The organism is Nocardia sp. NPDC056564 (assembly GCF_042793755.1).
In the GTDB taxonomy this organism is placed as follows: Bacteria; Actinomycetota; Actinomycetes; order Mycobacteriales; family Mycobacteriaceae; genus Nocardia.
This window is the reverse complement of sequence record NZ_JBHTUR010000015.1, coordinates 170,551-227,104: the sequence shown is the minus strand read 5'-3', so window position 1 is coordinate 227,104 and position 56,554 is coordinate 170,551. Positions and strand designations below refer to the sequence as shown.

52 protein-coding genes, 4 tRNA genes and 1 pseudogene (1 of these 57 cut by a window edge) are annotated in these 56,554 nt (G+C 68.1%); 32 read left to right on the top strand and 25 right to left on the bottom strand.

Translation table 11 applies throughout. From position 1 onward, the window contains the following. From ACFQ9K_RS31690 to ACFQ9K_RS31675, 4 genes are all read left to right on the top strand, one after another. Positions 1–95, top strand: partial view of an alpha/beta hydrolase gene (locus tag ACFQ9K_RS31690; RefSeq protein ID WP_378722394.1) — the 3' portion only. Its footprint begins 1,642 nt before the window's first position; the window shows 95 of its 1,737 coding nt (coding positions 1,643–1,737); the start codon falls outside the window, past its left edge; the stop codon is at positions 93–95. Beyond that, entirely contained in the window at positions 92–730 is a 639-nt protein-coding gene (locus tag ACFQ9K_RS31685) for a type II CAAX prenyl endopeptidase Rce1 family protein (protein ID WP_378722395.1), read from the top strand. Before ACFQ9K_RS31690 ends, ACFQ9K_RS31685 begins: the two co-directional genes overlap by 4 nt. Positions 731–937: 207 nt before the next feature. Continuing rightward, positions 938–2,395, top strand: a complete 1,458-nt coding sequence (locus ACFQ9K_RS31680) for a serine hydrolase domain-containing protein (protein WP_378722396.1) — start codon at positions 938–940, stop codon at positions 2,393–2,395. Positions 2,396–2,451: 56 nt separating this feature from the next. After that, positions 2,452–2,841 (top strand): sterol carrier family protein, encoded by a 390-nt coding sequence (locus ACFQ9K_RS31675; protein ID WP_378722397.1) that lies wholly within the window; start codon positions 2,452–2,454, stop codon positions 2,839–2,841. Between the two features lie 9 nt (positions 2,842–2,850). Here the strand turns inward: ACFQ9K_RS31675 and ACFQ9K_RS31670 are convergent, their stop codons facing one another. Then, the gene (locus tag ACFQ9K_RS31670; protein ID WP_378722401.1) at positions 2,851–4,128 is read right to left on the bottom strand and encodes a YhgE/Pip domain-containing protein; all 1,278 of its coding nucleotides are present in this window, start codon (positions 4,126–4,128) and stop codon (positions 2,851–2,853) included. Between the two features lie 234 nt (positions 4,129–4,362). Here ACFQ9K_RS31670 and purF point away from each other — a divergent pair, with 234 nt between their 5' ends. From purF to purM, 6 genes are all read left to right on the top strand, one after another. Beyond that, entirely contained in the window at positions 4,363–5,943 is a 1,581-nt protein-coding gene (purF, locus tag ACFQ9K_RS31665) for an amidophosphoribosyltransferase (RefSeq protein WP_378722398.1), read from the top strand. 486 nt (positions 5,944–6,429) lie between these two features. Further along, on the top strand, positions 6,430–8,046 hold the full coding sequence (locus ACFQ9K_RS31660; protein WP_378722399.1) for an ABC transporter substrate-binding protein: 1,617 nt from the start codon (positions 6,430–6,432) through the stop codon (positions 8,044–8,046). A 122-nt stretch (positions 8,047–8,168) separates the two neighbouring features. After that, positions 8,169–9,179 (top strand): ABC transporter permease, encoded by a 1,011-nt coding sequence (locus tag ACFQ9K_RS31655; protein ID WP_378722402.1) that lies wholly within the window; start codon positions 8,169–8,171, stop codon positions 9,177–9,179. Between the two features lie 29 nt (positions 9,180–9,208). Beyond that, positions 9,209–10,240, top strand: a complete 1,032-nt coding sequence (locus tag ACFQ9K_RS31650; RefSeq protein ID WP_378722403.1) for an ABC transporter permease — start codon at positions 9,209–9,211, stop codon at positions 10,238–10,240. 11 nt (positions 10,241–10,251) lie between these two features. Next, the gene (locus ACFQ9K_RS31645) at positions 10,252–11,928 is read left to right on the top strand and encodes an ABC transporter ATP-binding protein (RefSeq protein WP_378722404.1); all 1,677 of its coding nucleotides are present in this window, start codon (positions 10,252–10,254) and stop codon (positions 11,926–11,928) included. A gap of 223 nt (positions 11,929–12,151) precedes the next feature. Beyond that, positions 12,152–13,228, top strand: a complete 1,077-nt coding sequence (gene purM / locus ACFQ9K_RS31640; RefSeq protein WP_378722400.1) for a phosphoribosylformylglycinamidine cyclo-ligase — start codon at positions 12,152–12,154, stop codon at positions 13,226–13,228. A 148-nt stretch (positions 13,229–13,376) separates the two neighbouring features. On the opposite strand, the gene ACFQ9K_RS31635 is transcribed toward purM, so the two are convergent. From ACFQ9K_RS31635 to ACFQ9K_RS31620, 4 genes are all read right to left on the bottom strand, one after another. Further along, a complete protein-coding gene (locus ACFQ9K_RS31635; RefSeq protein WP_150403870.1) occupies positions 13,377–13,583 on the bottom strand; it encodes a DUF3073 domain-containing protein in 207 nt (68 codons plus the stop codon). A gap of 176 nt (positions 13,584–13,759) precedes the next feature. Further along, complete coding sequence (locus ACFQ9K_RS31630) at positions 13,760–14,713, bottom strand: asparaginase (RefSeq protein ID WP_378725802.1); 954 nt, start codon at positions 14,711–14,713, stop codon at positions 13,760–13,762. Next, positions 14,710–15,444 (bottom strand): MOSC domain-containing protein, encoded by a 735-nt coding sequence (locus ACFQ9K_RS31625; protein ID WP_378725800.1) that lies wholly within the window; start codon positions 15,442–15,444, stop codon positions 14,710–14,712. Before ACFQ9K_RS31625 ends, ACFQ9K_RS31630 begins: the two co-directional genes overlap by 4 nt. 116 nt (positions 15,445–15,560) lie before the next feature. Next, the gene (locus ACFQ9K_RS31620; RefSeq protein ID WP_378725798.1) at positions 15,561–16,673 is read right to left on the bottom strand and encodes a YgfZ/GcvT domain-containing protein; all 1,113 of its coding nucleotides are present in this window, start codon (positions 16,671–16,673) and stop codon (positions 15,561–15,563) included. Positions 16,674–16,845: 172 nt separating this feature from the next. On the opposite strand from ACFQ9K_RS31620, the gene ACFQ9K_RS31615 reads away from it, so the two are divergent. The 5 genes from ACFQ9K_RS31615 (at position 16,846) to cydC (ending at position 24,089) form a co-directional block, all read left to right on the top strand. Continuing rightward, positions 16,846–17,766 (top strand): aminodeoxychorismate lyase, encoded by a 921-nt coding sequence (locus ACFQ9K_RS31615; protein WP_378725796.1) that lies wholly within the window; start codon positions 16,846–16,848, stop codon positions 17,764–17,766. Between the two features lie 237 nt (positions 17,767–18,003). Continuing rightward, positions 18,004–19,494: a cytochrome ubiquinol oxidase subunit I gene (locus ACFQ9K_RS31610; protein WP_378725794.1), complete on the top strand. Its 1,491-nt coding sequence runs from the start codon at positions 18,004–18,006 to the stop codon at positions 19,492–19,494. A 9-nt stretch (positions 19,495–19,503) separates the two neighbouring features. Next, positions 19,504–20,535, top strand: coding sequence for a cytochrome d ubiquinol oxidase subunit II (gene cydB, locus ACFQ9K_RS31605; protein WP_378725792.1), 1,032 nt, complete (start codon positions 19,504–19,506; stop codon positions 20,533–20,535). A 3-nt stretch (positions 20,536–20,538) separates the two neighbouring features. Continuing rightward, the gene (gene cydD / locus ACFQ9K_RS31600) at positions 20,539–22,314 is read left to right on the top strand and encodes a thiol reductant ABC exporter subunit CydD (RefSeq protein ID WP_378725790.1); all 1,776 of its coding nucleotides are present in this window, start codon (positions 20,539–20,541) and stop codon (positions 22,312–22,314) included. A gap of 74 nt (positions 22,315–22,388) precedes the next feature. Further along, entirely contained in the window at positions 22,389–24,089 is a 1,701-nt protein-coding gene (gene cydC / locus ACFQ9K_RS31595; protein ID WP_378983953.1) for a thiol reductant ABC exporter subunit CydC, read from the top strand. 361 nt (positions 24,090–24,450) lie between these two features. Here the strand turns inward: cydC and ACFQ9K_RS31590 are convergent, their stop codons facing one another. The 6 genes and pseudogenes from ACFQ9K_RS31590 to ACFQ9K_RS31565 all read right to left on the bottom strand — a co-directional run bounded on the left by ACFQ9K_RS31590 (position 24,451) and on the right by ACFQ9K_RS31565 (position 28,630). Beyond that, positions 24,451–25,158 (bottom strand): FABP family protein, encoded by a 708-nt coding sequence (locus ACFQ9K_RS31590; protein WP_378725401.1) that lies wholly within the window; start codon positions 25,156–25,158, stop codon positions 24,451–24,453. Positions 25,159–25,350: 192 nt separating this feature from the next. After that, the gene (locus ACFQ9K_RS31585; protein WP_040730884.1) at positions 25,351–25,656 is read right to left on the bottom strand and encodes a DUF1416 domain-containing protein; all 306 of its coding nucleotides are present in this window, start codon (positions 25,654–25,656) and stop codon (positions 25,351–25,353) included. A 5-nt stretch (positions 25,657–25,661) separates the two neighbouring features. Continuing rightward, complete coding sequence (locus ACFQ9K_RS31580) at positions 25,662–26,495, bottom strand: sulfurtransferase (protein WP_378725398.1); 834 nt, start codon at positions 26,493–26,495, stop codon at positions 25,662–25,664. Between the two features lie 124 nt (positions 26,496–26,619). Then, a pseudogene (locus tag ACFQ9K_RS31575) lies at positions 26,620–27,096 on the bottom strand (DUF4395 domain-containing protein); the annotation flags it as partial. 287 nt (positions 27,097–27,383) lie between these two features. Further along, positions 27,384–27,824 carry a thioredoxin family protein gene (locus tag ACFQ9K_RS31570; protein WP_378725396.1) on the bottom strand — a complete coding sequence of 147 codons (441 nt, stop codon included), beginning with the start codon at positions 27,822–27,824 and terminating at the stop codon, positions 27,384–27,386. Next, entirely contained in the window at positions 27,821–28,630 is an 810-nt protein-coding gene (locus ACFQ9K_RS31565; RefSeq protein WP_378725394.1) for a DUF2993 domain-containing protein, read from the bottom strand. Before ACFQ9K_RS31565 ends, ACFQ9K_RS31570 begins: the two co-directional genes overlap by 4 nt. 223 nt (positions 28,631–28,853) lie before the next feature. Between ACFQ9K_RS31565 and ACFQ9K_RS31560 the strand changes: the two genes are divergently transcribed. From ACFQ9K_RS31560 to pstB, 6 genes are all read left to right on the top strand, one after another. Next, positions 28,854–29,618 (top strand): winged-helix domain-containing protein, encoded by a 765-nt coding sequence (locus tag ACFQ9K_RS31560; RefSeq protein WP_378725407.1) that lies wholly within the window; start codon positions 28,854–28,856, stop codon positions 29,616–29,618. 205 nt (positions 29,619–29,823) lie between these two features. Next, positions 29,824–30,744 (top strand): mycothiol synthase, encoded by a 921-nt coding sequence (mshD, locus tag ACFQ9K_RS31555; RefSeq protein WP_378725392.1) that lies wholly within the window; start codon positions 29,824–29,826, stop codon positions 30,742–30,744. A 243-nt stretch (positions 30,745–30,987) separates the two neighbouring features. Beyond that, entirely contained in the window at positions 30,988–32,103 is a 1,116-nt protein-coding gene (gene pstS, locus ACFQ9K_RS31550; RefSeq protein ID WP_378725390.1) for a phosphate ABC transporter substrate-binding protein PstS, read from the top strand. 94 nt (positions 32,104–32,197) lie between these two features. After that, positions 32,198–33,169 (top strand): phosphate ABC transporter permease subunit PstC, encoded by a 972-nt coding sequence (pstC, locus tag ACFQ9K_RS31545; RefSeq protein ID WP_378725405.1) that lies wholly within the window; start codon positions 32,198–32,200, stop codon positions 33,167–33,169. Beyond that, positions 33,166–34,068: a phosphate ABC transporter permease PstA gene (gene pstA, locus ACFQ9K_RS31540; RefSeq protein ID WP_378725388.1), complete on the top strand. Its 903-nt coding sequence runs from the start codon at positions 33,166–33,168 to the stop codon at positions 34,066–34,068. Before pstC ends, pstA begins: the two co-directional genes overlap by 4 nt. A 9-nt stretch (positions 34,069–34,077) precedes the next feature. Then, complete coding sequence (gene pstB / locus ACFQ9K_RS31535; RefSeq protein ID WP_150403887.1) at positions 34,078–34,854, top strand: phosphate ABC transporter ATP-binding protein PstB; 777 nt, start codon at positions 34,078–34,080, stop codon at positions 34,852–34,854. 84 nt (positions 34,855–34,938) lie between these two features. Here the strand turns inward: pstB and ACFQ9K_RS31530 are convergent, their stop codons facing one another. From ACFQ9K_RS31530 to ACFQ9K_RS31490, 9 genes are all read right to left on the bottom strand, one after another. Next, a complete protein-coding gene (locus tag ACFQ9K_RS31530; protein WP_378726479.1) occupies positions 34,939–36,435 on the bottom strand; it encodes a hypothetical protein in 1,497 nt (498 codons plus the stop codon). Next, the gene (locus ACFQ9K_RS31525; RefSeq protein WP_378726477.1) at positions 36,432–36,725 is read right to left on the bottom strand and encodes a type VII secretion target; all 294 of its coding nucleotides are present in this window, start codon (positions 36,723–36,725) and stop codon (positions 36,432–36,434) included. Before ACFQ9K_RS31525 ends, ACFQ9K_RS31530 begins: the two co-directional genes overlap by 4 nt. A gap of 157 nt (positions 36,726–36,882) precedes the next feature. Beyond that, positions 36,883–37,545 (bottom strand): phosphate signaling complex protein PhoU, encoded by a 663-nt coding sequence (gene phoU, locus ACFQ9K_RS31520; RefSeq protein WP_150403891.1) that lies wholly within the window; start codon positions 37,543–37,545, stop codon positions 36,883–36,885. 100 nt (positions 37,546–37,645) lie between these two features. Then, the gene (locus ACFQ9K_RS31515) at positions 37,646–39,922 is read right to left on the bottom strand and encodes an LCP family protein (RefSeq protein WP_378726474.1); all 2,277 of its coding nucleotides are present in this window, start codon (positions 39,920–39,922) and stop codon (positions 37,646–37,648) included. 190 nt (positions 39,923–40,112) lie between these two features. Next, on the bottom strand, positions 40,113–41,255 hold the full coding sequence (gene dusB / locus ACFQ9K_RS31510) for a tRNA dihydrouridine synthase DusB (RefSeq protein WP_378726483.1): 1,143 nt from the start codon (positions 41,253–41,255) through the stop codon (positions 40,113–40,115). Between the two features lie 110 nt (positions 41,256–41,365). Beyond that, positions 41,366–42,250, bottom strand: coding sequence for an SDR family oxidoreductase (locus ACFQ9K_RS31505; RefSeq protein ID WP_378726482.1), 885 nt, complete (start codon positions 42,248–42,250; stop codon positions 41,366–41,368). Positions 42,251–42,276: 26 nt separating this feature from the next. Then, positions 42,277–42,711 carry an SRPBCC family protein gene (locus ACFQ9K_RS31500; RefSeq protein ID WP_378983944.1) on the bottom strand — a complete coding sequence of 145 codons (435 nt, stop codon included), beginning with the start codon at positions 42,709–42,711 and terminating at the stop codon, positions 42,277–42,279. 46 nt (positions 42,712–42,757) lie between these two features. Continuing rightward, on the bottom strand, positions 42,758–43,957 hold the full coding sequence (locus tag ACFQ9K_RS31495; RefSeq protein WP_378723025.1) for a lipid-transfer protein: 1,200 nt from the start codon (positions 43,955–43,957) through the stop codon (positions 42,758–42,760). Further along, positions 43,954–44,862 (bottom strand): MaoC/PaaZ C-terminal domain-containing protein, encoded by a 909-nt coding sequence (locus ACFQ9K_RS31490; protein WP_378723026.1) that lies wholly within the window; start codon positions 44,860–44,862, stop codon positions 43,954–43,956. Before ACFQ9K_RS31490 ends, ACFQ9K_RS31495 begins: the two co-directional genes overlap by 4 nt. A 123-nt stretch (positions 44,863–44,985) precedes the next feature. On the opposite strand from ACFQ9K_RS31490, the gene ACFQ9K_RS31485 reads away from it, so the two are divergent. Further along, the gene (locus ACFQ9K_RS31485; protein WP_378723027.1) at positions 44,986–46,023 is read left to right on the top strand and encodes an AraC family transcriptional regulator; all 1,038 of its coding nucleotides are present in this window, start codon (positions 44,986–44,988) and stop codon (positions 46,021–46,023) included. Here ACFQ9K_RS31485 and ACFQ9K_RS31480 read toward each other — a convergent pair. From ACFQ9K_RS31480 to ACFQ9K_RS31460, 5 genes are all read right to left on the bottom strand, one after another. Further along, positions 45,990–46,865, bottom strand: a complete 876-nt coding sequence (locus ACFQ9K_RS31480; protein WP_378723028.1) for an SDR family oxidoreductase — start codon at positions 46,863–46,865, stop codon at positions 45,990–45,992. The two genes, ACFQ9K_RS31485 and ACFQ9K_RS31480, sit on opposite strands and share 34 nt — an antisense overlap. Before the next feature lie 145 nt (positions 46,866–47,010). Continuing rightward, positions 47,011–48,120, bottom strand: a complete 1,110-nt coding sequence (locus ACFQ9K_RS31475; RefSeq protein ID WP_378723029.1) for an acyl-CoA dehydrogenase family protein — start codon at positions 48,118–48,120, stop codon at positions 47,011–47,013. Positions 48,121–48,643: 523 nt separating this feature from the next. Continuing rightward, entirely contained in the window at positions 48,644–49,615 is a 972-nt protein-coding gene (locus ACFQ9K_RS31470) for an acyl-ACP desaturase (RefSeq protein WP_378723030.1), read from the bottom strand. Between the two features lie 284 nt (positions 49,616–49,899). Further along, positions 49,900–50,490 (bottom strand): DUF937 domain-containing protein, encoded by a 591-nt coding sequence (locus ACFQ9K_RS31465; RefSeq protein ID WP_378723031.1) that lies wholly within the window; start codon positions 50,488–50,490, stop codon positions 49,900–49,902. 225 nt (positions 50,491–50,715) lie between these two features. Further along, positions 50,716–50,788, bottom strand: a tRNA-Lys gene (locus ACFQ9K_RS31460). Positions 50,789–51,648: 860 nt separating this feature from the next. Between ACFQ9K_RS31460 and ACFQ9K_RS31455 the strand changes: the two genes are divergently transcribed. From ACFQ9K_RS31455 to ACFQ9K_RS31410, 10 genes are all read left to right on the top strand, one after another. Beyond that, positions 51,649–52,314, top strand: coding sequence for a TetR family transcriptional regulator (locus tag ACFQ9K_RS31455; protein ID WP_378723032.1), 666 nt, complete (start codon positions 51,649–51,651; stop codon positions 52,312–52,314). A gap of 95 nt (positions 52,315–52,409) precedes the next feature. Next, positions 52,410–52,482: transfer RNA gene (locus ACFQ9K_RS31450), tRNA-Glu, on the top strand. A gap of 28 nt (positions 52,483–52,510) precedes the next feature. Then, positions 52,511–52,584, top strand: a tRNA-Asp gene (locus tag ACFQ9K_RS31445). A gap of 59 nt (positions 52,585–52,643) precedes the next feature. Beyond that, positions 52,644–52,717, top strand: a tRNA-Phe gene (locus tag ACFQ9K_RS31440). Between the two features lie 227 nt (positions 52,718–52,944). After that, positions 52,945–53,262 carry a hypothetical protein gene (locus tag ACFQ9K_RS31435; protein ID WP_378723033.1) on the top strand — a complete coding sequence of 106 codons (318 nt, stop codon included), beginning with the start codon at positions 52,945–52,947 and terminating at the stop codon, positions 53,260–53,262. 402 nt (positions 53,263–53,664) lie between these two features. After that, positions 53,665–54,006, top strand: coding sequence for an ArsR/SmtB family transcription factor (locus ACFQ9K_RS31430; RefSeq protein ID WP_378723034.1), 342 nt, complete (start codon positions 53,665–53,667; stop codon positions 54,004–54,006). Next, positions 54,003–54,497: an SRPBCC domain-containing protein gene (locus ACFQ9K_RS31425; protein ID WP_378723036.1), complete on the top strand. Its 495-nt coding sequence runs from the start codon at positions 54,003–54,005 to the stop codon at positions 54,495–54,497. The genes ACFQ9K_RS31430 and ACFQ9K_RS31425 overlap by 4 nt, the downstream gene beginning before the upstream one ends. 121 nt (positions 54,498–54,618) lie before the next feature. After that, a complete protein-coding gene (locus ACFQ9K_RS31420; protein ID WP_378723037.1) occupies positions 54,619–55,299 on the top strand; it encodes a GAP family protein in 681 nt (226 codons plus the stop codon). 79 nt (positions 55,300–55,378) lie between these two features. Beyond that, positions 55,379–55,546 carry a hypothetical protein gene (locus ACFQ9K_RS31415; RefSeq protein ID WP_378723038.1) on the top strand — a complete coding sequence of 56 codons (168 nt, stop codon included), beginning with the start codon at positions 55,379–55,381 and terminating at the stop codon, positions 55,544–55,546. A 260-nt stretch (positions 55,547–55,806) separates the two neighbouring features. Continuing rightward, positions 55,807–56,508 carry a polyprenol monophosphomannose synthase gene (locus ACFQ9K_RS31410; RefSeq protein WP_378723044.1) on the top strand — a complete coding sequence of 234 codons (702 nt, stop codon included), beginning with the start codon at positions 55,807–55,809 and terminating at the stop codon, positions 56,506–56,508. Positions 56,509–56,554: the final 46 nt, after the last annotated feature.

The following is a 56,554-nucleotide window of genomic DNA, read 5'->3' as shown; positions in this document are numbered from 1 at the left end:
CGATCGCCGCGCCGCCGGATTGGACCGCGGCGATGTCCGACCGGATCCGGGCGGAGATCGAGGCGGCCGAGGATTTCGAGCGGAAGACCAAATGAGCAGAGTTCCGGAAACCGTTGCCGCCGTGGTTATTCCGTTGACCTGGAGCAACTGGGTGCTGCCCCGGCTCGGGCTCGGGGTGCGGGGCCGGACCGCCGCCAACGCGGCATTCGCCACCGGCTACGGCGCGGCCTTTCATGGATCGCCGAATTGGTTCTCGGCGAAGGGATTTCGGTACGGCGCGGTTGCGGCCGCCCTGGTCTCCGCTGGTTACGGTGTGGCACTGGCGATTCCGTCCGTGCGGAACGCATTGCACGAGTTCGACGATCGAGGACCGGAGGTGTCGCCGGTCGAATGGATCGCGGTGCACATCCCGATCGGCACGGTCTACAGCGAAGAGCTGATCTTTCGTGCCACTCTGGATCCGTTGCTGGACAACGCGTTCGGCACCCGGGCCGGATCGGTGCTCGGCGCACTGACGTTCGGTATCTGGCATGTGCACCCGGCTCTGGCCGCGGGCGACAGCGTCCCGGTCACGGTCGCCGCGACGGCGGCGGGCGGCGGCGCACTCGGCTGGCTGCGCCGGCGCAGCCGCAGCGCCACCGCTGCGGCTTTGCTGCACTTGGCCGTCAACGTCGGCGGTGCCGTGGCCCCGCGCATCGCCCGGCTCATCGGCGCGCCCGCGAAGCCCTGATTCCGCGGGTATCGCGCTGACGCTCGTCGGCGTCGCGCGTCGCTGAATCCGGCGGACTGTCGCGCCGAACAGTCGTGGATATCCCCTTGACCAGCCAAAACCCATTGGTACGCCATGCGCTGTTGCGCACAGTGTTCCGTTGTGCGTACAGTGTTCGCAACGGGAGAATGATGTACCCGCCGATCACATGCAGAGCAGGAGAAAGACATGTCGAGCAACGTGAACTGGAGCGCCGAGGGTGACTGGAAAGTGCAGGGCGAGTGGGGCGGCGCCGACTCGTCCGGGCGGACGTTCGCCGTCGCGCGGTGGCAGCGGCGCCTCGACGAGCTCCGGATCGCCAACCACGTGCCCGGCGCCGCGCTGGCCGTCTTGATCGACGGGAAGGTCTACGAGATCGCCAGCGGCGTGCTGCATCGGGGCACCGGCGTTCCGGTCCGCACCGACTCGGTGTTCCTGTGCGGCTCGGTCGCCAAGGTCTACACCGCCACGATGATCATGCGCCTGGTCGACCAGGGCAAGCTCGAGCTGGACGCCCGGGTAGCCGACGTGCTGCCCGAGTTCGGCACGCCGGACCGGGAAGCCACCGCGGTGATCACCATCCGGCAGCTGCTCAGCCACACCGGCGGGGTGACCAACGACTTCAACTACGACGGCGGCCGCGGCGACGATTGCCTGGCCGAATATGTCCGCGCCGCACGGGAAGTCGCGCTGGACTGCAAGCCGGGCACGGCGATGTCCTACGGCGGTCTCGGTTACGTGGTGCTCGGCCGGGTCATCGAGGTGCTCACCGGCAAGACCTACGACGAGGCCGTGCAGGAGCTCCTGGCCGTGCCGCTGGGCCTGGACCACCTGGTGACGCTGCCGGAGCAGGCGCTGAAGTTCAGCACCGCGATGAGCCACCTCGGCGCGCCGGGGCGGTACCCGGATCCGGCTCCGGAGTGGGACATCATGCCGCGCTCGGTGGCCCCCGCGGCGCGGGTGATCAGCTCGGCCGGGGACATGGTGCGGTTCGCCCGCATGCACCTCGACGGCGGCCGCGCCGTCGACGGCACGGCCGTGCTCACCCCGGAAACCGTTGCGGCGATGCAGCATCGGGAGATCGACGTGCCGGACAAGTGGACGGTCAGCGCCGACGGCTGGGGCCTGGGCTGGACCCTGTACGACTGGAACGGCATCAAGGGCTTCGGTCACGACGGCGCCGCCATCGGTCAGTACGCCTACCTGCGCGCCATCCCGGAGTCCGGCATCGCGGTGGCGCTGCTCACCAATGGCGGTGGCGCGCGCCAGCTTTACGCGGCGCTGTTCCGTGAGTTGCTGGCCGAGGTGGCCGGCGTCGAGATGCCGGAGCCCTTCGCCCCCGCCGACCCGCCGGTGCCGGTGTCCATCGATCCGTTCGTCGGCACCTACGCCCGGGCCGGCGTGGTCATCACGGTCAGCAAGCGCGACGACGGCTCCGCGCACCTGCGGTACGAGTTCGTCGACGAGATGAAGGACATGTCCCCGCCGCTGAGCATGGACCTGACCCCGGTCTCGGCAACGGTTTTCGCGGCTTCCGGTGCGGGTCCCTCGTTCAGCGAGGACTACATGCCGGTCGTGTTCGCCACCCTCGGCGACGGCACCGAAGCCTGCTACGTCGGGATGCGTGCCACACCCAAGCAGAGCTGATCGTCCGCGACCGCCGCGGGGTCGTGGACCTGCCCGGAGCCGGTAATCTCGGCCGGGTGGCACGACAATCGGTGAGTCCGGCGCAGCTGCGATCAGCGGTGGACGCGGTCGGTGACTGGCTCAGGGACGACTCGGTGGCGGCCCCCGCGCGCACCGAACTCGCGGCCGCGGTCCGCGCCACCGCCCGCACCCTGGCCGCCTCCGCCCCCGGCCATTCGGTGGAGGTCCGCGTTCCCCCGTTCGTCGCGGTGCAATGCATCGAAGGCCCGCGGCACACCAGGGGCACCCCGCCGAACGTGGTCGAGACCGACCCGCGCACCTGGCTTCTCCTGGCCACCGGCCTGCTGGAATTCGCCGCCGCGCTCGACTCCGGCGCGCTCACCGCCTCGGGCAGCCGCGCGGCCGAGGTCGCGCACTGGCTCCCGATCGCCAGGGCCGAGGCCTGACCTACCGGATCAGGCGGCGACGGGGGTGTTGTTGCTGCTGCGGTGCAGGCCCTTGTAGTCGTAGAAGCGGGAGATCACCGCACCGAAGATCAGGCCGATGGCCAGGCCGAGGACGGCCATCCAGACGCCGCGGCTGAGACCGGCCTCGAAGCTGGCGTCGAAGTAGAGGATGGCGCGGATGCCGAGGAAGACCTGGTGCATCGGCTCGAACGAGGCGAGCCAGCCGAAGTACTGCGGCGTCGCCTCGATCGGGACGGTGCCGCCGGAGGAGGGCAGGCCGAGAATGATGAACAGGATCAGGTTCACCAGCAGTCCGGCCGAGCCGATGGCGGCCAGCGTGGACAGGCCGGTGACGCCGACGGCGATGATGGCCAGCGCGCTGTAGAGGAACAGGGCAAGCGGGTGATCGATCGGCATGTCCAGGATCGTGCCGACGATCAGGAAGACGCCGGAGACGATGTTCGCGGTCACCACCATCACGCCCCACTTGATCAGCAGGGTGTGGAAGCGCGAGATCGGCGTCGGCGGATAGTGCACGAACCACGGCCCGTATTCGGTGGGGATGAACCCGAGTTGGGCGTCGATCATGGTGTGGATGACCATCGCGCCGACCACCCCGGCGAGCAGCAACAGCAGCGCGTAGAAGAACGCGCTGAGTCCTTGGCCGGTGCCGTCGGGCAGCGGGTGGTACTGCTGGACAACGACTTTCACCGGATCGGCGAGCGCGACCCGCGCCGCGCCGGACAGCTCGGGCGCGGGCGGCGCGCCGGGCTGCGGCTTCAGCTGCTCGGTCACCTGATCGGTGAGCTGCTTGCCGACCTGCTTGTTCACCTCGGTCAGCGCCTGATTGCCGACCCGCAGCACGATCTGGGTGCCGAACGCGCCGGTGCGCGGATTGGTCTGCATGGTGATGATCGGGCGTTCCATCTCACCCGGAATCACGCTGCCGACGCCGAGGATGCCGAGGCGCTTGCTGAAATCGCTGGGAATGATCAGCGCGCCGTACACCTGGCCGGACTGCATCTGCCGCTCGGACTCGCTGATGCTGAGCACCCGCAGGTCGACCTTGTCCGCGGGCACCCCCTTGGTCAGCGCGTCGGCGATCTGGTTACCGAAGTTCACCTGCTGCTGACGATCGGCGGTTTTGATGACATCGCCCACATCTTGGTTCACCAGCGCGATCGGAAAATCGTGCAGGTTCTTCTCCGGATCGACGACGTAATCCAGATACATGATGCCGAGCAACGCGGTCAGCAGCGTGAGCACGGCCATCGGAAACAGCACCATGCGCGCCCATGGCCTGCGTGGCGGCGGGGTTGTCCCGGTGGTCGATCCCGTCCCGCTGCCTGAATCCGCGCTGTCGGTAGTCGTCACGGATCGCACCGTAACAGCTGCCGCGGCCGGATTTCCCGGCCCGCACGCCACGCCGATTGCTGCTCGTATGCGGTGGGGGTGATCGTGATCGAACTTTCACCCGTAGACTGGATGCTGCCCCCAGCCCGCCCGAACAGGGAGCAAACGGTGACCAAGGCCGAACTGCCGGTTGACGCTATTTCCGCCACCTCCGATCAGGTCGAGAACGAGCCACGCGAAGAGTGTGGCGTGTTCGGCGTCTGGGCGCCGAGCGAGGACGTGGCGAAGCTCACGTACTACGGCTTGTACGCGCTGCAACACCGCGGGCAGGAGGCGGCGGGCATCGCGGTATCCGACGGTTCACAGATTCTGGTCTTCAAGGATCTCGGGTTGGTCAGTCAGGTATTCGACGAGCAGACCTTGGCCGCCATGCCAGGCCACATCGCCGTCGGCCATTGCCGCTACTCCACCACCGGCGGCGTGACCTGGGAAAACGCCCAGCCCATCTTCCGTACCACCTCGGTCGGTTCCGGACTTGCCCTGGGGCACAACGGCAATCTGGTCAACACCGCCGAATTGGCAGGCCGGGCAAGGGAATACGGACTCATCGGCGCGACGGTGGCCAACGGCCGCCCGCAGCCGATCGCGGCCACCTCCGACTCCGACGTGATCACCGCGCTGCTCGCGCACGCCTCCGCCGACTCCAGTATCGAGCAGGCCGCGCTGGAGCTGCTGCCGACGCTGAAGGGCGCGTTCTGCCTGACCTTCATGGACGAGCACACCCTCTACGCCGCGCGGGACCCGCACGGCGTGCGCCCGCTGTGCCTGGGCAGGCTCGACCGTGGCTGGGTTGTTGCCAGTGAAACCGCCGCGCTGGACATCGTCGGCGCCGCGTTCGTCCGGGAGATCGAACCCGGCGAACTGCTGGCGATCGATGCCGACGGCGTGCGGTCGATGCGTTTCGCCAACCCCGAGCCCAAGGGCTGCGTCTTCGAATTCGTCTATCTGGCCAGGCCGGACAGCACCATCTCCGGCCGCTCGGTGCACGCCACCCGGGTCGAGATCGGCCGACTATTGGCCAAGGAGCATCCGGTCGACGCCGACCTGGTGATCCCGGTGCCCGAATCCGGCACGCCGGCCGCGGTCGGGTACGCGCAGGGCTCCGGTGTGCCCTACGGCCAGGGCCTGATGAAGAACGCCTACGTCGGGCGCACCTTCATCCAGCCGAGCCAGACCATTCGCCAGCTCGGCATCCGGCTCAAGCTCAATCCGTTGCGCGAGGTCATCCGCGGCAAACGGCTCATCGTGGTGGACGACTCGATCGTGCGCGGCAACACTCAGCGCGCGCTGATCCGCATGCTGCGCGAGGCCGGCGCGCTGGAGATCCACGTCCGGATCGCCTCGCCGCCGGTGAAGTGGCCGTGCTTCTACGGCATCGACTTCGCCTCGCCCGCCGAGCTGATCGCGAACGGGTCCGGCGCCGAGGGCAGCTTCGACGAGATGGTGGAGGGCGTACGCCGCTCGATCGGCGCGGACACCCTGGGCTACATCTCCACCGAGGGCATGATCGCCGCCACCGAGCAGCCGCGCTCGCGGCTGTGCTGCGCCTGCTTCGACGGCGATTACCCGATCGCGCTGCCCACCGAGGCGGCCATCGGCAAGAACGTGCTCGAGGGCATGCTCACCGGTCAGCCGGAGGCCCTGCTGCTCGGCGAGAACGCGAACGCCAGCGCGCTGAGCCGTCCCTGATCCGCCGGGCGGTCGTGTTACACGGCTGTCCGTCGAGTGCCGGTATTTCCGACACATCGCTGTAGCGATCCCAAGCACATAGCCGTCCCGTTTTCGAGCACATCGTTGTCTCGATTTCCAGCGGATTCTTCGTCATCGCCGACACCCCGCCGACGTACTCGGGCATGCCCAAAACATGGTGTGCGCACGGCGGGTCGATCACGCGCGTCGCGGGCATCCGCGCCGTTTGGCCGCTGGCGTGTCGTGGCGTACTTGTGACATGTCAATCGCCGGGAGGGCGCGTTCCTGGACATTCGTCCGGTGATCTGGCCCCTGCGATGCGTATTTTGCAACGCGACCTAATCTCCCGATCATTTTTCTGTGAAAACGCAACGTGCCGGAAATGGTTCGTAGGTACGGTGCCCGTCAGATCGGAAGTTCATATGTGTCCGCACCTGTCCTGCGATCCAGGACAACGCGGTGCGGCGCTCGAGAAGTGGGGCCCTGATGTTGGTTTCTAGAACACCTGGGGGCCGGACCCGGACGCGAACCATCGCGGCCGTCGGCCTGGCGACGCTGGTTGCGTCCGCCTTGGCCGGCTGCGGTTCGGGCCGGACCGGTGATGGTGGTGACGGTGGTGGCTTGGTAGCCGGCACTACGGACAAAATCTTCTCGCTCGACCCGGCGGCCGCCTATGACAACGGCTCCCTGGTCGCGGAAACGCAGTTCTACCAGTACGTGTTGAACTTCGCGCCCGGCGATGCGACGCCGAAGCCGGACGCTGCGGAGAAGTGCGATTTCACCGCCCCCACGGTGTACTCCTGCACCATGAAAGCGGGTCTGAAGTTCGCCAACGGCAACCCGTTGACGGCCAAGAGCGTCAAGTTCTCCTTCGACCGGATGCTCAAGATCAACGACCCGAACGGCCCGGCCTCGCTGCTCGGCAACCTGGAGAAGACCGAGGCGCCGGACGACCGCACGGTCAACTTCACCCTGAAGGTCGCCAACGACCAGACCTTCCCGGCGATCCTGCCGACCCAGGCCGGCCCGATCGTGGACGAGAAGGTCTACTCGCCGGACAAGGTGATGGCCGACGAAGACGTGGTGAAGAACAAGGGTTACTCCGGCCCGTACACCATCGCCAGCTACGACAAGAACAAGCTGGTCGAGTACACGGCGTTCCCGGATTACAACGGCATTCTCGGCACCCCGAAGACCAAGACGGTCTCGACCAAGTACTACGCCACCACCGACAACATGAAGCTCGACCTGCAGAACGGGTCGCTCGACGTCGGCTACCGGTCCTTCACCCCCACCGACATCGGCTCGCTGCGCGGCGACAACAAGGTCGCGGTGCACGAGGGCCCCGGCGGTGAGCTGCGCTACATCGTGTTCAACATGAACACCATGCCGGGCGGCACGCCGGAGCAGAAGCTGGCCGTGCGCAAGGCGCTCGCCTCCACCGTCGACCGTGCCGCGCTGGCCGAGGGCGTCTACAAGGGCACCTACCTGCCCGCGTACTCCTCGATCCCGCAGGGCGTTCCGGGTGCGGCCGAGCCGTACAAGGACATCTACGGTGCGAGCCCGAGCAAGGAGAAGGCGGCGAAGTTCCTCGCCGACGCCGGTGTCGCGACGCCGGTCGAGCTGAACCTGCAGTACAACCCGGACCACTACGGTTCGAGCAGCTCCGAGGAATACGCGGCGCTCAAGTCGCAGCTAGAGGCCAGCGGCCTGTTCCGGGTGAACCTGCAGTCCACCGAATGGGTGAGCTACCAGCGTGAGCGCGCCCGCGACTCCTACCCGCTGTATCAATTCGGCTGGTTCCCGGACTTTCCGGACCCGGACAACTACCTGACCCCGTTCTTCGCGCCGAACAACTTCCTGCAGTCGCACTTCGAGAACCCGGGCATCACCGCCCAGCTGCTCGCGGAGACCACGACGACGGACAAGAACAAGCGGCTCGAGATCCTCAAGGGTGTGCAGACGGATCTGGCGCAGAACTTCGTGCCGATCCTTCCGCTGCTGTCCGGCAAGCAGATCGCCGTCTCCGGCAAGAACGTGCAGGGCGTTGAACAGACTCTCGACGCGTCCTTCAAGTTCCGTTACACGGTGCTGAGCAAGTGACATCCGGCGAAGCCGGGCCCGGGACGATAGCTGCTCCAGAAACGAAGCCAGCGCCGGCCCGGGCCCGGCGCTTCGGCGTGCCCCGACCAAAGAAGGGCGGCAGCGATTCTCGCCAGCTCGCCCTGCTGCGTTACCTCGGCGTGCGACTGCTGCTGATCCCGGTGACCGCGTGGATCCTGGCCACCGTCGTGTTCTTCCTGATGCGCGTGGCCGGCGATCCGATCAGTGCGGCCATGGGTGGTCGAATGACCCAGGAGCAGATCGAGATCCGCAAGGAGGCGGCCGGGCTGAACCGGCCGATCCTGTCGCAGTACTGGGACTACATCTCCGGCCTGCTGCGCGGGGATTTCGGTAAGTCGCAGGACAACCGGCAGATCAGCGACGTGATCACCACCTACGGTGCCGCGTCGGCGGAGCTGATGTTCTGGGCGCTCATCGTGGCCTTCGCGATCGGCATTCCGCTGGGCAGATACGCGGCGACGCACCGGGATTCGATCTCCGACACCGGTCTGCGGTTGTTCGCGATCCTGGCCTACGCGGCGCCGGTGTTCTTCGTCGGCCTGCTGTTGAAGCTGGTCTTCGCGGTGAAGCTGGGCTGGCTGCCGGTCGCGGGCCGGGCCAGCACGAACGTCGAGCTGCAACTGCAGCATGTCTCGCCGAAGACCAACGTCATGTTGATCGACGGATTCCTCTACGGCGACACCGATTACATCATCGATGTGCTGAAACACGCTGTCCTGCCGGCGATCGCGCTCGGGCTGCTCACCGCGGGCATCTTCCTGCGGCTGGTGCGGATCAACCTGATCCAGACGCTGCGTTCGGATTACGTGGACGCCGCGCGGGCGCGTGGCCTCTCCCGGCGGGTGGTCACCGGACGACACGCGTTCCGCAACGCGATGATTCCGATCGTCACCGTGATGGGCATGCAGATCGCCATGATGCTCGGCGGCGCGGTGCTGACCGAGACCACCTTCGAGTGGAAGGGCCTCGGCTATCAGCTGGCGCAGTATCTGTCCGCCCGGGACTTCGTGGCGGTGCAGGGCATCGTCGCGTTCATCGCGATCTTCGTCGCGTTGATGAGCTTCCTGGTGGATACCCTTGTCGCACTGATCGACCCGAGGGTGAGGTTCTGATGACCGCACCTGAATTGTTGAACGAGCCCGTGGTCACGCCGGTGGTACCGCCGGCGGGCCGGCGCGGCATCCCCGGCCTCCGGCTGTTCACGATGACCGCGGGGCTGCAACGCGCGACGCTGATCCTCGGTCTGGCGCTGGTCGTCGTGTTCGTGCTCGCGGCCATCTTCGCGCCGCTGATCGCGCCCTACGGATTCGCCCAAAGCGCCTCCGACGGTGTCGATTTCGTCCGTCAGCAGGCGCCGTCGGCGGATCACTGGTTCGGCACCTCGGTGCGCGGTGAGGACGTGTTCTCCCGGGTCATCTGGGGTGCGCGCACCGCGCTGTTCGTGATCGTGATCTCGCTGGTGCTCTCGCTGTTCATCGGCGTGCCGCTCGGCCTGCTGTCGGGTTACCTCGGCCGCTGGTTCGACCGGGTGCTGGTGCTGTTCATGGACGCGATGTACGCCTTCCCGACGCTGCTGCTGGCGATCGTGGTGTCCATCGTGGTCGCGGGTGGCCGCTCGACCAGCCTGGGCGGCGTGCTGTCCGCGGCGGTGGCGATCACCGCGGTCTTCGTGCCGCAGTACTTCCGGGTGGTGCGCAACGCGACCGTCTCGGTGAAGAACGAGCCGTACGTGGACGCCGCCCGGGTGACCGGCGCGTCCACCGCGCGAATCCTGTTCCGGCACATCTTCGCCAACGTCACCCAGTCGCTGCCGGTGATCGTCACGCTGAACGGATCGGAGGCCATCCTGACCCTGGCGGGCCTCGGCTTCCTCGGGTTCGGCATCGAGCCGACCCAGGCCGCCGAGTGGGGCTACGACCTGAACAAGGCGCTCTCCGATGTCTCCAACGGCATCTGGTGGACCGGTATCTTCCCCGGTTTCGCCATCGTGCTGGTGGTGCTCGGGATGACGCTGGTCGGCGAGAGCCTCAACGAGGTGCTCAACCCGGTGCTGCGCACCCGGCGCGCGGTCGCCGCCGCGCCGGGCGACACGATCACCGTCGCCGGCGTGGAAACCGCTGGGCCCGAGGCGGATCCGGCCAAGGACCGCACCGAGGGGAAGGAGACATCATGACCGAGCCAGCCGTGGCCACCGACCGCAGCAAACCGGCCCTGTCCATCGAATCGCTGTCGGTCACCTTCGCCACCGACGCCGGACCCGTCTACGCGGTCACCGACGTCTCCTACGAGGTGTATCCCGGCGAGGTGCTCGCCATCGTCGGCGAGTCCGGTTCGGGCAAGTCGGTGAGTTCGCGCACCGCGATGGGCCTGTTGCCGTTGACCGCGCGGGTGCGCGGTCTGGTCACGCTCGGCACCGAGGCCATCACCTCGATGAACGAGCGGCAGCTCACCGCGCTGCGCGGCGGCGCCATCTCGATGGTGTTCCAGGAGCCGGGCCTCGCGCTCGACCCGCTGTTCACCGTCGGCTTCCAGATCGGCGAGGCGCTGCGCGCGCATTCGCAAATGAGCAAGAAGGACGCCAAGGCCCGCGCGATCGAACTGCTCCGCATGGTCGGCCTGCCCGACCCGGAGCATCGGGTGGACTACTACCCGCACCAGCTCTCCGGCGGCCAGAAGCAGCGCGTGGTGATCGCCATCGCCATCGCCTGCGAGCCGAAGGTGATCATCGCCGACGAGCCGACCACGGCCCTCGACGTGACGGTGCAGGCGGAGATCCTGGAGCTGCTGCGGGATCTGCGCGACCGGATCGGCAGCGCCATCGTGCTGATCACGCACAACATGGGTGTGGTGGCCGACCTGGCCGACCGGGTCGTGGTGATGCGCAACGGCAAGGTGGTCGAGCAGGCGCCGGTGGACGAGCTGTTCGCCAGCCCGAAGGAGGAGTACACCCGGGCGCTGCTCGCGGCCGTGCCCCACCTCGGCACCGAACAACTGGCGCACGGCCCGGCCGAAGAGGTGGCCACGACCGCCGAGCCGGTGCTCGAGGTGTGCGATCTGGTCGTCGAGTTCCCCGGCTCGTTCGGGCGGCCGGTGTTCCGCGCGGTCGACGATGTCAATCTCTGCATCGGGCCCGGCGAAACCCTCGGCCTGGTCGGCGAATCCGGTTCGGGCAAGTCGACCATCGGTCGCTGTGTCGCCGCGCTGCAACGCCCGACCTCGGGCGTGGTGAAGATCCGCGGGCAGGACATCGCCGGCATGTCCGGGCGCAAGATGAAGCCGATCCGGCGGCGCTTCGGGTTCGTCTTCCAGGACCCGGCCAGCTCGCTGAACCCGCGGCTCACCGTCGGCGAGTGCGTGGCCGAGCCGCTGCTCGTGCACAAGATGGGCAGCGCGGCCGAGATCAAGGCGCGGGTGCGCAAACTGCTCGACGACGTGCAGCTGCCCGCGGGCACCGAACGCCGGTATCCGCACGAGCTGTCCGGCGGTCAGCGCCAGCGCGCGAGCCTGGCCAGGGCCCTGGTCCTGGACCCGGATCTGCTGGTCGCCGACGAGCCGACCAGCGCGCTCGACGTCTCGGTGCAGGCCGCGGTGCTGGAGTTGTTCGGGCAGCTGCAGCGCGAATGCGGCTGGGCCTGCCTGTTCATCAGCCACGATCTCGCGGTGGTGGACCAGCTGGCCGACCGGATCGTGGTGTTGCGCAACGGCGCGGTGGTCGAGCAGGGTGACCGAGATCGCATTCTGCGGGCGCCGACCGAGGAGTACACCCAGCGCCTGGTGGCCGCGGTGCCGGTACCCGATCCGGTGGAGCAGCGCAGACGCCGGGCGGAGACCGCGGCATTGTTCGCGACGCAGGTCGGATGACGCGACAAGTGATTTCGTGAGCGCAGGGGTAACTCGTCGGGTCCGCCCGGAACCCGGCGAGTTACCCAACCGGCAACCCGGTTGTCAAGTCCCGCGGCACTGCACGGCCCGAAAAAGGCGCGCAGAGGCGGGAAGGCGTCAATACCGGTGCAGGAGCGTTATCGGTCTCCGGTAGCGTGAGCAGGCATCTATCCGCCGATTCGGTTTGGAGCTTTCCCCGAAAATGACTGAACAGACCCCCAGTGGTGGTGCCTCTTACGCCGCGGCAGGCGTGGACATCGAGGCAGGTGACCGCGCAGTCGAGTTGTTCGGGCCATTGGCGAAGAAGGCGAGCCGACCCGAGGTCCAGGGCGGCCTCGGCGGATTCGCCGGACTGTTCGCGCTGAAGGGCGGATACCGCGAACCACTACTCGCCGCGTCCACCGACGGGGTCGGCACCAAGATCGCGGTGGCGCAGGCGATGGACAAGCACGACACCGTCGGCCTGGACCTGGTCGCGATGGTCGTCGACGACCTCGTCGTGTGCGGCGCCGAGCCGCTGTTCCTGCAGGACTACATCGCCATCGGCAAGGTCGTCCCGGAGAAGGTCGCCGAGCTGGTCTCCGGCATCGCCGAGGGCTGCGTCCGGGCCGGCTGCGCGCTGCTGGGCGGCGAGACCGCCGAGCACCCCGGCCTGATGGACCCGGACGACTACGACCTGTCCGCGACCGGCGTCGGCGTGGTCGAGGCCGACGCGGTGCTCGGCCCGGACCGGGTGCGTCCCGGTGACGTGGTCATCGCGATGGGCTCGTCCGGCCTGCACTCCAACGGCTACAGCCTGGCCCGCAAGGTACTGCTGGACATCGACCGGATGTCGCTCACCGGGCACGTCGAGGAGTTCGGCCGCACGCTCGGCGAGGAACTGCTGGAGCCGACCCGGATCTACGCCAAGGACTGCCTCGCGCTGATCGCCGAGACCGACGTGCGCACCTTCGCCCACGTCACCGGCGGCGGACTGGCCGCCAACCTGGCCAGGGTGCTGCCCGCGGGCATGGTCGCCGAGCTGGATCGCGGCACCTGGAACCCGGCGCCGGTGTTCAAGATGATCGCCCAGCGCGGCCGGGTCGAGCGGGTCGAGATGGAGAAGACGTTCAACATGGGCGTCGGCATGGTCGCCATCGTCGCGCCCGAGGACGTGGACCGGGCGCTGGCCGTGCTGACCGCGCGGCACATCGAGTGCTGGACCCTGGGCACCGTGAAGAAGGCCAAGGATTCCGACGCCCTGCGTGCCGTCCTGGTGGGCGAACACCCGCGGTTCTGAGACCCGTACCCGAACACACACCAGCGTCCCGCATCGCTCAGATGCGGGACGCTGGTGTGTTCTAAGCCTTTTCGGCGTTATCCGTCAACGCGCGGCAACGGCAGAAAGAGGAGGCACGTTGACCTCCCCTTTCGAACGTTACTTCGAGTCAGCGGCGCCAGTCGTCGTAGTCGTCCTCTTCGAATTGAGATGAGGACTTGTCCGCGTCGTGCTCATCGGACAGCACACCACTCCGTTGGGAGTGGGGGCTTCCCGAAAGCTCGCGCTGAAGGCTCGCGAAATCGCTCGGCGGGCTGCTGTACTTCAGCTCGCGTGCGACCTTGGTCTGCTTTGCCTTAGCCCGGCCACGGCCCATGGCTGACCCCCTCGCGTCACTGCGGGGCGGCCTGGGGTTTGGTTGGCGGCCCCGTTCGAATTAATACTCTTCCTGACAGACACTTTAGCGTGTGTCCGGCCGTCCCGCTTCCAGGAGTGGGTGAAGAACCTCCGAAGTGGTTCTGTTTGCCCGGTTGTCGCCCTCGGCCGGCCCGGCTAGAGCACCCCCGGGATCGCCCGGATCACGCCGACCCTGGCTCCGCCGCCGAGCACCGCGGGGGCCGCCAGCTCGGTGTGCGCGTCGGTCCAGTCGACGCCGATCCGCTGCAAAATTGCCAGCGTCAGGGGGATTCGGGCTCGGTCGCTACCGTCCTCGATCTTGTACGCGAAGGCCGTTCCGTCGGGCAGCGCACCGGCGTGCACCCCGTCCGCGCCGATCTTGCAGACCAGTCCGGGGGTGGCTTGCATGGTCAGCAGATCGGGTGCGTTGGTGCCCGAAATCACTCGCGGATGGGCGCGGATGGCGTCCGCGACGCGCCGCTCCGGCGCGTCGGCAGCGGCGGTCGCCATGGTGGCGAACACCCGGGCCAGGTTGACCAGCGACACCGGAATGATCGGCAGGCCACAGCCGTCGATGCCGAGATCGGTCTCCGGCTCGCCGGTGAGATCGGCGATGGTGGCGATGACCGCCTGCTGCAGCGGATGCGACTCGTCGAGGTAGCCCTCGGTCGGCCAGTCGTTGATCTTGCAGGTCGCCAGCATCGCGGCGTGCTTGCCCGAACAGTTCATGTAGATCCGGCGCGGTTCGTGCGAACCCGAGAGCACGGCCGCGCGCGCCTTCTCGTCGACCGGCAGATCGGGCGGGCATTCGAGGGACTTCTCGTCGAAGCCGAAGCGGTCGAGCAGCCTGCGCACCAGCGCGACGTGATCGGGCTCGCCGTAGTGCGAGGCGGTGGCGATGGCCAGCTCGGCGTCGTCGATCGGGTCGAACCCGTTTCGCAGCAGGGTGATCGCCTGCATGGGCTTGTTGGTCGAGCGGGGGAAGATCGGCAGGTGCACCTCGCCGAGGGCGAGCGTCGGCTCGCCCGCCGGATCGAGGATGACGGCCGAGCCGCGGTGCACGCACTCGCGGAAGCCGGAGCGGACTACTTCGACCAGTTCCACACTCACAGTTGCGCTCCCGTGTCGAGTTCGGTGCCACGTTGCGTGGCCGGTTGGGCGGATTCCTGGGCGCGTCGTTGCGCCGCGCGGTCGGCGTTCGCGTGCCTGCGGGCGTGCCGTTCGACCTGCTTGCGCACATCGTCGGAGATGGTCGGCTCGGCGGCGAGCAGGATGGCGAGCAGATCGGGGTCGTCGCCGGTGAACAGATCACGGACGGTGATGCCGTGGTCCGGGACGTGCACCACGGACACCCGGTCGCCCGCGCCGATCGTGCCCTCGGTGAGCACGCGCAGGTAGGCGCCGGTGTCGGCCTGCACGGTGAATCGCTTGACCCACTGGGCTTCTCCGCTCCAGTGCTGGAAGGTGGCGCACGGCACCCGCGGCGCGCTCACCTCGAGCAGCGTGTCGCCGATGGCCCAGCGCGCGCCGAGCACCGCGTCGCTCACCCCGAGGCCGGCGATGCGCAGGTTCTCGCCGAACCAGCCTGCGGGCAGCTCCCGGTCGAGCGCGCTGCCCCAGCGCCGGGCATCCTCGTCGGCATAGGCGTAGACGGCCTGGTGCACGCCGCCGTGGTCCTCGGTATTGCACACGTGATCTCCGTCGAGGCCGAGCGCGCGCACCGGTACCCGGCCCGGCATCGGGCGCTTGTCGATCGCGGACCGGCCGACCCGGCCCGGCACCTCGAGCTCGGCGTGCACCACGCAGACGGCCAGGACCTCGCCGGAATCAGTGGTTCGCATCGGCCGGACTCCTCTCGGCGGGGCGTCGGGCCGGGGCCCGCAGTTCGGCGGACCGGCATGGTTCAGCGCGACAGGCGGAGCCTGCGCCCCTTCGGTTTTCGGCGGTCATGGTCGGGTCAGCGTCCGCGGAGCCGATCGACGGCGAGCCTGCCCGCCTGCGGTGAGTCGTCCGACGGCACCGAGTCCGGGTCGATGGCCGCGGCGGTGGGGCCGGCGGTCAGCGCGGTGTCCGCGGGGACGGTGCGTTTGATCAGCGCGAGCGCGATCGGGCCGAGTTCGTAGTGGTCGATGACGGTGCCGAGGCGGCCGATCGCGCGGCCGCCCGCGGTGACGTCGGTGCCGGTCTCCGGGCGCTCGTCGGCCGAGCCGTCCAGGTGCAGCAGCACCAAGTGCCGCGGCGGCTTGCCGAGGTTGTGCACCCTGGCCACGGTCTCCTGGCCGCGGTAGCAGCCCTTGTTCAGGTGCACGGCGCCGAATTCGGCGGGTCCGCCGATCCAGCGGGCCTCGTGCGGAATGGTGCGCTCGTCGGTGTCGAGTCCGATCCGCGGGCGCACGGCGGCGACGCGCAGCGCCTCGAAGGCCCACATGCCCGCGGGTTCGGCGCCGGCCTCGGTCAGCCGGGTCCAGAACTCGGCGAGCCGATCGCGGGGGATGACCAGATCGAACGAGTCGGCGGTCGGCCACGGCATCCGGCGCACGAACCCGCCGTCCGGCAGCGCGACCGCCTCGTAGGTGCCGGGCACGGTCGCGACGCCGAGCGCGGCGAGCACGTCCGCCGCCTGCGGCCCGAGCAGGCTCAGTACCGCGTAATCCGCCTCGGCGGGCTGGGCGTCGGCCCAGAAGACCATCTTCTTCAGGAAGTCCAGCAGCGCGCGGCCGCGGTCGCCCTCGGTGTCGATCCAGACCGTGCTGTCCAGCTCGGTGAGGACGAAGTGGTTCAGCACCCGGCCGTTCAGATCGAGGTCGAGGTTCTCCGCCGACTGCCCGTCGCCGAGGGCGGCGATGTGCTGGCTGGAGATGGTGTGCAGCCAGGTCAGCCGCTCGGCGCCGGTGATCCGGAGGACGAAACGATGCGACCGATCGATGATCGCCGCGCGCTGCACCGCGGCCCGCTGTTCGCCGAGCGGATCACCGTAGTGCCAGGCGACGGCGGCATCGGGCGAACCCGGCGCTCCCGCGACGGCTCCCGAAACAGCGAGGATAGGGCTGGGCGCAACGACCACGGACACGTTTCCACTGTAGGCGGGGTCGCGCTCGGGTGCCCGAACCGGGGCGGCGGGGAGACGGTTACGCGGTCGTCCGCGCGGCTTGCGCGTGAACCTCGGGCGGCGGCTGGTAAAAGATGCCGCGAAGTCTTCCGTGACCTAGGCGAGACATTGCCGAACCGCCTAGTCTCGACGCATGGTAGATCGGGTTCTTGTCTCACTCGACGGCGCGGTCCGGGACGCGGACGCGCCGTTGTTGTATGCGGACGATATCGGCGTATTGCGTGGCGACGGTATTTTCGAAACGGTGCTGGTGCGCGCGGGCAACGCGTGCGCGATCGAATTTCATCTAGGCAGGCTGCGTCGCTCGGCGCAGGCGCTGGATCTGCCCGAGCCGGAACTCGGCCGGTGGCGCGAGGCGGTCGAGCGGGCGGCCAAGGAGTGGGGAACCGACCGCGAGGGCGTGATGCGACTGGTGCTCACCCGCGGCCGCGACAGCGAGCTATCCGGGGTGGCGGAGAAGGTGACGTCCGGCGATCTCGCCGCCGCCGTTCCGGTGCCCACCGCGTACGTGCTCGTGCTGCCGGTGCCGGACCGGGTGCAGAAGGCGCGCGCCGAGGGCGTCTCGGTGGTCACGCTGTCCAGGGGCATCTCGATCGACCTGGCGCAGGCCGCGCCGTGGCAGTTGCTCGGCGCGAAGACCCTGTCCTATGCGTCCAACATGGCGGCGCTGCGATTCGCCGCGCGGATGGGCGCCGACGATGTGATCTTCACCAGCACGGAGAACCGCGTGCTGGAAGGCCCGCGCTCGTCGGTGGTGATCGCCAGGGACAAGCAGCTGATCACCCCGCCCGCGAAAAACGGTGTGCTGCCCGGTGTCACGCAGCGCGCGCTGTTCGCCGAGGCGGAGAAGGCCGGGTGGGAGTGCGTCTACAAGTCGCTGTTCACCGCCGATCTGCTCACCTGTGACAGCGTGTGGATGATGTCGAGCATCTCGCTCGCGGCACGGGTGAATTCGCTGGACGGGCTGCGGATGTCGGCCCCGGACAACGCACAGGAGATCACCGATCTGGTCGATCGGGGGATCGAGCGAGCGGGCGCCATCGGCGATTGGTGAGACTCCCGACGGCGACCGGTGACTGCCCGCACCGGCGCTGACGGGGTCTCCGCCCGGCGTGACGTGCGTCCTACTTGCGCGGTGCCGACGCGCAAAACCGCTGATTGGGGCCGAACGGCCCGGAGTGTCGTGGCCTAGGACTCATTGTTCTCGACCGCCTCCGACGTAGGATTACTACGTCATGTCGTAGACGACGAGGAGGTCGTGGCCGATGAGTGAGCGCAGTGAGGCGCAGTCATGAACGCCCTGGACATCTCGCGATGGCAGTTCGGCATCACGACGGTCTACCACTTCCTGCTGGTGCCGCTGACGATCGGACTCGCGCCCCTCGTCGCCGCCATGCAGACCGCGTGGGTCATCACCGGCAAGGATCACTGGCTGCGGCTGACCAAGTTCTTCGGCAAGCTGTTCCTGATCAACTTCGCGCTCGGGGTCGCCACCGGCATCGTGCAGGAATTCCAGTTCGGGATGAACTGGAGCGAGTACTCCCGGTTCGTCGGTGACGTGTTCGGCGCGCCGCTCGCGCTGGAGGGCCTGGTCGCCTTCTTCATGGAGTCGACCTTCCTCGGGTTGTGGATCTTCGGCTGGACGCGGCTGCCGAAACTCGCGCATCTGGCCGCGATCTGGATGGTCGCCATCGGCGTGAACGCCTCGGCGTACTTCATCGTCGCGGCGAACTCGTTCATGCAGCATCCGGTCGGGGCGCGGTTCAACCCGGAGACCGGGCGGGCCGAGCTCGACAGCATCGTCGCGGTGCTCACGAACAACACACTGCTGGCGGCCTTTCCACACGTCGTCGCCGGATCCTTCGTCACGGCAGGAACTTTCGTGGCCGGCATCGCCGGCTGGTGGATGGTGCGCAAGGCGCGCAGCGGCGATGCCGCGCAGCTGACCGAGGCGCGCACCATGTGGCGGCCCGCGGCGCTGGTCGGCATCTGGGTGATGCTGATCTCGCTGGTCGGCCTGTTCTTCACCGGTGACACCCAGGGCAAGCTGATGTTCGAGCAGCAGCCGATGAAGATGGCCTCGGCGGAATCGTTGTGCCACACCGAAACCGACCCTGACTTCTCCATTCTCACCGTCGGCACGCACAACAACTGCGACAGCGTCACACACGTGCTCGAGGTGCCGGTCGTGCTGCCGTACCTGGCCAAGGGCGAGTTCAGCAACGTCACCCTGCCCGGCGTGGTCGACCTGCAGAAGGAATACAACGAGAAGTACGGCGTCGGCGACTACCGGCCGAACCTGTTCGTCACCTACTGGTCGTTCCGCGCGATGATCGGCCTGGCCGCAGGCTCGGCCCTGCTCGCGCTGGCCGGGCTGTGGCTGACCAGGCGCGGCCGGGTGCCGACCGAGCGCTGGTTCTCCTGGCTCAGCCTGCTGATGATCCCGACGCCGTTCCTGGCCAACAGCGCGGGCTGGGTGTTCACCGAAATGGGCCGTCAGCCCTGGGTTGTCGCGCCGAATCCGACCGGTGACCTGAGCCTGCGGCTGATGGTGCAGCAGGGCGTGTCGAACCACTCGGCCGGGGTGGTGCTGTTCTCGCTGATCGTCTTCACGCTGCTGTACGGCGGATTGGCGGTCGTCTGGTTCTACCTGATGCGGCGCTACGTGATTCACGGACCGGACCCGGCCCCGGCGCCCGCCGGCGGGCCGGGCGATACCGGTGATCCGGGCCGGCATCGCGCCGAAGAGCCTGCCGTCGAACAACTTTCGTTCGCATACTAGGAGCCGGCGATGAGTCTGCAAGAGTTCTGGTTCGTGCTGATCGGAGTGCTGTTCACCGGGTACTTCGTGCTGGAGGGCTTCGACTTCGGGGTCGGTATGCTGATGCCGATCCTCGGCCGGGGCTCCGACACGCGAAGGCGGGTGGTGCTCAACACCATCGGGCCGGTGTGGGATGGCAACGAGGTCTGGGTGATCACCGCGGGCGGCGCCATGTTCGCGGCCTTCCCGGAGTGGTACGCCAGCATGTTCTCCGGGTTCTATCTGGCCCTGCTGTTGCTGCTGGTCGCGCTGATCCTGCGGATCTGCGCGATCGAATACCGCGGCAAGATCAACGACCCGCGCTGGCGGGCGCGCTGCGACCTCGGCATCGGCATCGGTTCCTGGATACCGGCGCTCGCGTGGGGCTGGGTGTTCGCCAACATCGTGCGCGGGGTGCCGCTGAACGAGAAGAAGCAGTTCGCCGGGTCGGTGTGGGACCTGCTCGGGCCGTACGCCCTGCTCGGCGGATTGACCACGGGACTGCTGTTCGCCCTGCACGGCGCGGTGTTCCTCGGGCTGAAGACCGGCGGCGAGGTGCGCGACGACGCGCAGCGCACGGCCAAGCTGCTGCTGGTGCCGACGGCGGTGGTCGTCGGCGGGTTCGGCCTCTGGACGCAGCTGGCCTACGGCACCGGGTGGACCTGGATTCCGTTGGCGCTCGCGGTGATCGGGCTGGTGGCCGCCGCGGCCGCGGTGTTCGCCGATCGCGACGGATGGGCGTTCCTCGGCACCACCGTCGTGGTGGCGGCGGCGACCACGCTGCTGTTCGGGTCGCTGTTCCCGAATGTGCTGCCCTCCACCATCGATTCGGCGTTCGACCTGACCATCCACAACGCGTCGTCGACGCCGTACACGCTGAAGGTGATGAGCTGGGCGGCGGTGCTGGTCACCCCGGTCGTGCTGGTCTACCAGGGCTGGACGTACTGGGTGTTCCGCAAGCGGATCACCGTCGATCAGATTCCCGCACCGGTCGGCTTGCCGCTCGGCTCCGCGAAGGAGTGAGTCATGGCCCGCCCACCCATCGATCCGCGCCTGTGGCGGTACGCCCGCTCGGCCCGCCGTTACCTGGCGCTGAGTGTCGCACTGTCCGTGGTGATCACGGGATCGATCGTGGTCGCGGCGGTCATGCTGGCCCGGACGCTGGCCGGGGTCGTCACCGATCCCGGCCGGCGCACGCCGGCCGCCTGGGCGACCGAGCTGCTGGTGCTCGCGCTCGCCGTCGCCTGCCGGGTGCTCGCCACCTGGGTGCAATCGCGGTTGGCGCACCGCGCCGGAGCGGACGTGGTGGCGGAGCTGGAGACCGCCGTGCTCACCGCGGGGGCGCGGTTGTCGCCGCGGGAACTCGAAAGCCGCAGAACCGAACTCGCGGTTGTGGTGGGTACCGGATTGTCGGGGCTGCGCGGATATCTGATCGGCTACGTTCCCGCACTGCTGCTTGCGGTGCTGGTCCCGCCGATCGTGTTGGCGGTCATCGCGATTCATGACCCGGTGTCCGGGCTGATCGTGGTGATCACGCTGCCGTTGATTCCGGTCTTCATGATCCTGATCGGCCTGCTGACGCAGGGGAAGGCCGAGGCGACGCTCGCGGCCACGACCCGGCTCTCGGATCAACTGCTCGATCTGTTCGCCGGCATGCCGACGCTGCGGGCGCTCGGGCGTGAGCGCGGCGCGTCCGGGAGTCCCGCCGCGGGCGTGGCTGATTCGCCTGCGGCGCGGCCCGGCACGATGGCCGGTCGGGTGCGTGAGCTCGGCGACGGGTTGCGGCAGCGGACGATGCGGGCGCTGCGCATCGCGTTCCTGTCCTCGATGGTGCTGGAACTGCTCGCGACGTTGAGCGTGGCGCTGGTCGCGGTGTCCATCGGCCTGCGGCTGGTGTTCGGTGAGATGAGCCTGTACGCAGGCCTGGTTGCCCTCGTGCTGGCTCCCGAGGTGTATCTGCCACTGCGGATGGTGGGTGAGCGGTTCCATGCCGCACAGGACGGAATGGCGGCCGCGGACAAGGCCTTCGCCGTACTCGAGACCGAGTCGGGAGCAGCTGAATCCGGCGCGACCTCAGTTGTCGCCGACTCGTGGGATTTCGCCGGCGTCGTTCGACTGCACGAACTGTCCGTCGCGGCGCGGAACGGGTTCGCGCCCCACGGGTTGTCGGCGGAGCTGCGACCCGGTGCGGTGACCGTGCTCGCCGGACCGAACGGCAGCGGGAAATCGACGGCGGTACAGGCGATCCTGGGTCTGATCGCGCCGGACCACGGCTCGGTGACCGTGGACGGCGTGGACGTGCGCGAGCTGGATCAGGACCAATGGTGGGCACACGTCGCGTGGCTGCCGCAGCGCCCGGTGCTGGTGCCCGGCACCTTGCGCGAAAACCTGGAGCTGTTCGGCGCGCGGGCCGGGTCACCGGTCGCGCACGGACCCGCCCGGGTCGTCGATGATCTCGAAGCCGCCTGTGCGGCAACCGGATTCGATACGGTCCTGGACGAACTGCCCGAGCGCTGGGACACCGTTGTCGGCCCCGGCGGCGTCGGCCTCTCCCTGGGCCAGCGCCAGCGCCTCGCACTCACCAGGGTCCTCGCCGCCGACCGCCCGATCCTGCTCCTCGACGAGCCCACCGCCCACCTCGATGCCGACAGCGAAGCCGCGGTCCTCGCGGCCCTGCGCCAACGCGCCCGCGACGGCGCCACCGTCATCGTGATCGGCCACCGCCCAACGGTTCTCGCCGCGGGCGACCACGTTGTCCCGGTGCGCGCCGCAGCGGCCGAGCCGGTCGAAGTGACGATCTGATGGGCAGCAGGCTCTGGTCGCGGGCGATCCCGGGGGATGAGAGTGTCGGCGGCGGAGGGGCGTTGACCGCGGCGATGGACGGGGGTGCGTCGGTGCGCGACGATGTGCGGCGGATGTGGGCGTTGCTCGAGCTGTCCCGGTGGCGGGTGATGGTGGCGATCGGGTGGGGCGTGCTTGCGCTCGGGAGCGGGCTCGGGCTGGCCGCGCTCGCGGCGTGGTTGATCGCTCGGGCGTGGCAGATGCCGCCGGTGCTGGACCTGAGCATCGCGGTGGTGACCGTGCGGGCGCTGGGGATTTCGCGCGGGCTGGCCCGGTATCTGGAACGGCTTGCCACGCATGACGTCGCGTTGCGCGCGATGGCGACGGCGCGCACCACGGTCTACCGGAGGCTGGCCGGATCGGACCTCTGGTTGCGCAGGCCGGCCGGTTCGCGGTCGCCGGTCGACGGCGCGGGGCGCGCCGGGCCGGTGCGGCGCGGCGACCTGCTCGTCCGGATCGGCAGCGACATAGACGATCTCGGCGCCGTGGTGGTTCGAGTCTTCGTTCCGGTCGCGGTCGCCGCCGTGCTGTCCGCGGTGGTGATCGGTGTGCTCGCCACGATTTCGGTGGCGGCGGCCGCGATTCTGGCTGGGGCACTGGCGCTTTCCGGGATGGTCGCGCCCTGGCTGTCGGCGCAGGCGGCGCGCGAGGCGGAACGTGCCGTGCGCGCGGATCGGGCGGAGTTCACCGCGCAGGCCCTGACGGTGCTGGATCACGCGGCGGAATTGCGCGTCGCCGGTCGGCTGGACTCGGCCCTCGACACCGCCGCCGCGGCCGCGCGCCGCGCGGTCGCGGCGGAGGACCGGGCTGCCGCCCGCAGCGCGTGGTCGGCGGCGGCTACCCCGCTCGCGATCGGCGCGAGCGTGCTGGGCGCCCTGCTGATCGGCATCACCCGCTACGGCCCGTCCGGCGGCGCGCCGGGCGCGATGACCCCGATGGCGCTCACCGTGCTCGTCCTGCTGCCGCTCTCGGCCTTCGAAGCCGTCGGTCCACTGCCCGCCGCGGCCCAGTCGCTGACCACGGCCCGCGCGGCCCTGCATCGGCTGATCCGGCTAGACGGCGACGCGCGGCCGGACGATGCCGGCGAGCACGCCGCCACCGCATTCGAACACCCTCTGTCCCAACAGCTTCCCGAGATCCCGGCGGGCCGCCGGATCGCTGTCGTCGGACCGAGCGGTGCCGGAAAGACCACGCTGCTCATGACCTGGGCCGGCCTGTTCGGCACCCCCCGCACCGGCGTGACGTTCTTCGCCGAAGACGCCCACCTGTTCGGCACCTCGGTACTGGAGAACCTGCGCGTCCCGCGCGGCGACGTCACCGAGGAGGAAGCCGAAACCGCCTTGCGCACAGTAGGTCTCGGCGACTGGCTGAACTCGCTGCCGAAGGGCGTGCACACCGATCTGATCGGCGGCGCGGCCGCCGTCTCCGGTGGTCAGCGCCGCCGCATCCTGCTGGCCCGAGCGCTGGTGTCCCCGGCGCAGGTCTTGCTGCTCGACGAACCCACCGAGCACCTCGAGGCCGAGGCGGGCGCCGACCTGTTGCGCGCCTTGCTCGATGCGGGCAGCGGACTGGTCGCCCCCGATCGGACTGTGGTCGTCGTCACACATCAGCTGCCGCCGGGCAACCGGGCCGACGTGATCGTCCGGGTGGAAGCATCGGACCAGGTCACGGCCGATTTCGTCACCGGGGGAGTCCCCACTTCAGCCCACCGAGAAATTCCGTTGCCGACCCGCTGAGTCGTGGCTAGATTCGTTGGTACACAAGGAAGGAGGTGGTTCGAAGAATGTATGTTCAAAGGACTCGTGAGGTGGCTGCGCGCTAGCGCCACCGCTGCAGGTGATTCGCCGCGCGAGCGTTAGCGAATTCCACGCAGTCACCCGGCCCCCGAGCCCCCGTTTGAGTCCGAACGGGACCCGTACGTCTAACCCACGTACCGGTAAGGCTCGGGGGTCGTTCTTGTCCGCCCCTCCGAGTATTCAGGCCAGACTCGTGTGCCGCGATAGCGCCGTTGGCGACCGGCGGTGACTCGGTCGCGGAGTTAGCCGGTACCCGATGAGTTACCCATGTTCTCGCGAGATCAGTGGGCGAATAGGGCGGCTAGCCGATGTAGCGCTGGAGCCGCGCGGAGAGGCGGGGCTCGAGTGGGCCGTCGGCTACTACACGCTCTTCCACGTAAGCCAGATCGCCGCCCTCGACGATGCCGTAGAGGCGCTTGGCGCCGCCGACGACGATGCCGGACTGGCTGCGGATGACCACATCGGTGGCGAGCTCCCAGGACGACTGGGTGAGCGCCTGGCCGTAGAACAGTTCGACGATGCCGGTGCTGTGCGTGAGCAGCAGCTCGATCACCTCGTCGTTGCCGTCGATGCCGACCCGCCAGAAACCGCTCTCGCGCAGATCCGGGCCGGAGTAGTTGCCCTCGGTGTCGAGGACCCAGGAGCGTGACTCCCAGGACAGGTAGTCGCCGCCGTCGTGCGCCACCACGATCTGCTGACCGAACCGGTAGTCGCCCCGCTCGGGGCTGTTGCCCTCGCCCTCGCCGCGCCAGACGCCGACCATGGGCAGCAGCGCGAGCATGGAGGAACTCAGGTCCGGTCCGAGCCGCAGGTTCGCGGTGTCCTCGGGCAGCGGCAGGTCCGGCAGCACCGGAATGTTGCGGGCGCCGGTCGACTTCGCCCGCTCTACGGCCTCGGACACGGCCTGATCGCCGCTTCGGCGCGGAGCCGAATCGGCGGAGCCGTTGCCGTTCAGTTGTTCACTCGCTTGCTCGGCCGGATTAGAACCCTCGCTCGCGAGATCACTCATGATTCGGTGAACAGCCGGTAGAAGACGTACAGGCCGAACCAGCCGATGAGGATGGCGACGGCCACCAGCAGAATCTCGAAGAAGAGGACCACATTTGGAGTCTAACGACAACCACCGCCGGATACGCAGACGACCCCGGTGCTTCCCGTCATAGTGGGGGAAGCCCGGGGCCGTCAGCTGCGGTAGGTCTGCTTACTTGGCGACCGCGACGTCGACCGGGTGGATGCCCGCGCCTTCCGGGCGAACCTCCGCCGAGCCGTTGCCGGCCGAGGAGAGCGCCCGCAACGTCCACGCGCCCGGCGCGGCGAAGAAGCGGAAGTCACCGGTGCCGGAGGCGACGACCTCGGCGGTGAAGTCACCGTTGCCGTCGAGCAGGCGCACGAACGCGCCGCCGACCGGCTGACCGTCGGTGCTCAGGACGCGGCCGGTGATGACCGTCTCCTTCTCCACATCGACGCCGGCGGGAATGGCCTGACCCTGGGTAGGTGCTGCGCACATGGTGTTTACGCTCCCAACTCGATCGGTGCACCGACGAGGGAGCCGTATTCGGTCCAGCTCCCGTCGTAGTTCTTGACATTGCTGTGGCCGAGCAGCTCCTGCAGCACGAACCAGGTGTGCGAGGAACGCTCGCCGATGCGGCAGTAGGCGATGGTCTCCTTCTCGCCGTCCAGGCCCGCCTCCTGGTAGATCTCGGCGAGCTCGGCGTCGGACTTGAAGGTGCCGTCCTCGTTCGCGGCCTTGCTCCACGGCACGTTGATCGCGGTGGGGATGTGGCCGGGACGCTGGCTCTGCTCCTGCGGCAGGTGCGCGGGCGCCAGGATCTTGCCGGAGAACTCGTCGGGCGAACGGACGTCGACCAGGTTCTTGGTGCCGATGGCGGCGATGACCTCGTCGCGGAACGCGCGGATGGTCACGTCGGGGGCGGCGGCCTTGTACTGGGTGGCCGGGCGGTTGACGCCGTCGGTGGACAGCGGGCGGCCGTCGAGCTCCCACTTCTTGCGGCCACCGTCGAGCAGCTTGACGTTGTTGTGGCCGTACAGCTTGAAGTACCAGTAGGCGTACGCGGCGAACCAGTTGTTGTTGCCGCCGTACAGGATTACCTCGTCGTCGTTCGAGATGCCGCGCGCGGAGAGCAGGTCGGAGAACTGCTCCTGGTTCACGAAGTCCCGACGAACTTGATCCTGCAGGTCCTTCTTCCAGTCGAGCCGGACGGCACCTTCGATGTGGCCACCGTCATAGGCGGAGGTGTCCTCGTCGACCTCGACGAAGACGATGCCGGGGGCGTTGAGGTTCTCTTCGGCCCAGTCCACGGAGACCAGGACATCGGAGCGAGCCATGTTGTTCCTTTCAGAGATGACTTGCGGATCAGTTCGGTGCCGGGGACCCGGCGGTGTGAACGTCAGGCCCGGAGGCGGTAGCTTGCGTCACCACGGAGGGCCCGTGAACACCGCCAGAGGGAGCAGCAGTCCGGCGGAAACGGGCTACCAGGGGATAGATCTGGCAACCCAGGCAGATCCCGAACGCCGCGTTCAGGAACGCGGCGAACAGGGCAAAGCCGGCGAAGACCGCGCCGACAACTGTGGAGCCGAGCGCGAAGCCCAGCAGGCTGACCGTCGCGAAGACCAGGCCGAGCAGCTGAGCGAACTTCAGCGGCGGCACGGGCTCGGTCTCGGTGGTCGGGGCCACCCGCGGCGCGACGAACTTCGCGTAGAGCCGGCCGTACGGATGCCTGCGCGGCCCGTAGGCGGCGCCGATGGCGAACACGACGGCTTGGATGGCGATGAGCACCGCGGCGGCGATGGGGGAGAAGACGGCGGCGATCAGCACCAGGACGAGGACGGCGGTGGTGACCCACGCGGCGAAGCGGGGTCCGCGAACATCTACCTGCCCGTTGGCAATTGGCTGATTCTGCGAAGTTTTACCGATTTCGGTGGACATTGTGCGTACTCCTGCGCTGGATGCGACTGATGGCTGGAAAATTGCCAGTTCGCCGGGGGATCATCGAGATCACTCGCACGGCGGACAGAGGTCGGCGTCAGGAAATCTGGAAAAGCCGACCGCTCAGCGGCACAGGCAGCAACAACCACCGAGGCGGCACAGATCAACTGTGCGGCGTCGGGTGAGCATCAGCTCGTGGTTGTAAAGCACGAAAGCAGTTTACCTAATCGGGCGGGAGAAAAGGACCCCGGGTTGATCACAGCCGCCCGGGAATCCTGTCAAGGCGGCTAAGCGGCGACGGTCAGCGGCTCCAGCGCGGACCGCAGATCGGTCACCTTCGGCACGCCGGAGATCCGAAAGCGTTCGCGGCCTTCACTATCGAAGACGAACGTGGTCGGCAGCGAGAGCACGTTCAGTTCTTTGGCCAGCACCGGCTCCGCGTCGATGTCCACCTCGATGTCCAGCGGCGGCTGCGCGGACTCGGCCAGCTGTCCGGTGACGTCGGCGACGACGCGGCGCACCGCGGCACAGGGTCCGCACCAGTCGGCGGAGAAGTGCAGCACCGCGGGCACCGATCCGGTCACGCCGACGGCGGCGAGCAGATCGGCCCGCGCCGAGCGGGTTTCGCCGTCATCGGCCACGCGGACCCGGCCGTCGCGGCGGCGCAGGACGACACCCACCGCCAGCGCGGCGAGCAACATCACTGCCAAGATTGTGATTTCGATCATGGTCGCTGCAATCGGTCGAGGTCGATCGTCACGTTCACGCCCTTGCCCTCCACTACGATCCACCCGCCTTGCGCGCTCACCTTGGTGGGATGGACACCGAACGGCAATTCCTTGATGTCGATAGTACGGGTGAAGCGCGCGAGCACCGCCGAGCGAGTGGCCGCCGGGATGGCCTCCTCCGGGATGGTCTTGTCGTTGCCCGCCTGCGGGCAGAAGCCGGTCGCGACGACTTTTACCTGGTCGCCGTCGAGGGACAGGTCGGCCTGGACGAAGACCTTGTCGGTGCCGTACTGGAGACCGGCCAATTCCGGCAGGCTGCCGAACAGGCACAGCGGCTCGTCGTCGGCCGCGGTCATGCCCGACCCGCCGGATCCGCCCGTGCCGTCGGACTTGTCCCGCTGCGGCGGGCCCTTCACCTGCAGGTCGGGGATGGTGAACAGGCGGCCGAGCTCGGTCGGCCCGATGCGCAGCGAGCTGTCGACCTGCTCCGCGGGCACGTCCTTCAGGCTGCCGTCGACCAGATCGTGCAGCGGGATCCGCACCCCGGTCAGATTCGCCTCGAATTCGTATTCCCCCGGCGTATGCGGAAGATTGCCGCTCGCCCTGATCCAGACATCGTCATAGCGACCGCCGGACGCCTGCATGAGGAAGGAAACACCGCGGATCGCGACCGCGGGATCGGCGGGCAGATCGGTGCCCTGGCGTAGTGCGCGCGAGACCCGGTATTCCGAATAGGCGGCGACGCTGAAATCAATGACCACTGCCAGTCCCGCGAGAATCAGCAGCCCGATGATGAGCTTGCGCATTGCTGAACCTTATAGAGCGGTTGCGGGCACCGTCGCATCGGGAAGCGGGCGCGACAGTGCATTTCTGGTATCAGACATATCACTCGGCATGACTCGGCGACCCGGATGGCGAGGTCATCGGGGTCGACGCGCTAATCTTGCATCCGAATTACCTGTGATCAGCGACGTGGCCCCCGGCAGTGCGGCTGTTGTCCAACGGAGCTACGAGATGGGAGGAGAGCTTGTGGAGCTACTCCTGCTGACCTCCGACCCCAATCCCGACGCGGTCTTGCCCTCGCTGTCGTTGCTGGCGCACCATGTGCGCCCGGCGCCGACCGAGGTCAGTTCGCTGCTGGAGGCGGGCACCGCGGACGTCGCACTGGTGGACGCCCGGACCGACCTGGCCGCCGCGCGCGGCCTGTGCCGTCTACTGGGCAGCACCGGGTCGTCGGTACCGGTGGTCGCCGTGCTCACCGAGGGTGGCCTGGTCGCGGTGAACGCCGACTGGGGACTCGACGACATCCTGCTGCCCGGCACCGGGCCCGCCGAGCTGGACGCCAGGCTGCGCCTGCTGGTCGGCCGCAACGGCGGCGTGGCCAGCCCGGAGAACTCCGGCAAGATCACGCTGGGTGAGCTGGTGATCGACGAGGGCACCTACACCGCCCGGCTGCGCGGCCGTCCGCTCGACCTGACCTACAAGGAATTCGAGCTGCTCAAGTACCTCGCTCAGCACGCGGGCCGGGTGTTCACCCGGGCCCAGTTGCTGCAAGAGGTGTGGGGCTACGACTTCTTCGGCGGTACCCGCACGGTGGACGTGCATGTCCGGCGGCTGCGCGCCAAGCTCGGCAGCGAGTACGAATCGCTCATCGGCACCGTGCGCAACGTCGGCTACAAGGCGGTGCGCCCGTCGCGAACCGCGGCCAAGGGCGAACCCGCGCCCGTCGCGGAGGACGAACCGGAGGGCACCGACGACGCGCCGCTCGCTCCGGTCAACGGCTCCGTGCAGTGAGTTCGGCGGGCCCGCCGAACAATCCGAAACACCGTCGCGTCATTATGTGTTCGCGTCGCGTTCAGCGCGCCGGGACCGGTATCCGACGCGCGGTGGCCCGGTCGCCGATCGGCCGCGGCCGATCGCGAAATGCGGGGCCGCGCACTGACGTTGTCCGGGTAGGGCGCCCATTCGGGATGCCGCGGAACGCGAGGAATGGAGCCCGATGAACGGCGTGGCAACAGAGTGGACCGAGCGGCTGGACGCGGACGCCGCCGCGGACGTCCGGCAACTGCTCGAACGCGCGGTCGCCGCCGACGGCGTGGCCCCGATTTCCGAGCAGGCCGTCCTGTCGCTGAGCGCGGGCGATGACCCCGCGGTGCGGCATTTGATCGCCGTGCGCGACGGCGCGATCGCCGGGTACGCGAATCTCGTTCCGGCCCATGGCGAACACCCGGCGATGGCCGAGGTGGCGGTCGATCCGCCGGCCCGCGGGCACGGCATCGGCAGCGGCTTGGTCGCGGCGGCGCTGGCCGAGGGCGGGCCGGGCACCCGGGTCTGGGCGCACGGAAATCTGCCCGCCGCCAAGGCGGTCTCGGCCCGGCTCGGTTTGCTCACCGCGCGCGAGCTCTGGCAGATGCGCCGCCCGCTGGCAACACCCGAGCTACCCGAGATAACGGCCCGCGGCCGAGTGACCATCCGCACCTACGCCGGGCCCGCCGACGACGCCGAGATCCTGCGCGTGAACAACGCCGCCTTCGCCTGGCATCCGGAGCAGGGCGGCTGGACCGAGCGCGAGCTCGAGGTGCGCCGCGCCGAGTCCTGGTTCGACCCGAAGGGCCTGTTCCTCGCGACGGACACCGCCGATCCCGCGCGCGTCCTCGGATTCCATTGGACCAAGGTGCATTACGACGAGAACCCGGCGGTCGGCGAGGTCTACGTGGTCGGCATCGACCCGGCCGCGCAGGGCCGCGGGCTCGGCCGGCTGCTGACCCTGGTCGGCCTGCATCATCTGCGCGAACGCGGCCTCGCCGAGGTGCTGCTCTACACCGAGGCCGACAACACCGCCGCGGTGCACACCTACACCCGGCTCGGGTTCACTCCGGCGCACATCGATGTCGCCTACTCGGCGGCCTCAGCTGAATAGCAGGGGCCGCTCCGGGGGCATCTGAGTAAAACTGCGGCAAATGTCACACATAACGGGCGCAATCGCGCTTGCCTGTTCACCCGCCGTTCACTCAGGTCGGTCCAACTGTCAACCACGTGACTTTACGTTGATTGGTGGGCAGCCCACGGCTGCCTGGTGCGCAAGTTCCCCGCGAACAGCACCACATCACCCGTCCGGGCCAGGTGAGGGACCGGACGAGTAGGACGCCTTTCCGGAGGAATAGTGAATCTCAAGCGCAGCAGCGCCCTCGTTGGTGTGCTGGCCGTCGGTGCCATGACGCTCGCCGCCTGTGGCAGTGACGACAACACCACCGCCGGCAACGACGGCACCACTGCCAAGTCGGACATCGCCTGCGGTGGCAAGAAGGCGCTCAAGGCGAGCGGCTCCTCGGCGCAGAAGAACGCGATGGACCGCTTCGTCGCGGCCTACGAGGCCAACTGCGACGGCAACACCCTGAACTACACGTCGAGCGGCTCCGGCGCGGGCGTCAACGAGTTCATCGGGGCCCAGACCGATTTCGGCGGCTCCGACTCGCCGCTCAACGCGAAGAAGGACGAGATCACCAAGGCGCAGGACCGCTGCGGCGCGCCCGCCTGGAACCTGCCGACCGTCTTCGGCCCGATCGCCATCACCTACAACATCGACGGCGTCACCGACCTCGTGCTCGACGGCCCGACCGCCGCCAAGGTCTTCAACGGCACCGTCGCCACCTGGGACGCCCCGGAGATCAAGGCGCTCAACCCGAACGCCAAGCTGCCCTCGGACAAGATCTCGGTGATCTTCCGCAGCGACGAGTCGGGCACCACCGACAACTTCCAGCTCTACCTGGACGCGGCGTCCGACGGCGCGTGGGGCAAGGGCGCGGGCAAGGCGTTCACCGGCGGTGTCGGCGAGGGCGCGAAGGGCAACGAGGGCACCTCGGCCGCCATCAAGAGCACCAAGAACTCGATCACCTACAACGAGTGGGCGTTCGCGAAGTCGCAGAACCTGTCCATCGCGCAGATCATCACCTCGGCGGGCAAGGACCCGGTCAAGCTGACCGCGGCCTCGGCGGGCAAGTCCATCGACGGCGTGAAGGTCAAGGGCGAGGGCAACGACCTGGTGCTCGACACCAGCTCGTTCTACAAGCCGACCGAGGCCGGCGCCTACCCGATCATGCTCGCCACCTATGAGATCGTTTGCTCGAAGTACAAGGACGCGGACACCGCCAAGGCGGTCAAGGCGTTCCTGACCTCGGCGACCACCAACGGCCAGAAGGGGCTCGACGAGGCCGGGTACGTCCCGATCCCGGACAAGTTCAAGACCCGCCTGACCACCGCGATCAACGCCATCTCCTGATCGCACCGTTGCAGCCATGACCGTGCACCCTGAGGTGACCGCCGCGGGCTCGTCGGATTCGACGGGCCGGCGGGCGGCCGGAGACATTCCCCCTATGTCGAGTGAACCTGGCACCGAGCCGGCCAAAAAGGCTCGTTCCGCCCAAAGCAACCGGGCCGAGATCGTCTTCCGGTCTCTGGCCACCGCTTCGGGCGCGATCATCGTCGCCGCTATCGCGCTGATCGCGTTGTTCCTGTTGATCCGCGCGGTGCCCTCGGTCATGGCGAACGAGGCCAACTTCTTCACCAGTTCCGAGTTCAAGACCGGCGACGCCGACCATCTGCGGTTCGGCATCAGGGACCTGTTCATGGTCACGGTGCTGAGCTCGGCGTTCGCGCTGGTCATCGCGGTCCCGATCGGCGTGGGGATCGCGCTGTTCCTGACCCACTACGCGCCGAAGGCGCTGTCGCGGTCGTTCGCGACCCTGACCGATCTGCTGGCCGCGGTGCCGTCGATCGTGTTCGGCCTGTGGGGTTTCCTGGTCCTCGCGCCGCACCTGAAGCCGGTGCAGCAGTTCCTCAACGACAACCTCGGCTGGTTGTTCCTGTTCTCCGACGGCAATGTGACCATCTCCGGCGGCGGCACGATCTTCACCGCGGGCGTGGTGCTGGCGGTGATGATCCTGCCGATCATCACGTCGGTCTCGCGTGAGGTGTTCGCGCTGACGCCGCCCGCGCACATCGAGGCGGCGCACGCGCTCGGCGCGACGAAGTGGGAGATGGTGCGGATGACCGTGCTGCCCTACGGCCGCAGCGGGGTGATCGCCGGCTCCATGCTCGGGCTCGGGCGCGCCCTCGGTGAGACCATCGCGGTCCTGGTCGTGCTGAAGACCTCCGCGCAGGCGGGCGGCTGGTCGCTGTTCGACGGCGGCTACACCTTCGCCTCCCGGATCGCCGCCTCGGCGTCGGAATTCAGTTCACCGCTGCCGACGGGTGCCTACATCGCCGCCGGTTTCGTGTTGTTCGCGCTGACCTTCGTCGTCAACGCCCTGGCACGGCTCGCGGCAGGCGGAAGGGTTAACGGATGACCAGCACAACGCTCGACAAGCCGATCAAGGCGCCGACCTTCCGTGATGTGAGCTTCGGCCGCAAGATTCGCAACAACATCGCGACCGTGGTGGTGTGGCTCTGCTTCGCCATCGCCCTGGTGCCGCTGGCCTGGGTGCTGTTCACGGTGATCAGCAACGGCATCGAAGCGGTCGCGTCGCTGGACTGGTGGCAGAAGTCGCAGAAGGGCATCCTGCCCGAGCAGACCGGTGGCGGCGTCTACCACGCGATCTACGGCACCATAGTGCAGTCCGCGGTGGCCGCGGTGATCGCGGTGCCGATCGGCGTCATGGCCGCGGTCTACCTGGTGGAGTACGGCCGGGGCAGGCTGGCCAAGGTGACCACCTTCATGGTCGACATCCTCGCGGGTGTGCCGTCCATCGTCGCGGCGCTGTTCATCTTCGCGCTGTGGATCGCCACCCTCGGCTTCCCGCAGAGCGCGCTGGCGGTATCGCTGGCGATGGTGCTGCTGATGCTGCCGGTCGTGGTGCGCAGCACCGAGGAAATGCTGAAGCTGGTCCCGGACGAACTGCGCGAGGCCTCCTACGCGCTCGGCATTCCCAAGTGGAAGACCATCGTCCGGATCGTCGTGCCGACGGCGCTGCCGGGCATGATCAGCGGCATCCTGCTGGCGCTGGCCAGGGTCATGGGCGAGACCGCGCCGGTGCTGGTGCTCGTCGGCTACAGCAAGTCGATCAACACCAACCTCTTCGACGGCAACATGGCCTCGCTCCCGCTGCTGATCTACCAGGAGCTGGCGAACCCGGAGGCGGCCGGCCGCGAGCGCGTGTGGGGCGCGGCCTTGACGCTGATCCTGCTCATCGCGCTGCTGTACGCGGCGGCCGCGGTCGTCAACAAGCTGCTCACGCGGAATCGATAGGAAACTCAGATGGCCAAGCGGATCGACGTCAAAGACCTGAACATCTTCTACGCGAAATTCCACGCGGTCGCCGACGTGGACCTGACCGTGCTGCCGCGCAGTGTCACCGCCTTCATCGGCCCGTCGGGTTGCGGTAAGTCCACCGTGCTGCGCTCGCTCAACCGCATGCACGAGGTGACGCCGAATGCCCGCGTCGAGGGCGCGGTGCTGCTGGACGGCGAGGACATCTACGGCTCGCAGGTCGACCCGGTGGGTGTGCGCCGCACCATCGGCATGGTGTTCCAGCGCCCGAACCCGTTCCCCACCATGTCGATTCGGGACAACGTGGTGGCCGGGCTGAAGCTGCAGGGCGTGCGCAACAAGAAGGAGCTCGACGAGGTGGCCGAGCGCTCGTTGCGCGGCGCGAACCTGTGGAACGAGGTGAAGGACCGCCTGGACAAGCCGGGCGGTGGTCTGTCCGGCGGTCAGCAGCAGCGACTGTGCATCGCCCGCGCGATCGCGGTATCGCCGGACGTGCTGCTGATGGACGAGCCCTGTTCGGCCCTGGACCCGATCTCCACGCTGGCGATCGAGGACCTGATCACCGAGCTGAAGAAGGAATTCACCATCGTCATCGTCACCCACAACATGCAGCAGGCCGCGCGCGTGAGTGACCAGACCGGCTTCTTCAACCTGGAGGCCCAGGGCAAGCCGGGTCGCCTGGTCGAGATCGACGACACCGAGAAGATCTTCTCCAACCCGGGGCAGAAGGCGACCGAGGACTACATCTCCGGCCGCTTCGGCTAGTCCGCGCTACCCACGACACAGCCCCGGTGCCAGACCATTCGGTCGAGCACCGGGGCTGTGTCGATCAAGGACAAGGGGCGGTGGTTATTGCTGGGCTGCTTCGGGTTCGGCCGTTTCGATCACGTAATTGTTCGGGCGGTGCTCGCGCTCGGACTCGTTGCCGCGGGTCGGCGACGGGAGGCCGAAGAGGCTGCTGCTCGCGGGCGCTGTCGCGGCAGGGTTTCCGGTGTAGGTGGCGGGGTTGTTCGGAGCGGGGGCCTGCTCGACGGATTGGGTGTGCGTAGTGGCGAGCGGCGTCTGTGGTTGCCCGGTGGGGGCGTTGGCTGGCGCCTGTGGCTGTCCGGTAGGGGCGTTGGCCGGCGATTGTGGCTGTCCGGTAGGCGGATTGGCCGGTGATTGCGGCTGTTGCCCGGTGGGCGGCGTCTGGGCCTTGTCGGGGTTTCCTGGCTGTGTGCTGTCCGGCGTCGCGCCGGGGGTGTTGTCGACCGCGTGATCGACGCTGGTGATCAGGGTGCTCGCCGCGGTGGCCAGCTTTTCGGCCGCGCCGCCCGCCGAGTCGATGAGGTTCTTACCCGCCTCGCCGCCGGCCTTGATGATGTCGTCCCAGTCGTCGTCGAGTTTGCCGATCGACTCGATCAGGGTGGGCACGTTGCCGGTGATCGTGCCGATGGTGCTGACCATGTTGATGACGTTCGCCGGAGTCCAGGAATTCGGGTCGTTGGCCGAACCGGACCCGACCTTGGTGGTATCGGTTGCCGCCGGATCGGCCTTGACCTCGGTTTTGGCGGGTTGTTCTTTGTTGTCGGTTTTGGCGGGTTGTTCTTTGTTATCGGTCTTGGCCGGTTGTTCCTTGTTGTCGGTCTTGGCCGGGGCCGTCGCACTCGGATCCCCGGCCTTTTCGTCCGTATTGCTCTTCGGACTGCCCGCGACCGGCACCTGCTGGTCCTTCGCCTTTTCCTGGGTCGCCGCGGGAACCGTGCTCGCGGGCTGGTCGGCGCTGATCTCCTGCGCGGTGAGCGTCGACTTCGGCGAGCCGGTGACCGCGTCGATCGGATCGCCCTCGCCGAGCGCCGCGCTCTGGGTCTGCACCGCGGTGTTCGCCTGCTCGATGGCGGTGACGATGCCGGCCTGGGTGCCGACCATCTCGTTGAGCGCGGTGGTGATCGCCGTCTGATGGGTGTGCAGGTCTTCCTCGCCGGAGCCGTCGCCCGACGCGGTGACCTGCCAATCGTCGGAGACCTTGAATCCGGCGGTGGTGGCCTCGGTGACCTTGTCCAGCAACGACTGCCGGTATCCGGTGAGCGTATTGCCGCCGTTGATCAGGGCATTGGCGAGTTCGGTCGTCTCCTGTGCCATTTTGTTGGCAGTGTCGCGATCACCGGCTATCCGGTCGTAGGCCGCGTAATAGGCGTCGCCGCTCCAATGCGAGCCTGCGTCCCTGATCTGGGTGACCGTCTGATCGATCAGCGTGCCGAACTCGGTATTGCGCGTCTTGATTTCCTCGCCGGCCTCGTTGAGTTTCCAAGGCTGCCATTGGTTTTGGACCTGGCTGAGGGTCGGGTTCTGGTCGCCGCTCTTCATTGCCCACCGCCCAGCTTCTTCAGGGCGGCCTGGAAGTCGGTATCGGTCACCTCGTAGTTGGTGGCACCACCCTTGGCGATATTCGATATCGCCTTGCCGCGCTGTGCCATTCGCAGCCAACCGGCCTCGATGGTCGCGCCGGCCGTGGCGCAGGCGTCGGTCACGGTGGAGCCGGGCAGCGCGGAGCTCAGCGCGTTGACGGTCGTGCTCACCTTCAGCGCGGCGATCTCGCCACTGATCTTGTCCATCGACGCGGCCAACGCACGCAGCTCGGTAGGATCGACCTTCATTCCGCCCCCTCTGTGCCGAAACTCCCATAACGGCATCCGCGTAGCGAGTCATCCACCGCTCAGCTACCCGGCTAATCTTCATTCCCGGCCCGCGAGACGTCAAGTCCCGCAATGCAAAACTGCCTGCCATCTTATGCGGACGGCAGGCAGTTCCCGATTACGACTCGGCGTCCGGATCCGGCGGCAACACGCCCGTAACCAAGAAGATGACCCGGCGGCCGATCTCGACCGCGTGGTCGGCGAAGCGCTCGTAGTAACGGCCGAGCAGAGTGACGTCGACGGCCGCGGCGACGCCGTACTTCCAGTCGCGGTCCATCAGCAGCGTGAACAGGTGGCGATGCAGATCATCCATCGCCTCGTCGTCCTCGTTGAGCTGCGCGGCGCGCTCCGGATCGCGGGTCTCGAGCACCTCTTTGGCGCCCGCGCCCATGTTGACCGCGATGCGGCCCATCTCGGCGAAGTAGCCGTTGACCGCCTCGGGCAGCGCGTGGTTGGGGTGGCGCCGCCGGGCCACCTTGGCCACATGCAGCGCCAGCGCGCCCATCCGATTGACGTCGGCCACGATCTGAATCGCGCTCACCACCTGCCGCAGGTCACCCGCGACCGGCGCCTGCAGCGCGAGCAGGGCGAACGCCCGTTCCTCGGCATCCTGGATCAGCTCGGCGATTCGGTCGGACTCGGTGATCACCTGCTCTGCCAGAGCGAGGTCGGCCTGGAGCAGTGACTGGGTGGCCCGGTCCATGGCCGAGCCGGCCAGCCCGGCCATCTCGCCCAGGAGGTGGGCGAGATCGGCCATTTGCTCGTTGTAGATGACACGCATAAAACCAGACATTAGTTCCCAGCGCTGACCAAGTCACGAACGGAGGGTGAATGACCGGTGCCGAACGGTAGCGCTGGTGTTGCCGCAGGTCCGGTCGGCGCTACTTGCAGGTCTCGTCGGCCGCGTTCACATGCTCCAGGTCCGACGGCAGGGTGACCGGCGTCGCAGGCGCCATCGAGGGCACGTTCGAGATCGGGTCGCCGACCGGCGTCGGCGTGCGCACCGTGCCGTTGAAGTCGCCGCCGATGACCACCTCGACGATGCCGCCGAGGTCGCTGGCCGACTCCATCAGCGCACCGGGGATCGAGCTGGCCACCGTGGCCGCCGCGGCCTCCTGCCCGGCCCCGTACCTCACCTTGGAGGTGACCTCGCTGCCGCCGGAGTAGTTGCCGATGTTGAAGATGCCGAAGCCCTGGTTGCCCAGCTTGGTCGCGGCCCGCTGGGCCAGGCCCGAGGTGCCGGAGCCGTTGGAGACCAGCAGCGAGACCGTGCTCGGGTCGACGGCGGTCAGCTTGGGCGGGGTCGGCGGCGCGGACGGGATGGAGCCGGGGGCCGGGGTGATCTTCTTCTCGCCGGGCAGCGGCTGATCGTCGCGGATCGCCTTGAAGATGGCCTTGATGTCCTGCTCGCGCGGGATCTCGTTGCCGTAGGAGGTGGTGCCTGCGGTCGGAATGGTCAGGAAGGTGACCGTGCCCGCGTCCAGCTTCTGCAGCGAGCGGCCGAGGGTGAGCAGGTCCTGGGGCGTGACCCGGTCGACCGAGGTGTGGTTGGTGAACGCGTTGATGAACCCGTTCAGCTTGCCGGGATCGAAGAGCACCTTGCTGGAGAGCGCGCCGCGCAGCAGCGAGGCCATGAAGCGTTGCTGCCGGTTGATCCGGTCGTAGTCGCTGCGCTCTTCGCCGTAGACGTGCCGGGCGCGCACGTAGTTCAGCGCGGTCGAGCCGTTGACCTTCTGCTTGCCCGGGGTCTCCAGCACGGTGCCGAGGATCTCGTCGTTGATCGGCTTCGGCGAGCACACCTCGACGCCGCCGATCTGATCGACCATGGCCTCGAAGCCGGCGAAGTCGACCGCGATGAAGTGATTGATCGCGCTGCCGGTCATCCGCTGGATCGTGGTGAACAGGCACTTGGGCCCGCCGAGCGCGTAGACCGCGTTGAGCTTGTCGCCGATGGCCGACGGGAAGGTCTCGGCGGTGTACTGGGCCTTGTCGTTGTCCCAGCCGTTGCACTGCGGCCGGGTGACGTCGAGGTCGCGCGGGAACGAGACGACCACGACCCGAGAGCGGTTCTTCGGGATGTTCACCAGCATGACGGTGTCCGCGCGGGAACCCTCGGCGTCGTCGAGCGTGCCCGCGCCGACCTGACTGTTCACCCCCGCGCGGGTGTCGGTGCCGACGAGCAGATAGTTCTCGTCACCGAGCTGCGCGTCCGAGTCGACCACGTCGTCGCTGTTGTCGTCGATCGCCGAGATCTGGGTGAAGTTGTTGCCGGTGGAGCGCAGGTAGCTCCAGCCGCCGCCGGTGACCAGCAGGCACAGCACCGCGAACATGGTCAGGGCGCTGCGGCCGGCCAGGCGCAGCCGCTTGTTCCGGCGCTGCTTGCTGGCGGCCAGCCGGGACAGCGGCGCGGCGCCGACCGACTTGGGTTGCGCGGCACCGGATTCGTCGCTGGTGGGCCAGTCGGTCTGCTTGCGCTTGGCCCTGGTGGTCTCGGCCAGCGGCGGCAGAATGTCGGTGACTTCTTCGGCTGTCTCCTGCTTGGCCCTGGCGGCCGCCGGAGCGGACTTGCGACCGTCTTCGCCGCGCCGGTTGGGCGTGCGCGCCGGGGGCGCACCCGCGATGTCCTGGACGACCGGCGAGCCCGCGGTGCGGGTCGGCGCGGATTCGGCGGGGCGCCGGGGCGGCTGCTCGGGCGGGCGTCCCGCGGCGGGCTGCCGACGGGTCGGCTCGCTCGGCCGCCGGGCGGCCTGGTCCGGCTGGCGCGGCGGGTCTTGACGGCGCGGCGGTTCGGCCGGGCGGCGCTGAGCCGATTCCGCCGGGTGGCGCTGAGCCGATTCCGCCGGGTGGCGTTGGGTGGGTTCGGCGGGGCGCGGTTCGGATCCGGTGGGTGTGGGCCGGCGCGGGCCGCGGCTCGGCGCCGCACCGGTTTCCGGAGGTTGGGCGGCGCGCCGGCCGCGTCGGCCGGAGCGCTCGTTGTCGACCTTCTGGACCAGATCTTGCACGGTCAGCGGGGCGGAGCCCGGGTCGGCGGTGGCGTCGGTATGCCGGGACCGCCGGGACGACCGGGAGCCGTCTCGGTCGTTGTCCTCCGTGGGATAACGCTCCCACGGGGCGCGATCTCCGGGCCGTGGCGAACGCCCGTGCCGATCGTCACCCACCAACGAACCTCGCTTTTCGTCTACGTCGCCGCCTTGGGCCGCACTCGACCGGCTTCACCGATTCCGCAATGATAACGATTCCGCCACGGCGAGCCACCTGAGTGCGAAATCGAATTTGCCACACGGTGGTTTGGATACCCGAACCGGCGTCGCTTCGGCCGGGTATCGGCCGTGCGCTATCGTCCGGTTCTCAGCCGCCGCTGTGCATTACGTCGGCGGCGTGCGGTACGGCCGGGTCCTGCGGGTCGTCCAGCCAGCCGTGCGGCAGCGCGACTTTGCCTGGGGAGCCTTGTCTTCCGCGCGGGCCCTCGGCGTCCTTGGGGAACGGCGCGGTCGGATCCAGCTGTCCGACAAGGTCTTCCAGCTCGGTGAGGCGCGATACCGTGGCGAACGCGCGGCGCAGATCGGCGCCGACCGGAAAGCCCATCAGGTACCAGGCCATGTGCTTGCGTAGGTCGCGCATGGCCTTGTCCTCGCCGAAATGCTCGGACAGCAGCGCGCCGTGCCGGTACAGCACCTCGCCGACCTTGCCGAGATTCGGCGGCGTCGGCAGCGCCTCGCCGCGCAGCGCCGCCTGGAGCTCGGCGAACAGCCACGGGCGGCCGAGGCAGCCGCGGCCGACCACGACACCGTCGCAGCCGGTTTCGGCCATCATCCGGACCGCGTCGGCGGCGGAGAAGATATCGCCGTTGCCGAGCACCGGAATCGTGGTGACGGCTTCCTTGAGCCGCGCGATGGCCGACCAGTCGGCCTGGCCGGAGTAGCGCTGGGCCGCGGTCCTGGCGTGCAGCGCGACCGCCTGTGCCCCTTCGGCTTCCGCGATGCGCCCGGCGTCGAGGTAGGTGAGGTGTTCGTCGTCGATGCCGATGCGGAACTTCACCGTCACCGGGACGCCGGCCGGTTCGGCGGCGGCCACCATGGCGCGCACGATCTGGCTGAACAGCGCCCGCTTGTACGGCAGCGCCGCGCCGCCGCCGAGCTTGGTCACCTTCGGCACCGGGCAGCCGAAGTTCATGTCGATGTGATCGGCCCAGCCCTCGCCGACGATGATCCGCACCGCCTCGCCCAGCGTGGCCGGGTCTACGCCGTAGAGCTGCATCGAGCGCGGCGACTCGTCCGCGTCGAACGCCATCATGTCCAGGGTCTTCTCGTTGCGCTCGACCACCGCCCGCGCGGTGATCATCTCGCAGACATAGATAGAGGTGGGGCTACCGAACTCGCGGCACAGCTTGCGAAACGCCAGATTCGTGATGCCCGCCATCGGCGCGAGCACCACCGCCGGATCGACCGGATACGGCCCGATCCGCAGCGCACTCTTCACCCCGGTAGTCATCGTCACGCCGTTCAGTCTCTCATTTCCGCACGTAAGCGGCCTGTGCACCCCCGAAACGGCCTGCTGAGACCCGCAATGTGGCCGATGCGCGGGACCGGGTGTGGCGCACCTCACGCGCAGGCGATGCCCGGGAGGCGCTCGGCCAGGTCGGCCAGTTGCCAGGGGCCGTCGGTTTCGATGGTCCCGGTGGCGCTCCAGCCGCCGAGGGCGGAGATCGCGCCGCCTTGGACGGCGAAGACCTTGCCGGTGATCGGGCACTTCTCCTGGGCGAGGTAGGCGACGATGGGGGAGATGTTCTCCGGCGCAAAGGCATCGAACTCGCCTACGGGGACCTCCTCGGCGAACATGGCGCCCATGCCGGGGGTGGCCAGGGTGAGCCGGGTGCGGGCGACCGGGGCAATGGCGTTGGCGCGCACGCCGTATCGCTCCAGTTCGAGCGCGGCGACCTGGGTGAGCGCGGCGATGCCCGCCTTGGCCGCACCGTAGTTGGCCTGGCCCGGATTGGGCAGGAAGGTGCCGGACGCGGAGGCGGTGTTGATCACCGACGCCGCGACCTGCTGCCCGGCCTTCGACTGCGCCTTCCAGTACGCGGCGGCGTGGTGCAGCACCGCGAAATGCCCCTTGAGGTGCACCGCGATCACCGCGTCCCACTGCGTTTCGTCCATCGCGGCGAGGAACGCGTCACGCAGGATGCCCGCGTTGTTGACCAGTATGTCCAACCCGCCGAAGGCGGTGATCGCCTGTTCGACAACGGCTTTCGCGCCCGTCCAGTCGGCGATGTTCGCGCCGTCGGCGACCGCGCGCCCGCCCGCCGCGACGATCTCCTCGACCACCTGCTGCGCGGGCCCGGCGTCGGCGCCGACGCCCTCGTTGTCGCCGCCGAGGTCGTTGACCACGACGGCGGCTCCCTCGGCGGCCAGCAGCAGCGCGTGTGCCCGGCCGATGCCGCGCCCCGCGCCGGTGACGATGGCGACGCGTCCGTCCAGCGAACCCATGATGTTCCTTTCGAGGGGGAGTGCGGTCAGGCGAGCAGACCGGCGAGATTGGCGAGGGAGGCGTCGAGTTCCTTGGTGGCGGCGCGCTCGATCGCGCCGCCGATCGCGCCGACCATCATCTGGCTGACGAACTCCGCGTCGATGGTGACCAGGGCAGCGTTGTCGCCCTTGGCCGCCGCGGTGAGGGTGAAGCTGATCTGCGCGCCGGCCAGGCCGACACCGGAGAACCTGGTCGAGTTCGGTGCGTCGTAGGCGTCCACGGTGAAGGTGACGGTGTTCGCCATCCCCATGATGGTGAGCACCTCGGTCATGGTGGCTCCGGTGGACAGCCGCGCGGGCGGCGGTTCCTTCCACCTGGTGTGCACGGTCAGCCACTCCGCGAAGCGGTTCGGGTCGGACAGCACCGCCCACACCTGCTCCTGCGCGGCCGCGAACTCCTTGGATACCTCGGCACGTGCCATGGTCGTTCTCCTCTACTCCGGTAAAGCGGTTGGCGTGGGGCCGAATTCAGCGTTCGGCGGGTCGGTAGGCGGTGACGACGGCGGCGCCGCCGAGGCCGATGTTGTGCGCGAGGGCGACCTTCGCTCGATCCACCTGGCGGGCGCCGGCCTCGCCGCGCAGCTGCCAGGTCAGCTCGGCGCACTGGGCCAGGCCGGTCGCGCCGAGCGGATGGCCCTTGGAGATCAGGCCGCCGGACGGGTTGACCACCCAGCGCCCGCCGTAGGTGGTGTCCGCGGCGTCGACCAGCTGGTGCCCCTCGCCCTCGCCGCACAGGCCGAGCGCCTCGTAGGTGAGCAGCTCGTTGGGGGAGAAGCGGTCGTGCAGCTCGATCACGTCGAGATCGTCCGGCCCGATGTCGGCCTGCGCGTACACCTTTCGGGCGGCCGCGGCGGTCATGTCGACGCCGACGAGCGAGCGCGCCGTCTCGGTGGCGAAGCTGGATTCGAGGTCGGTCACCATGGCCTGGCCGACGATCTGCACGGCCCGGCCGCCGAGGTCGTGCTCGTCGACGAAACGCTCGCTGGCCAGCACCGCCGCACCCGAACCGTCGGAGGTCGGCGAGCACTGCAACCGGGTGAGCCCGAGCGGCTCGTAAATCGTTTTGGCGCTTGCGATCTCGTCGAGCGTGTACACATCCTGGAACTGCGCGTACGGATTGTTCGCCGAATGCCGGTGGTTCTTCTCGGCGATCTTGGCGAAATGCGCACGGGTGGAGCCGTAGCGCTCCATGTGCTCGACGCCGGCGGCGCCGAACATCCACGGCGCCACCGGCATCGCGAACTCGCGCAGCCGGGCCAGCGCCTCGATGTGGCGCAGCAGCGGCTGCTCCCGATCGGTGTACCCCGCCGCCAGCGAGCCGGACTGCATCTTCTCGAAGCCGAGCGCCAAGGCACAGTCGGCCAGGCCGCCGCGAATCGCCCTGGCGGCCAGGTACAGCGCCGAGGATCCGGTGGAACAGTTGTTGTTCACGTTGACCACCGGCAGCCCGGTCAGCCCGAGTTCGTAGACGGCGCGCTGCCCGCTGGTGGAATCGCCGTAGACGTAGCCGACGTAGGCCTCTTGCACCTGGTCGTAGCGGATGCCCGCGTCGGCCAGCGCTTTGGTGCCGGACTCCTGTGCCATGGCCGGGTAGTCCCAGCCCTCCCGGCGGCCCGGCTTCTCGAACTTGGTCATGCCGACACCGATGACGAAAACCCGGTTGCTCATATCGGTTCCCTCTCGCTTGCGGGCTCGAACTCCGCGAGACCGTCCTGGATGACGAATTGGTCGCTGTCGGAACGCGTTTCGAACGAGTAGCGATCACGCCCAGCCTGTCGCTCGGTCGCCCATACCGCTGTGTTGATGGTCTGCTGCGGGAACGCCGGCGAACTCAGCCGCACGGCAAGCCGTTTCAGCCGCGTCGGATCCTCCGGGCTGATCCTCGTGATCAGCGCGTGCGAGATGAACGCGATGGTGCACAGGCCGTGAATGATGATGCCGGGCAACCCCATCGCCTCGGCGAACTCGTCTACCAGGTGGATCGGCATCGGATCGCCCGCGGGCTGGGCGTAGCGGAAGGTCTGATCCGGGTCGAAGGTCTGCGCCGCGAGGAAGTCCGGCTCGCGGGCGCGCAGCCGCTCGTCGAAGGCGTGCGCCGGGCTGGGTTCGCCTCGGGCGCCGTCGAATTCGCCGCCGCGGAAGAAGCCGACGAAGTACTGCTCGTTGACCAGCTCGTCGCCGCCGTAGGTCTCGATGTGCGAGGTGACCACCACCCCCGACGACTTGCCCTCGATTCCGATCGGCCGGGCCCGCACCTGTAGCGTCTCGCCCGGTTCGATCGGCCGATGGAAGCGGAAGTCGTGCTCGCCGTGCAGGATTCGCAGCATCAGCTCGTCCGGCACCACCGACATCGCGGCGTCGGCCATCATCACCGTGATCGGCACCACCGCGAAAACCGGTGGCGCGTATGTCCCGTCGACGTGTTGACGAATCGGATCGTTGGTCGCGGCGGCGTAGGCGATCGTGCGTTCCCGATCCACCACGAAGGCGTCGCGCGGACCCCAGTGCCCCAACCGGTCCAGGTTGAAGGTCGTCCCGTCCGGCACCGGTCCGGTCGACGCGTCGTTGCTCATACCAGCAACGCTAGGAATCCGGCCGAGCCCCCGGGATGACCGCGCTGCGCACGTTCGGTGACCGCCGCGCTCACCGCATCCGGCCTGGTAGGTTCGCCTCGACCAGGGACGCAGGAGGTATTGGTGGCGGTCAGGACAGTGCCGATCGACTTCGTGCGCTCCGCCGTCGCCACCGCCCAGCGGCAGGGCGTCGACATCACCCAGTTGCTCGCCGGCGTGGGCGTCGCGCCCGAACTGCTCGCCCAGGACCGGGCGCGGGTGACGGTCGATCAGGTGGCCGCGACCATGCGCCGGCTGTGGCGGATCACCGACGACGAGCTGTTCGGCCTCGGCCCGGCGCCGGTGCCGCGCGGATCGGTCCGGCTGGTCGGCTTCGGCCTGGTCGCCTGCCGCGATCTGGGCGCGGCGATCCGGCGGTTCGGCGAATACCAGCGCCTGCTGCCCGGCCTGCCGCCGATGACGGTGACCACCGACGGCGACCGCACCCGGTGCACGCTCGACACCAGCGTGCTGGCCGCGGGCGAGGAACTGCTCACCGTGTTCCTGCTCGCGGCGGTCCACCGGATCGTCTCCTGGGGCATCGGCCGCCGAGTTACCTTGCGCCAGGCCGAGTTCCCGTACCCGCGGCCGCGCAATGTCGCCGATTACGACCTCGTCTTCGGCGCCCCGCTGGTCTTCGACGCCGCCACGGCCGCGATAACTTTCGACAGCGAGCTACTGAACGCGCCGCTCACCCGGACCGAGCAAGACCTGATCGACTGGACCCGCAACGCCCCGCTCGACGTGCTGTCCCGGCGCGACTACGGCACCTCGCTCGCCGAACAGGTGCGCAAGATCCTCACCCGGGGCCTGCGCGGCGTCCAGGAGACAGCCGGCGAGAAACGGTGGCCCACCGCCGACGAGGTGGCCAAGCGGCTGGCCATGAGCCCGCAGACGGTGCGCCGCAAGCTCGGCGAGGAGGGCACCTCGATCACCCAGATCCGCGAGGACATCCTGCGCGACGCGGCGGTGGCCAGCCTGGTGCGCGGCGACGAGACGGTCGAGGCGCTCTCTGCTCGGCTCGGCTTCTCCGAGCCGAGCGCGTTCCGGCGCGCGTTCCGCCGCTGGACCGGCAGCCCGCCCGGCTCCTATCGCGGGTCCGCGCCGCGCAACCGGCGGTGATACCGCTCCCGGATTTCCGGGTCGGGCTGCGCGTAAGCCGTTGTCGCCCCGGTGAATCGCGCGACCACGAGCTGGACCCGATACGGCAGTAACTGCGCGGTCTTGATGATCGCGGCCAGCCTGCGCGGCACCGTCACCAGTGGCTTGTTCTTGGCCACCGTCCGCACGATCGCCCGCGCGACGTCCTCGGGATCGACGGTCGTCATCGGCTCGATCCAGCTCGGCATGTTCGCCCCGGCGGACAGCTCGGTGCGCACGATGCCCGGCAGCACCGCCGAGACCCGCACGCCGTGTTCCTTCAGTTCCAGATGCAGCGCCGCGGTGAAGCCGACCACCGCGTGCTTGGTCGCGCAGTAGGTGGCCAGCCCCGGAAACCCCTGCGTGCCGGCCAGCGACGCGATGTTGATCAGATGCCCGCTGCCGCGCGCCAGGAAGCGCTCGGTCGCCAGCCGCGACCCGGTGATCACCCCGCGCAGGTTGATGTCGACGATCCGGTCGGTCATCGCCTCGTCCTCGTCCGCGAACAACCCGGTCGGCATGATGCCCGCGTTGTTCACCAGCACGTCCAGCGGACCGAGTTCCTTTTCCAGCGCGTCGAGGAACGCGGCGAACGATTCGCGGTCGGTCACGTTCAGGGGCAGTCCGATGATCTTGGCGTCCGGGTCCGCCCCGAGTTCGACGGCGGTCTTGTCGACCAGTTCCACATCGATGTCGCCGATCGCGACCGCGGCGCCCGCCCCGAGGAACGCCTCGGCGGTGGCCCGGCCGATTCCGCGCGCGCCGCCGGTGATCGCGACGACCTTCCCGGTCAGCGGGGACGCGTCGTTGGGTGCACTGGTCATGTTCTCGGCCTTCCTGATTCGATCGGCCATCGCCGATCGGCGCGAACCGCCGACCGGTGCGGGGCGATACTCCCAGTGTCGGCGTTCCCCGCGGGCGCGTCGGCGGATTCGGCAATCACGAAGCGGCCCAGCCGGTCCGGCGCGCTCAGAGCCCGCGCGCGATGATCTCCTTCATGATCTCGTTGGTGCCGCCGTAGATCTTCTGGATCCGCGAGTCGGTGAAGATCCGCGCGATCGGATACTCGGCCATGTAGCCGTAGCCGCCGAACAGCTGCAGGCAGCGGTCGGCCAGGATGTTCTGCTGCTCGGACAGCCACAGCTTCGCCTTGGCCGCGGTGGGGATGTCCAGCTCGCCCCGGACGTGCTTCTCCACGCAGTCGTCGAGGAAGCTCCAGCCGACGGTGACCGCCGTATCGCATTCGGCCAGCGTGAATTTGGTGTTCTGGAACCCGAACAGCGGCTTGCCGAAGGCGGTGCGCTCCTTGGTGTACTCCAGGGTCAGCTCGACCGTCTTCTCCATCGTGGCCATCGCGGTGACGGCGATGATCAGTCGTTCTTGCGCGAGCTGCTGCATCAGCTGGATGAAGCCGAGGTTCTCCGTGTCGCCGATCAGGTTCGTCCGCGGCACCCGTACCTCGTCGAAGAACAGCTCGCAGGTGTCCTGCCCGTGCTGGCCGATCTTGTGCAGATTGCGCCCGCGCCGGAAGCCGTCGCGGGTGGTCTCGACCGCGATCAGCGAGAGCCCGCCGGCGCCGCCCTGCTCGTTGGTCTTGGCGACCACCAGCACCAGGTCGGCCAGGAAGCCGTTGGAGATGAACGTCTTCGCGCCGTTGACCACGTACTCGTCGCCCTGCACGGTCGCGGTGGTGCGGATCGCCTGCAGGTCCGATCCGGTGCCCGGCTCGGTCATCGCGATCGCCGCGACGATCTCGCCGGAGGCCAGCCGGGGCAGCCAGGTCTTCTTCTGCTCGTCCGTGCCGTATCCGGCGATGTAGTGCGCGATGATCGTGCTGTGCACCGGCCCGCCGAAGCTGGGCGCCAGCGCGCGCACCTGCTCGATGGCGATCACCGCGTCGTGCCGGAAGTCCCCGCCCCCGCCGCCGAACTCCTCCGGCACGCTCGGGCACAGCAGGCCGAGCTCGCCTGCCCGCAACCAGACCTCGCGGTCGATGTGCTGCTGCTCGGCCCACCGTTGTTCGTGCGGTGCGCACTCCTTGCCGAAGAAGTCGCGCGACAGCTCCGCCAGCACGTCCATTTCCGCATCCATCCACCGTGAGCGGTGCTTTGCCATGTTCGCCCATCCCTTCGCGCAGCCGACGCCGTCGTCGTCTCCCCACGGTAGGAATTCGCAGGTCCGGCGGGTAAGGACCGGGCCGCCCGAATCCGATGACCGCAGCGCTCGCCCGCGGCGATATCGCCCGATCGAAACGCACACACCGGATGACCGAACAGATATCGGCCGAATACGCTGTCGGCCCGGCGACACCGAACAAGCAGGACATGAATGGTCGGACGAACTGGGCGACGACGAATACCGCTCCCCAGTTGGCGTGCATGGCGACACCGGCACGGCGAATGCGTTCATTAATGTGAACGGCAGTACCGCGCCCAATCCTATTGCGGCGAGCACACCGTTTGAAGGTTTATTGCGTCGAAGTTAGATCTTTGACGCAATAAACCTCAAAAGTAGGTAATTGCTGGACGCGGCGTTAGCCGGACATACGCGAGCCGCCGCCCGGGGTTCCGGACGGCGGCTCGTGGTCTATCGGGGGAGCAGGTCAGCTCGCGGTGCTGCTCGCCATCTGGCGGTCGGCCTTGGCGGCCTCGCGGGCGAGCATGCGGTCGCGCTGCTCCTCGAACTTCAGCACGTCCTTGCCGAGCTTGTCGAGGTAGGCGGCCAGCCGCTCGCGGCAGGCCTCGCCGCGACCGGTGAAGTCGTTGCGCTCGAAGATGTTCCACTTCTTCAGCACCGGCTGCACCACCTCTTCCATGTGCTGGCGCAGGTCGTAGATGCCGTGCTTGGCCATCAGGACACCGTTGCGGCGGAAGTTGGGCATGCCCGCGCCGGGCATCTGGAAGTTCTCCAGGATCAGCGTGATGGCCTCGATCGCCTGGTCCGGAGACAGGTCGAGCGCGGCGGCGCACATGTTGCGGTAGAAGATCATGTGCAGGTTCTCGTCCGCGGCGACGCGCTGGAGCATGCGGTCGGCGATCGGGTCGTCGCAGACCTTGCCGGTGTTGCGGTGGCTGACGCGGGTGGCCAGCTCCTGGAAGGTCACGTACGCGACGGAGTGCAGGAAGCCGGCGTCGGCCTCGGTCGGCGACGCGAAACCGTTGGTCATGTGGATCATCCGCGCCTCTTCGAGGGCGACCGGATCGACGCCGCGGGTGACCACCAGGTAGTCCCGCATCACGATGCCGTGCCGGTTTTCCTCGGCGGTCCAGCGGCCGACCCAGGTGCCCCAGGCGCCGTCCTGGGAGAAGTTCTCGGCGATCTCGCGGTGGTACGAGGGGAGGTTGTCCTCGGTCAGCAGATTGGTGACCATGGCGGCCTTCGCGACCTCGCTCAACCGGGACTGCTCAGGATCCCAGTCGATGCCCCCGAGTGCGGCGAAATTGCGGCCCTCATCCCACGGGACATAGTCGTGCGGATGCCATTCCTTTGCCAAGGAGAGGTGCCGGTTGACGTTTTCTGCGGCAACCGGCTCCAACTCCGTAAGAAGCTCGAGTTGAGTCAGATCCCTTGCCATGTATGAACCCTTCAGTCTGTGCGTCCGGTCGAGCAGGTCATCCCCCCAAGGTAGACCGATGCCGTGCGGCCATACCTTACGGCACCGTAGGTGTGATGCGAAACGCATCCGAATGCCTGTTGATGCCCCGTGATGCACGTCATACGCCGTCGTTGGCGTTCGGCGACCACTGTCGAGTGTATGGCTTCGGCCCGCAGCTAGGGGACTATCGCTGCGGGCCGCGGGGTGTTAGCACCGGCGTGCTGTACTGCACACGCCGGCGCGAATTGCATAGCGGGCCCAGCTCAGCGTTTTCCGCCGAACAGCCCGCCGAGCACGTTGCCGAGTGCGCCGCCGGCATTCTTGGCCAGCGCCTCGCCGATGGCGCCGCCGATGCCGCCGCTCTTGCTGCTGCCGCCGAGCAGGCCGCCGAGGATGTCGCCGATGCCGCCGTTGCCTGCCGGCTGGGTCTGCGGCGCCGCGTTGCCGCCGCCACCGGTCATCTGCTTGGCCAGGTAGGCGAGCACGATCGGGGCGAGGATCGGCATCAGCTTGGCGATCAGGTCGTTGCCGCCGGTGCCCTCGGTCGCGCCGAGGGTGCTGATCACCGTGTTCTTCTCCTGGCCGAAGACGTTCTCGACGATCTTCGAGCCGTCGGCCACGTCGACCTTGTCGATGTCGACCTGGCCTTCGCCCTCGACCAGGTCGCCGTGGTTGTCCAGGGCGCCGACCAGCGAGGCCGCGCCTTCGGGCTGGGTCGCGTTCGCCTGCAGGCCGCCGAGCAGGGTGGGCAGCGCGGCTTTGACCGCGTTGGTCGCGGTGCTCTCGTCGACGCCGAGCTTCGCGGCGATCTGACCGATCGGTACCTGGGAGAGCAAATCATCGAAGGAAGTCATCAGCTCCGCCTTGTCGAGGGATGACCGGGATTGCCCGTGTCGCGCTCACAGTAGGGGAATGCCCGGAGGGAGTGTGGTTTTTCGAGCCCGCGCGCCGAGGGGCGCGTTGCCAGTGTGGCTTCGCGCATACGTGCTCGCAAGCACGCCCAATGGCTCCGGCGCGCGAGCGGGCGACAGCTCCGCTGAAACGAGAGCGGGCGCCCGGTAGACCGGGCGCCCGACGTGTGCCCCCAGTAGGGCTCGAACCTACGACCTGCGGATTAAAAGTCCGTAGCTCTACCAACTGAGCTATAGGGGCGCGGTGGGCCAGTGTAGTGGGCGCGGCGCGCTGGCCCAAATGGGGGAGCGAGGCGAGTCGCGGGCCGGCCGCGGCCCGGATCGCGAGGGTTGACCGGTGGTGGCAATCTGACGCCGAGACTTGTTGTCGCGCCTGGTAACGCGAGATGTGTGGCCCGCGATCTTGCCGGTAAACATTTGGTACCCAACTTTGTTCATTGCGCCGATAATTGGCTACCATCCAATCATGTTGGCTAGCAATGTCTTTGGATTTGCGGGGGGTGAGGGGTCTGAGCTCGGGCGCGCATGGGGGTGGGGTGAGCGGGTGGGCTGCCCGCGATGGCCTGCGCTCCGGTCGGCCGGTCGCCTCGGGTGAACGTTGCTGGGACGCTGTCGAATTGGGGGAACGAGCACAGAGGGAAGCTTGGTTGCTTGATGTTTGCTGTAACAGTAAACCGAACCGGTCAGTTACCTGACTCGTCGGTTTGCCGCGTGTCGGAAGGGGATTCCGGGTACGGTGACGACTTGATGAATTCCGTAAGAATCGTCTACTCGTCCGGTGATTCGGAATTCGGCTTATCGTTGATGTGCCCGAACGTGTCGCGAACGGTCCGGCCGATCGTGACTTCCCTGGAGACAACGCCGCAGGAGGCAGATCCGAGACGAAGAAATACCCGGGTGCGCACCCCCTGCGGCGCACCCGGGCAGGAAAACTATACCAGCTGGTGTGTTTCAGGTTTTTCGCAAGTTTTCGTACCGAAAGTTTGAAACTGGGCGAAAACCCGGTTTGAAGTATTGATAAAACTCATAACTTCGCGCCAAGGGCCTGTTCCTTTGGGGGTGGCTGTTTGGCGGCGAGTAGGCTTCGGAGGCGTTTCGAGCATGGCACGGCAGCAAGAGCGGGCCCGCCGGACACGTGCGGCGATTATCAGGTCCGCCGCCGTTGAGTTCGGGAAGAGCGGCTATGCCGCTGCATCGCTCAACCGCATATTGGAAGGGTCGCGTGCCACCAAGGGCGCCATGTACTTCCATTTCGATTCCAAGGAAGATCTCGCGCGCGCCGTACTGGAGACGGCGGTCGAACGCTATCGCGCGTCGGCCGAGCGTTGGCTCGGCCGAACGGATCTCGGACCACTGGACGTCATGCACGGCATGATCGACGAGATGGCATTGCGGCTCGAGCACGACATCATCGTGCAGGCCGAATACCGGTTGATCATCGAGCCCGACTTCTATCGGGACGTGCAGACCGGCGGTGGGCGAATACTCGGGCGCGCCATCCGCGCGCTCGCGGTCCGGTCCATCGATCAGGGGCAGTTGCGCGCCGACGCGGACGCGGACCGGTTCACCCGCACGCTGACCGCCGCGCTGGCCGGCCAGCGCTACATGGTCGACGCGCACGGCACCGGCATCGATCTGCGCGCGCGCTTCGAGGAGGCGCTCGAGGTGGTCATCGAATCCATGGCCACCTCCGAGTGGGCGGAGAAGTTCCGCAACGACGGCTGGCGCACCCACGCCCGCCTCGAAGAGCTCAGTTTGGGACTCTGAACAGCCGATTTGGGAATCGAGTCCGGTCTGTCATAAGCTAACCGGGCTCCCAACGGAAAGCCGTTGAAGCCGGTTCCGGAGAAATCCGGAGGCGAGCCCCCTTCGTCTAGCGGCCTAGGACGCCGCCCTTTCAAGGCGGTAGCGCGGGTTCGAATCCCGTAGGGGGTACGGTCTTCGGACCGTTGGTAGTATGCAAGGCCCTGTGGCGCAGTTGGTTAGCGCGCCGCCCTGTCACGGCGGAGGTCGCGGGTTCGAGTCCCGTCAGGGTCGCAAGTGAGGCGCCGGAGCAATCCGGCGTTTCGCGTATGGCATTCAACTCGGGTGCCTGCGGCCAGGTAGCTCAGTTGGTACGAGCGTCCGCCTGAAAAGCGGAAGGTCGCCGGTTCGATCCCGGCCCTGGCCACTCGAAAGCGGGGAAGCCCTGCGTGCGGAGAGCGCGCGATGGCTTCCTCGTCTTTTTTATTTTGTGGGGTGCAACCCCACGCCCGCCCGGAGGGCTTCGCCCCCGGACCCCCTCCTCTGCCTCCCGCAAGTCGAGCCTTGCCCCATCCGGGTGGCGGATGGCTTCGAATATGCCCTTGCGGTGATCAGACTGGCTGATTCGGTGACGGGGATGGAAGGAGCGACCCGATGTTCGTCCACGGATTGAACCTGCTGGTGGTGGCTGGAGTCTGTGCGGCAACGCTCGTATCAGGCACCGGCGCGGCGTGTGCGCAGGATCTGCGTACTTCTGTCCCCGGACTCGTCCTCGTGCGAGACGACGCGGATTCCTGCGCCGAGTGGAAGGCCGACGTTCAGGAAGTGAAGAAGGAACAGAAAGACGCGAGGGCCGCGGCTTCCAATAGCAAGAGCACCCAAGCCGAGCGGAACCGCTCTCGGATGAAGTACAACGACGCCAGCAGGAAGCTCGTGCAGTTGCAGCAGAGCAGGCCGGACGGCTGCGAGTAGCGGTTGCTGTTGTCCCGCACGGCCGGAGAGGATGAGTCGTGCGGGCTCTGCGGCTGGTGTCAACGGGGCGGGGTAGTCGCTGAGGCTGAGCTGCGCGACGTGGCCGGAACCGCGCCGCCGTAATGACCACGGCCAGTCACCCCGTACGGCGCCGGTCGATTCGTGATCGGCTGCGGAGGTAGGCCGGGGGCGGCTTACGCCGTGCTCAGCACTACTCAGATATGCCCAAAGCGACCAATGGAGTCGCAGTTGTGAGTGTAAGCGCGGTTACCGACGCGCAGTGCCGCTCTTGCGAAGTGGGCCGATGAACCTGGCTGTTCGTCGGCTGTGTGTGCATGCCTGCGCGAGCTGGCTTTGGGCTGGCGGTGTTGTCTTGTGTGCCATATATGCCTTGACAGTTATATGACTGTGGCGGAATATGAAGGGGTGACCACGGCTAGCGTTTTTCAGGTGTTGGGGGAGCCGAGCAGGTTGGCGATCCTGGAGGTTTTGCGGGAGGGGGAGCAGCCGGTGGGGGAGTTGGTGGGGCGGGTGGGGCTCAGTCAGCCTGCGGTTTCCAAGCATCTTCGGGTGTTGCGGGAGGCGGGGTTGGTGGAGGTTCGGGTGGACGCGCAGCGACGGCTGTATCGGATCCGGACGGAACCGCTGGTGGGGGTCGACGATTGGCTGGCGCCTTATCGCCGGTTGTGGAACAGGCATCTCGATCTACTGGAAGAACATCTCGAGCGACGGAGGCAGGAATGAGTCAGGCGGAGCTTCGGACGGATGGGGCACGGCCGGCGGTGCGGCTGGAACGGCGGCTGGCGGATCCGCCCGCCGTGGTGTGGCAGGCGATCACCGAGCGGGAGCAGTTGCGGGCGTGGTTTCCGTGCGACGTGGAGGTGGCCGGCGGCGTGTGGGAGGTCGGGGCGGCGATCACCTTCGATTTCGGCACCGAGATGAGCGGAATGACGCTTACCGGAGAGGTATTCGCGGTCGACGAGCCGAAGCTCCTGGCGTTCAGCTGGGGCGAGGAACGGTTGCGGTTCGAGCTGGCGCCGCACGGCAGCGGGACGTTGCTGGTCTTGACCGATGAGCTGCCCGGGGAGGCCGCGGCGCGCAATGCCGCCGGTTGGGACGTGTGCCTCGACCGCCTCGCCGGCCTCGAGCCCGGCGACTGGAAATCCCACTTCGACACCTACGCCGCGACCTTCGAACCCCTCATCGGCCCCCAAGCGGGCCCGCCCACCGACTGATGCACGGCGAGTGGGACATGGTGGTGGCGAACGGCGAGTAGTGCCGGCGTCATGTCCCGCTCGGTGGGGTGGTTGTCGGTCGAGTGGGGGCGGGATGTCGCTCCCGTAGGCTGGCCGGGTCATGCTGACCCTTCTGCTAGCGCTCGCGGGATTCGCGTTTTTGGATTCGCTGGATGTGCTGCTGGTGGGGGTCACCACGGCGGTGGTGGCGGACAGCCGGGTCGGGCGGCGGTCGCCGGTGCCGGGCGGGGTGAGTTTCCTCGCTGGGGTTTTCGCGGTTACCACCGCGTTCGGCATCTGTACGGTGCTCGGGTTGAACTTCCTGACCGGGTTGGTGGAGTTCGAACTCACGCCGGGGGTGCGGTACTGGGGTGAGCTGGCGCTGGGGGTGGTGTTGATCGCGGTCAGCCGGGTTCCGGTGGGCGGTCGGACCGAGCCCCCCGCCTGGGCGGCGGCGGTGCGGCGGCGGCCGTGGTTGTTCGGATTCGTCGGTATGGCAATCGGTCTGGTGCAGGCGCCGACGGCGGTGCCGTATCTGGCGGGGCTGGCGATGATCTCGGCACAAGCACCGTTGCCGACGCTGTGGCCGCTGATCGTGGTGGCCTACTGCGCGCTGGCGCTGCTGCCGCCGTTGCTGGTGCTGCTGCTCTCGCTGCGCCGAACCACCAGGGCGCGGCGGGCCTACCGGCTGGTGGTGCGGATCCTCACTCGATGCGCGCCGCCCGCATTGCGCGTCCTTTTCGTGGTGTTCGGCACAGTTCTGGTGATCGACGCGCTCGTCCACTTCCGCCACCTCTGGTAACCCCCTGATGCCGGACCCCGGGCCGTCGATGATCTTGGAAATGGGGTTGAAGGGGCGGTGACGGTGGAATGCTGGAGGCATGGCTGAGCGCTGGTATTACTGCTTGAAGCACAAGCGGGCCGAAAAAGGGCGGCAGTGCTGGTTCCAGGATCGGATGGGCCCGTATCCGGACCAGGCGACCGCGGAGCGGGCATTGGAGATCGTGAAGGCGCGCAACGCGCAGGCCGATTCGCGGGATGAGGACTGACCAGGGCCGGTAGTCCGGTGTGCGACAACTGATCTGACCGCGACGGTGGGCGCGGGGCGCAGCGCCGCACGGCAGGACTGATCTTGTGACGTGCGCCGATGCACGCCCGGTATCGGCGAGCGGGTAGATCCACTCAGGCCCGCTTCAGCTGGATCAAGTACGGTTTCTCCGAACTCAAACGATTGCTCGGTGGTCCTGACGTGGGCTGCGAGCTGGACCAGGATCAGCAGGGAGGGCGACCCTTGAGGGTTACCGTTGTTGTGCCGACCTACAACGAGCGGGAGAACCTGCCGGTTGCGGTGGAGCGCCTGACCGCGCTGCCGGTACCCGACCTGCACGTGCTCGTGGTCGACGACAGCTCGCCGGACGGCACCGGCGAGGTCGCCGACAAGCTGGCCGCCGAGCTGCCGAACGTGGTCGGCGTGCTGCACCGCACGGAGAAGGACGGCCTCGGCCGGGCCTACATCGCGGGCATCACCCGGGCGCTGGACGAGGGCGCGGACGTGGTGATCCAGATGGACGCCGACCTGTCGCATCCGGCCGAGGTGATTCCGGCCATGCTGGAGAAGCTGACCACCACTGACGCAGGCGTCGTGCTCGGCTCGCGCTATGTGCCGGGCGGCTCGACCGCCGACGAGTGGAAGTGGCACCGCAAGGCGCTGTCCGCCTGGGCCAACTTCTACGTGAACCTGATCCTGCGGCTCGGCGTGAAGGACGCCACCGCCGGGTTCAAGGCGTGGAAGGCGGACACGCTGCGCGCGATCGACGTGGCCTCGATCCGCAGCAACGGCTACTCGTTCCAGGTCGAGATGAACTATCGGACGGTCAAGAAGGGCATCGAGATCGCGGAGGTGCCGATCCGATTCGAGGAGCGCACCCTGGGCGCCTCGAAGATGAGCCTGAAGGTGCAACTGGAGTCCGCGCTGATGCCGTGGAAGCTGCTCTTCGGCCGCTCGGTCTAGGACGGATACGCGTACGGGCCCCACATCCCGCGATGGATGTGGGGCC

Coding starts and splice junctions, on each gene's coding strand:
- ACFQ9K_RS31565 (WP_378725394.1), bottom strand. CDS start 28,630: ATGCGCAAGCTCATCATCGGGCTGCTGATTCTCGCGGGACTGGCAGTG.
- mshD (WP_378725392.1), top strand. CDS start 29,824: ATGAACGGCGTGGCAACAGAGTGGACCGAGCGGCTGGACGCGGACGCC.
- ACFQ9K_RS31415 (WP_378723038.1), top strand. CDS start 55,379: ATGGCTGAGCGCTGGTATTACTGCTTGAAGCACAAGCGGGCCGAAAAA.
- pstC (WP_378725405.1), top strand. CDS start 32,198: ATGTCGAGTGAACCTGGCACCGAGCCGGCCAAAAAGGCTCGTTCCGCC.
- ACFQ9K_RS31500 (WP_378983944.1), bottom strand. CDS start 42,711: ATGGCACGTGCCGAGGTATCCAAGGAGTTCGCGGCCGCGCAGGAGCAG.
- ACFQ9K_RS31585 (WP_040730884.1), bottom strand. CDS start 25,656: ATGTGCGCAGCACCTACCCAGGGTCAGGCCATTCCCGCCGGCGTCGAT.
- ACFQ9K_RS31495 (WP_378723025.1), bottom strand. CDS start 43,957: ATGAGCAACCGGGTTTTCGTCATCGGTGTCGGCATGACCAAGTTCGAG.
- dusB (WP_378726483.1), bottom strand. CDS start 41,255: ATGACTACCGGGGTGAAGAGTGCGCTGCGGATCGGGCCGTATCCGGTC.
- ACFQ9K_RS31670 (WP_378722401.1), bottom strand. CDS start 4,128: ATGGTGCTGTTTCCGATGGCCGTGCTCACGCTGCTGACCGCGTTGCTC.
- phoU (WP_150403891.1), bottom strand. CDS start 37,545: ATGCGTGTCATCTACAACGAGCAAATGGCCGATCTCGCCCACCTCCTG.
- cydD (WP_378725790.1), top strand. CDS start 20,539: ATGGCCCGCCCACCCATCGATCCGCGCCTGTGGCGGTACGCCCGCTCG.
- cydB (WP_378725792.1), top strand. CDS start 19,504: ATGAGTCTGCAAGAGTTCTGGTTCGTGCTGATCGGAGTGCTGTTCACC.
- ACFQ9K_RS31455 (WP_378723032.1), top strand. CDS start 51,649: ATGGCACGGCAGCAAGAGCGGGCCCGCCGGACACGTGCGGCGATTATC.
- purM (WP_378722400.1), top strand. CDS start 12,152: ATGACTGAACAGACCCCCAGTGGTGGTGCCTCTTACGCCGCGGCAGGC.
- ACFQ9K_RS31680 (WP_378722396.1), top strand. CDS start 938: ATGTCGAGCAACGTGAACTGGAGCGCCGAGGGTGACTGGAAAGTGCAG.
- ACFQ9K_RS31505 (WP_378726482.1), bottom strand. CDS start 42,250: ATGGGTTCGCTGGACGGACGCGTCGCCATCGTCACCGGCGCGGGGCGC.
- ACFQ9K_RS31475 (WP_378723029.1), bottom strand. CDS start 48,120: ATGGACGTGCTGGCGGAGCTGTCGCGCGACTTCTTCGGCAAGGAGTGC.
- ACFQ9K_RS31420 (WP_378723037.1), top strand. CDS start 54,619: ATGCTGACCCTTCTGCTAGCGCTCGCGGGATTCGCGTTTTTGGATTCG.
- cydC (WP_378983953.1), top strand. CDS start 22,389: ATGGACGGGGGTGCGTCGGTGCGCGACGATGTGCGGCGGATGTGGGCG.
- ACFQ9K_RS31465 (WP_378723031.1), bottom strand. CDS start 50,490: ATGACTTCCTTCGATGATTTGCTCTCCCAGGTACCGATCGGTCAGATC.
- ACFQ9K_RS31625 (WP_378725800.1), bottom strand. CDS start 15,444: ATGCGAACCACTGATTCCGGCGAGGTCCTGGCCGTCTGCGTGGTGCAC.
- ACFQ9K_RS31615 (WP_378725796.1), top strand. CDS start 16,846: ATGGTAGATCGGGTTCTTGTCTCACTCGACGGCGCGGTCCGGGACGCG.
- ACFQ9K_RS31525 (WP_378726477.1), bottom strand. CDS start 36,725: ATGAAGGTCGATCCTACCGAGCTGCGTGCGTTGGCCGCGTCGATGGAC.
- ACFQ9K_RS31685 (WP_378722395.1), top strand. CDS start 92: ATGAGCAGAGTTCCGGAAACCGTTGCCGCCGTGGTTATTCCGTTGACC.
- ACFQ9K_RS31480 (WP_378723028.1), bottom strand. CDS start 46,865: ATGACCAGTGCACCCAACGACGCGTCCCCGCTGACCGGGAAGGTCGTC.
- ACFQ9K_RS31570 (WP_378725396.1), bottom strand. CDS start 27,824: ATGATCGAAATCACAATCTTGGCAGTGATGTTGCTCGCCGCGCTGGCG.
- ACFQ9K_RS31610 (WP_378725794.1), top strand. CDS start 18,004: ATGAACGCCCTGGACATCTCGCGATGGCAGTTCGGCATCACGACGGTC.
- ACFQ9K_RS31430 (WP_378723034.1), top strand. CDS start 53,665: ATGACTGTGGCGGAATATGAAGGGGTGACCACGGCTAGCGTTTTTCAG.
- ACFQ9K_RS31470 (WP_378723030.1), bottom strand. CDS start 49,615: ATGGCAAGGGATCTGACTCAACTCGAGCTTCTTACGGAGTTGGAGCCG.
- pstA (WP_378725388.1), top strand. CDS start 33,166: ATGACCAGCACAACGCTCGACAAGCCGATCAAGGCGCCGACCTTCCGT.
- ACFQ9K_RS31530 (WP_378726479.1), bottom strand. CDS start 36,435: ATGAAGAGCGGCGACCAGAACCCGACCCTCAGCCAGGTCCAAAACCAA.
- ACFQ9K_RS31580 (WP_378725398.1), bottom strand. CDS start 26,495: ATGGCTCGCTCCGATGTCCTGGTCTCCGTGGACTGGGCCGAAGAGAAC.
- ACFQ9K_RS31590 (WP_378725401.1), bottom strand. CDS start 25,158: ATGAGTGATCTCGCGAGCGAGGGTTCTAATCCGGCCGAGCAAGCGAGT.
- ACFQ9K_RS31490 (WP_378723026.1), bottom strand. CDS start 44,862: ATGAGCAACGACGCGTCGACCGGACCGGTGCCGGACGGGACGACCTTC.
- ACFQ9K_RS31435 (WP_378723033.1), top strand. CDS start 52,945: ATGTTCGTCCACGGATTGAACCTGCTGGTGGTGGCTGGAGTCTGTGCG.
- pstB (WP_150403887.1), top strand. CDS start 34,078: ATGGCCAAGCGGATCGACGTCAAAGACCTGAACATCTTCTACGCGAAA.
- ACFQ9K_RS31635 (WP_150403870.1), bottom strand. CDS start 13,583: ATGGGCCGTGGCCGGGCTAAGGCAAAGCAGACCAAGGTCGCACGCGAG.
- ACFQ9K_RS31660 (WP_378722399.1), top strand. CDS start 6,430: ATGTTGGTTTCTAGAACACCTGGGGGCCGGACCCGGACGCGAACCATC.
- ACFQ9K_RS31425 (WP_378723036.1), top strand. CDS start 54,003: ATGAGTCAGGCGGAGCTTCGGACGGATGGGGCACGGCCGGCGGTGCGG.